This is a genomic window from Pseudomonas sp. 1152_12 (assembly GCF_052850675.1).
This window is the reverse complement of the sequence record NZ_VXCW01000014.1, coordinates 57,672-115,342: the sequence shown is the minus strand read 5'-3', so window position 1 is coordinate 115,342 and position 57,671 is coordinate 57,672. Positions and strand designations below refer to the sequence as shown.

47 protein-coding genes (2 of these 47 cut by a window edge) are annotated in these 57,671 nt (G+C 60.1%); 25 read left to right on the top strand and 22 right to left on the bottom strand.

Annotated features, from left to right (window positions below; genetic code table 11):
• The 3 genes in view from tssM to FW764_RS23510 are tightly spaced (at most 5 nt apart) and all read left to right on the top strand, a layout consistent with a single transcriptional unit that may run on beyond the window.
• On the top strand, nucleotides 1–2,330 hold the 3' portion of the coding sequence (gene tssM, locus FW764_RS23520) for a type VI secretion system membrane subunit TssM (RefSeq protein ID WP_446435964.1). The gene continues 1,030 nt to the left of window position 1, outside the view; 2,330 of the gene's 3,360 nt are visible here — the last part of the coding sequence; its start codon lies off the left edge, out of view; the stop codon is at nucleotides 2,328–2,330.
• Nucleotides 2,331–2,335: 5 nt separating this feature from the next.
• Nucleotides 2,336–3,058 carry a PP2C family protein-serine/threonine phosphatase gene (locus FW764_RS23515; protein ID WP_446436006.1) on the top strand — a complete coding sequence of 241 codons (723 nt, stop codon included), beginning with the start codon at nucleotides 2,336–2,338 and terminating at the stop codon, nucleotides 3,056–3,058.
• Nucleotides 3,055–3,897 carry a serine/threonine-protein kinase gene (locus FW764_RS23510; RefSeq protein ID WP_446435963.1) on the top strand — a complete coding sequence of 281 codons (843 nt, stop codon included), beginning with the start codon at nucleotides 3,055–3,057 and terminating at the stop codon, nucleotides 3,895–3,897. Before FW764_RS23515 ends, FW764_RS23510 begins: the two co-directional genes overlap by 4 nt.
• On the opposite strand, the gene FW764_RS23505 is transcribed toward FW764_RS23510, so the two are convergent.
• A complete protein-coding gene (locus FW764_RS23505; RefSeq protein WP_446435962.1) occupies nucleotides 3,894–4,235 on the bottom strand; it encodes a DUF6388 family protein in 342 nt (113 codons plus the stop codon). The genes FW764_RS23510 and FW764_RS23505 overlap by 4 nt on opposite strands.
• Nucleotides 4,236–4,802: 567 nt before the next feature.
• Here FW764_RS23505 and FW764_RS23500 point away from each other — a divergent pair.
• Nucleotides 4,803–6,875 (top strand): EAL domain-containing protein, encoded by a 2,073-nt coding sequence (locus FW764_RS23500; protein WP_446435961.1) that lies wholly within the window; start codon nucleotides 4,803–4,805, stop codon nucleotides 6,873–6,875.
• Here FW764_RS23500 and FW764_RS23495 read toward each other — a convergent pair.
• The 3 genes from FW764_RS23495 to FW764_RS23485 are packed head-to-tail and all read right to left on the bottom strand — an operon-like array spanning nucleotide 6,872 to nucleotide 10,158.
• Nucleotides 6,872–7,720 (bottom strand): metal-dependent hydrolase, encoded by an 849-nt coding sequence (locus FW764_RS23495; RefSeq protein ID WP_446435960.1) that lies wholly within the window; start codon nucleotides 7,718–7,720, stop codon nucleotides 6,872–6,874. The genes FW764_RS23500 and FW764_RS23495 overlap by 4 nt on opposite strands.
• A gap of 15 nt (nucleotides 7,721–7,735) precedes the next feature.
• Complete coding sequence (locus tag FW764_RS23490; protein WP_446435959.1) at nucleotides 7,736–8,626, bottom strand: SDR family NAD(P)-dependent oxidoreductase; 891 nt, start codon at nucleotides 8,624–8,626, stop codon at nucleotides 7,736–7,738.
• A complete protein-coding gene (locus tag FW764_RS23485) occupies nucleotides 8,623–10,158 on the bottom strand; it encodes a flavin-containing monooxygenase (RefSeq protein WP_446435958.1) in 1,536 nt (511 codons plus the stop codon). Before FW764_RS23485 ends, FW764_RS23490 begins: the two co-directional genes overlap by 4 nt.
• Nucleotides 10,159–10,434: 276 nt before the next feature.
• Between FW764_RS23485 and FW764_RS23480 the strand changes: the two genes are divergently transcribed.
• The 10 genes from FW764_RS23480 (at nucleotide 10,435) to FW764_RS23435 (ending at nucleotide 23,930) form a co-directional block, all read left to right on the top strand.
• Nucleotides 10,435–11,433: an alpha/beta fold hydrolase gene (locus FW764_RS23480; protein ID WP_446435957.1), complete on the top strand. Its 999-nt coding sequence runs from the start codon at nucleotides 10,435–10,437 to the stop codon at nucleotides 11,431–11,433.
• A 258-nt stretch (nucleotides 11,434–11,691) separates the two neighbouring features.
• Nucleotides 11,692–12,972, top strand: coding sequence for an alkane 1-monooxygenase (locus tag FW764_RS23475; RefSeq protein WP_446435956.1), 1,281 nt, complete (start codon nucleotides 11,692–11,694; stop codon nucleotides 12,970–12,972).
• Nucleotides 12,973–13,107: 135 nt separating this feature from the next.
• Complete coding sequence (gene praA, locus FW764_RS23470) at nucleotides 13,108–13,602, top strand: alkane oxidation protein activator PraA (protein WP_446435955.1); 495 nt, start codon at nucleotides 13,108–13,110, stop codon at nucleotides 13,600–13,602.
• Between the two features lie 134 nt (nucleotides 13,603–13,736).
• Nucleotides 13,737–14,240: an alkane oxidation protein activator PraB gene (gene praB / locus FW764_RS23465; protein WP_446435954.1), complete on the top strand. Its 504-nt coding sequence runs from the start codon at nucleotides 13,737–13,739 to the stop codon at nucleotides 14,238–14,240.
• 120 nt (nucleotides 14,241–14,360) lie between these two features.
• Entirely contained in the window at nucleotides 14,361–15,812 is a 1,452-nt protein-coding gene (locus FW764_RS23460; protein ID WP_446435953.1) for an outer membrane protein transport protein, read from the top strand.
• Between the two features lie 233 nt (nucleotides 15,813–16,045).
• Nucleotides 16,046–18,571: an acyl-CoA dehydrogenase gene (locus FW764_RS23455; RefSeq protein WP_446435952.1), complete on the top strand. Its 2,526-nt coding sequence runs from the start codon at nucleotides 16,046–16,048 to the stop codon at nucleotides 18,569–18,571.
• 92 nt (nucleotides 18,572–18,663) lie between these two features.
• Complete coding sequence (locus tag FW764_RS23450; RefSeq protein WP_446435951.1) at nucleotides 18,664–20,007, top strand: 3-oxoacyl-ACP reductase; 1,344 nt, start codon at nucleotides 18,664–18,666, stop codon at nucleotides 20,005–20,007.
• Between the two features lie 3 nt (nucleotides 20,008–20,010).
• A complete protein-coding gene (locus FW764_RS23445; protein WP_446435950.1) occupies nucleotides 20,011–20,901 on the top strand; it encodes a MaoC/PaaZ C-terminal domain-containing protein in 891 nt (296 codons plus the stop codon).
• The gene (locus tag FW764_RS23440) at nucleotides 20,898–22,196 is read left to right on the top strand and encodes an acetyl-CoA C-acetyltransferase (protein ID WP_446435949.1); all 1,299 of its coding nucleotides are present in this window, start codon (nucleotides 20,898–20,900) and stop codon (nucleotides 22,194–22,196) included. The genes FW764_RS23445 and FW764_RS23440 overlap by 4 nt, the downstream gene beginning before the upstream one ends.
• Nucleotides 22,197–22,226: 30 nt before the next feature.
• Entirely contained in the window at nucleotides 22,227–23,930 is a 1,704-nt protein-coding gene (locus FW764_RS23435) for an AMP-binding protein (RefSeq protein WP_446435948.1), read from the top strand.
• A gap of 75 nt (nucleotides 23,931–24,005) precedes the next feature.
• Here the strand turns inward: FW764_RS23435 and FW764_RS23430 are convergent, their stop codons facing one another.
• From FW764_RS23430 to FW764_RS23410, 5 genes are all read right to left on the bottom strand, one after another.
• Nucleotides 24,006–24,983: an NAD(P)-dependent oxidoreductase gene (locus FW764_RS23430; protein ID WP_446435947.1), complete on the bottom strand. Its 978-nt coding sequence runs from the start codon at nucleotides 24,981–24,983 to the stop codon at nucleotides 24,006–24,008.
• Nucleotides 24,983–26,278: an MFS transporter gene (locus tag FW764_RS23425; protein ID WP_446435946.1), complete on the bottom strand. Its 1,296-nt coding sequence runs from the start codon at nucleotides 26,276–26,278 to the stop codon at nucleotides 24,983–24,985. The genes FW764_RS23430 and FW764_RS23425 overlap by 1 nt, the downstream gene beginning before the upstream one ends.
• A gap of 45 nt (nucleotides 26,279–26,323) precedes the next feature.
• Entirely contained in the window at nucleotides 26,324–27,265 is a 942-nt protein-coding gene (locus tag FW764_RS23420; RefSeq protein ID WP_446435945.1) for a sugar kinase, read from the bottom strand.
• Nucleotides 27,258–28,040, bottom strand: a complete 783-nt coding sequence (locus FW764_RS23415; protein WP_446435944.1) for a sugar phosphate isomerase/epimerase family protein — start codon at nucleotides 28,038–28,040, stop codon at nucleotides 27,258–27,260. Before FW764_RS23415 ends, FW764_RS23420 begins: the two co-directional genes overlap by 8 nt.
• 87 nt (nucleotides 28,041–28,127) lie before the next feature.
• Nucleotides 28,128–29,186 (bottom strand): LacI family DNA-binding transcriptional regulator, encoded by a 1,059-nt coding sequence (locus FW764_RS23410; protein ID WP_446435943.1) that lies wholly within the window; start codon nucleotides 29,184–29,186, stop codon nucleotides 28,128–28,130.
• 272 nt (nucleotides 29,187–29,458) lie between these two features.
• Between FW764_RS23410 and FW764_RS23405 the strand changes: the two genes are divergently transcribed.
• The 3 genes from FW764_RS23405 (at nucleotide 29,459) to FW764_RS23395 (ending at nucleotide 36,160) form a co-directional block, all read left to right on the top strand.
• Nucleotides 29,459–31,426: a hypothetical protein gene (locus tag FW764_RS23405; protein ID WP_446435942.1), complete on the top strand. Its 1,968-nt coding sequence runs from the start codon at nucleotides 29,459–29,461 to the stop codon at nucleotides 31,424–31,426.
• 130 nt (nucleotides 31,427–31,556) lie between these two features.
• Nucleotides 31,557–33,641, top strand: coding sequence for a hypothetical protein (locus FW764_RS23400; protein ID WP_446435941.1), 2,085 nt, complete (start codon nucleotides 31,557–31,559; stop codon nucleotides 33,639–33,641).
• Nucleotides 33,642–33,889: 248 nt separating this feature from the next.
• The gene (locus FW764_RS23395; RefSeq protein ID WP_446435940.1) at nucleotides 33,890–36,160 is read left to right on the top strand and encodes an autotransporter outer membrane beta-barrel domain-containing protein; all 2,271 of its coding nucleotides are present in this window, start codon (nucleotides 33,890–33,892) and stop codon (nucleotides 36,158–36,160) included.
• 72 nt (nucleotides 36,161–36,232) lie between these two features.
• On the opposite strand, the gene FW764_RS23390 is transcribed toward FW764_RS23395, so the two are convergent.
• Genes FW764_RS23390 through FW764_RS23380 form a run of 3 tightly spaced genes read right to left on the bottom strand, consistent with a single transcriptional unit; the run spans nucleotide 36,233 to nucleotide 41,189 of the window.
• Entirely contained in the window at nucleotides 36,233–36,874 is a 642-nt protein-coding gene (locus FW764_RS23390) for a DUF1345 domain-containing protein (RefSeq protein ID WP_446435939.1), read from the bottom strand.
• A gap of 52 nt (nucleotides 36,875–36,926) precedes the next feature.
• Entirely contained in the window at nucleotides 36,927–40,016 is a 3,090-nt protein-coding gene (locus FW764_RS23385) for a multidrug efflux RND transporter permease subunit (RefSeq protein WP_446435938.1), read from the bottom strand.
• Nucleotides 40,017–40,031: 15 nt separating this feature from the next.
• Entirely contained in the window at nucleotides 40,032–41,189 is a 1,158-nt protein-coding gene (locus FW764_RS23380) for an efflux RND transporter periplasmic adaptor subunit (protein WP_446435937.1), read from the bottom strand.
• A gap of 287 nt (nucleotides 41,190–41,476) precedes the next feature.
• Here FW764_RS23380 and FW764_RS23375 point away from each other — a divergent pair, with 287 nt between their 5' ends.
• Entirely contained in the window at nucleotides 41,477–42,178 is a 702-nt protein-coding gene (locus FW764_RS23375; RefSeq protein ID WP_395607729.1) for a response regulator, read from the top strand.
• Nucleotides 42,179–42,181: 3 nt separating this feature from the next.
• On the top strand, nucleotides 42,182–43,483 hold the full coding sequence (locus tag FW764_RS23370) for an ATP-binding protein (RefSeq protein WP_446435936.1): 1,302 nt from the start codon (nucleotides 42,182–42,184) through the stop codon (nucleotides 43,481–43,483).
• On the opposite strand, the gene FW764_RS23365 is transcribed toward FW764_RS23370, so the two are convergent.
• From FW764_RS23365 to FW764_RS23355, 3 genes are all read right to left on the bottom strand, one after another.
• The gene (locus FW764_RS23365) at nucleotides 43,484–44,170 is read right to left on the bottom strand and encodes an anti-sigma factor (RefSeq protein ID WP_446435935.1); all 687 of its coding nucleotides are present in this window, start codon (nucleotides 44,168–44,170) and stop codon (nucleotides 43,484–43,486) included.
• A complete protein-coding gene (locus FW764_RS23360) occupies nucleotides 44,167–44,697 on the bottom strand; it encodes a sigma-70 family RNA polymerase sigma factor (RefSeq protein WP_446435934.1) in 531 nt (176 codons plus the stop codon). Before FW764_RS23360 ends, FW764_RS23365 begins: the two co-directional genes overlap by 4 nt.
• An 84-nt stretch (nucleotides 44,698–44,781) precedes the next feature.
• Nucleotides 44,782–45,303, bottom strand: coding sequence for a DUF3455 domain-containing protein (locus FW764_RS23355; protein ID WP_446435933.1), 522 nt, complete (start codon nucleotides 45,301–45,303; stop codon nucleotides 44,782–44,784).
• Nucleotides 45,304–45,440: 137 nt separating this feature from the next.
• On the opposite strand from FW764_RS23355, the gene FW764_RS23350 reads away from it, so the two are divergent.
• From FW764_RS23350 to sfnG, 3 genes are all read left to right on the top strand, one after another.
• On the top strand, nucleotides 45,441–46,220 hold the full coding sequence (locus FW764_RS23350; protein WP_446435932.1) for a methyltransferase domain-containing protein: 780 nt from the start codon (nucleotides 45,441–45,443) through the stop codon (nucleotides 46,218–46,220).
• An 82-nt stretch (nucleotides 46,221–46,302) separates the two neighbouring features.
• Nucleotides 46,303–47,088, top strand: a complete 786-nt coding sequence (locus tag FW764_RS23345; RefSeq protein WP_446435931.1) for a sulfite exporter TauE/SafE family protein — start codon at nucleotides 46,303–46,305, stop codon at nucleotides 47,086–47,088.
• 275 nt (nucleotides 47,089–47,363) lie between these two features.
• Entirely contained in the window at nucleotides 47,364–48,449 is a 1,086-nt protein-coding gene (gene sfnG / locus FW764_RS23340) for a dimethylsulfone monooxygenase SfnG (RefSeq protein ID WP_446435930.1), read from the top strand.
• 4 nt (nucleotides 48,450–48,453) lie between these two features.
• Here the strand turns inward: sfnG and FW764_RS23335 are convergent, their stop codons facing one another.
• The gene (locus FW764_RS23335) at nucleotides 48,454–49,548 is read right to left on the bottom strand and encodes a peptidase C39 family protein (RefSeq protein ID WP_446435929.1); all 1,095 of its coding nucleotides are present in this window, start codon (nucleotides 49,546–49,548) and stop codon (nucleotides 48,454–48,456) included.
• A 94-nt stretch (nucleotides 49,549–49,642) separates the two neighbouring features.
• On the opposite strand from FW764_RS23335, the gene FW764_RS23330 reads away from it, so the two are divergent.
• A complete protein-coding gene (locus FW764_RS23330) occupies nucleotides 49,643–51,229 on the top strand; it encodes a RimK family protein (protein WP_446435928.1) in 1,587 nt (528 codons plus the stop codon).
• A gap of 364 nt (nucleotides 51,230–51,593) precedes the next feature.
• On the opposite strand, the gene map is transcribed toward FW764_RS23330, so the two are convergent.
• Both map and FW764_RS23320 read right to left on the bottom strand, forming a co-directional pair.
• Nucleotides 51,594–52,349: a type I methionyl aminopeptidase gene (map, locus tag FW764_RS23325; RefSeq protein WP_446435927.1), complete on the bottom strand. Its 756-nt coding sequence runs from the start codon at nucleotides 52,347–52,349 to the stop codon at nucleotides 51,594–51,596.
• Nucleotides 52,349–52,549: a ParD-like family protein gene (locus tag FW764_RS23320; protein ID WP_446435926.1), complete on the bottom strand. Its 201-nt coding sequence runs from the start codon at nucleotides 52,547–52,549 to the stop codon at nucleotides 52,349–52,351. Before FW764_RS23320 ends, map begins: the two co-directional genes overlap by 1 nt.
• Nucleotides 52,550–52,822: 273 nt before the next feature.
• Between FW764_RS23320 and ilvA the strand changes: the two genes are divergently transcribed.
• Complete coding sequence (gene ilvA / locus FW764_RS23315; protein ID WP_446435925.1) at nucleotides 52,823–53,845, top strand: threonine ammonia-lyase, biosynthetic; 1,023 nt, start codon at nucleotides 52,823–52,825, stop codon at nucleotides 53,843–53,845.
• 223 nt (nucleotides 53,846–54,068) lie between these two features.
• Nucleotides 54,069–54,338, top strand: a complete 270-nt coding sequence (locus FW764_RS23310; RefSeq protein ID WP_446435924.1) for a DUF1652 domain-containing protein — start codon at nucleotides 54,069–54,071, stop codon at nucleotides 54,336–54,338.
• An 82-nt stretch (nucleotides 54,339–54,420) separates the two neighbouring features.
• On the opposite strand, the gene FW764_RS23305 is transcribed toward FW764_RS23310, so the two are convergent.
• The 4 genes from FW764_RS23305 to FW764_RS23290 all read right to left on the bottom strand — a co-directional run.
• On the bottom strand, nucleotides 54,421–54,690 hold the full coding sequence (locus FW764_RS23305; RefSeq protein ID WP_446435923.1) for a DUF2790 domain-containing protein: 270 nt from the start codon (nucleotides 54,688–54,690) through the stop codon (nucleotides 54,421–54,423).
• Nucleotides 54,691–54,791: 101 nt separating this feature from the next.
• The gene (locus tag FW764_RS23300) at nucleotides 54,792–55,730 is read right to left on the bottom strand and encodes a carbohydrate kinase family protein (RefSeq protein ID WP_446435922.1); all 939 of its coding nucleotides are present in this window, start codon (nucleotides 55,728–55,730) and stop codon (nucleotides 54,792–54,794) included.
• Between the two features lie 12 nt (nucleotides 55,731–55,742).
• Nucleotides 55,743–57,224 carry a xylulokinase gene (xylB, locus tag FW764_RS23295; protein WP_446435921.1) on the bottom strand — a complete coding sequence of 494 codons (1,482 nt, stop codon included), beginning with the start codon at nucleotides 57,222–57,224 and terminating at the stop codon, nucleotides 55,743–55,745.
• A gap of 75 nt (nucleotides 57,225–57,299) precedes the next feature.
• Nucleotides 57,300–57,671 carry the final stretch of a mannitol dehydrogenase family protein gene (locus FW764_RS23290; RefSeq protein ID WP_446435920.1) on the bottom strand. Its footprint extends 1,110 nt past the window's final position, so 372 of the gene's 1,482 nt are visible here — the last part of the coding sequence; the start codon falls outside the window, past its right edge — the gene reads right to left on this strand; it ends in the stop codon at nucleotides 57,300–57,302.

Sequence of the window (57,671 nt, the reverse complement as noted above, 5' to 3'; positions counted from 1 at the left end):
GTGAGCGTTTGTGCCTGTTTATCGAGTCGGCGCTTTCTGCTCACCGTTACCCGCGAATCAACGGTTTGCGCGGGTTCTATCTGACCTGCGCTGGCGACAGGCGCAGCCACTTCATCCCGGGGCTGTTCCGCCGGGTGATTTTTGCCGAGGCTGGCCTTGCCGGCTTGCAGACCCAGGAGCGGCAGCGGCTTCTTCGGCGCCAAGGGCTGCAGGTGTTAGCCATGGCAAGTGTGATCGGTGGTCTTGCAGGCTTGTGGGCTCACAGTTATTCAGTCAATCAGCAGCGCCTGGCACAACTGGCGATACTGCTTGCACAACCCTCGATTAGCGTACCGGATACCGACCAGACTCTGGCGTTGTTGGATGCGCGCTTGGCGGCGATGCGGGTATTCCCACCAAAGGAAGACGTGCCGTTCATTGAGCGCGCCGGCCTGTATCAAGGAGAGACGAGCCGTCCATTGTTGGCCCGCGCCTATGAGCAGGCGTTGCTGCAGCCGTTACTGGATCAGATAACGGCACAGCTCGAAGAGCAAGTGCGCGCAAGCCTCAGTGACCGTGAGCGGCTGTTGGAAAACCTGCGCGCGTACCTGATGCTCAATGTACGTGAGCGTCGTGATAGCGCCTGGCTGGCTCCGCGGATAGCCGACCAATGGTCTGCGCGATATGTGGGCGATACGTCGAAGCAGGCACGCCTGAATCAGCACCTGGCGCGGCTGCTGGAGCAACCGTTCGTAGCGTCGCTGGATGAAGCGCTTGTGGCGACAGCGCGTGAAAAACTTCGGGGTGAATCGCTGGCCGATGTGGTGTATCGAACCCTGCGCGAACAATCGCGCAACCTGGAGCCTCTGCGCCTGGCCGAAGGCAAGGTGTTCACCGCCATTGATCCACCCATTCCCGGCTTCTACACAAAACGCTATGTGCAGTACTTCGAGGCACAAGGCCCAAGGCTGGTGAACGCCATCGCTCAGGATAACTGGGTGCTGGGGGAGAGCACCGACTTGAGTGCGATGGATCTGCGCCGGCTGATGACTGAACTGCAGCAGCGCTATTTCAGTGAGTATGCTGATGTCTGGAGCGCCGCTCTCGGACGGGTCCGTCTGCAGCAGACGGACAGCCTCAAGCAGGATGCCGTGCAGTTGGCGAGCCTGACATCGGCGCAGTCACCGTTGATGCAGGTGTTACTGCTACTGCGCGAAAATACACGGTTGCTGCCCAGTCCTGAGCTATTGGGCAAGGTGGCCTCTCAGGCGGTTGAGTCAGGCGCGCGTATGCCGTCAGCGGTGGCTGAGGCGCTGGGGGCGGTGGCGCCGGACTCTGCCCGTCGAGCGTTGCAGCGGCGTTTCGAGCCGTTGCACCGGTTGCTCGACGAGCAACAGAACCCCGGCGTTGAGTTGACCCAGGTGTTGCGCGTGCTCGACGAGTTGCACTTGCAACTGGCCGCGCTGAACCGCGAGAGCTTGCCGGAGCAGGCAGCTTTCAACCGGGTCAAGCGGCGAATGGAAGGGCAGCAAGATGCATTAGGCAGCCTGCGTGATGCCGCTGCGCGCCTACCATTGCCGCTCGCCGGTTGGTTTGAAGGTATCGCCGACGACAGTTGGCGTCACTTGCTGGAAGGGGCTTATGTGCACGTCAACCACCGCTACCAGAGTGAGGTGTATGGCCTCTACGCCAAGGCAATTCGCCAGCGTTACCCCTTCGAGGCCCACGCGGCCAGCGAAGTTGCCCTGACTGACTTCCAAGAGTTCTTCAAGCCCAATGGCGTGATGTCGGGCTTTTATGAGGGCTACCTGCGACCTTTCATCAGCGCTGACGGCAGCCGCTACCGACTGCGTAGTCTGGACGGCAATAGCCTACCCATATCGCGCTCGTTACTGGATCAACTGACGAAAGCCCAGCTTATCCGCCGCGCCTTCTTCACCCAGGAAAACACTGAGTTGTCTGTTCGATTTACCTTGGCACCCTATAGCCTGGACCAGTCGGTCAGTCGCGCGACACTGCGCTTTGGCGAGAAACAGCTTGAGTATCGGCATGGCCCGATCGTGCCGATGACCTTCGATTGGCCCACCGACGCGGACGAAGGCCGTAGCAGCCTGGTCCTGGAAAGAGGCGCTGAGCAACGGCCACTGGGTATCGAGAAAAATACCGGGGCCTGGTCGTTGTTCAGGTTTTTCGACTTGTTGCAAAAAGAGCCTGCAAGTGGGCGAAATGCGCAGCTCTACAAGGCTGACCTCGCTGGCTTACGCGCCAATTATCTGCTCACGAGCCAACGTACACCCAGCCCGTTTGACATGGAGGCGTGGCGCACTTTCCGCCTGCCGGAACTCCTGTGAAGCCCATGTACAGCCAGTGGCGCAGTGCCGGACGTACGCAACGGGGCAAGGCCAGGTCGCGTAACGAAGATGCCCTCCTGGACTGCCCGCAGCACGGCTGCTGGGTAGTCGCGGACGGGATGGGCGGGCACCGGCACGGCGATGTGGCCAGTCAGTGGGTGGTCAGTAGCCTGACTTCATTAAAGGCCGAGGGCAACCTCGACCAACGCGTCAACGCTGCTCGGCAACGCCTGCAAAGTGTCAATGAGCGGCTGCGAATCGCGGGAGGGCGGTCTAACGCAAGCATCGATGTCAGGATGGGCAGTACCGTCGTTGCGTTGCTGCTCGAAGAGGGGCGCGCGGCGTGTGTGTGGGCAGGAGACAGTCGTTGTTACCTATGGCGTGGGCAGCGGCTGTACCAGTTGTCGAGGGATCACTCGTTGCTTGCGCGCCTCATGACTGAGCGCCAGTTGACTAGCGTACAAGCCCAGGCATACCCCGACGCGAGGGCGTTGACCCGTGCCATTGGTGCGCGTGGGTTATTGCGCCTGGAAGTGCTGGAGCTCAGCACCCAGCCAGGGGATGTGTTTCTCTTGTGCAGCGATGGCCTGTATCAGGCACTCAGCCACGGGGAGTTGGGACAGGCCTTGAGCGTGGGGACGCCGCGGCAGATGGTGGAGCAGTTATTTGCGATGGTGTTGCGTACGCCCGCGCGGGATGATTTGACCGCAGTCGTCGTACAGCCATGAGTAAAACATCTACCCCAGCAGGTTTGCTCGCGGGGCGCTATCTCCTTGAACGCGAATTGGGCAGAGGGGGAATGGGCGTGGTTTATCGCGCCCGAGACCTGTTACACGAACAGTTTGGCGAGCCCAGCGCAAGCGTGGCACTCAAGCTGCTGGGCGAAGCTTTTTCTGCGTGCCCTGACGCACATGTGCTGCTGTACAGCGAGTTCGCCATGACTCGCAGCCTGCGCCATGAATGCGTAGTACGGGTGTTTTCGTTCGAGGTCGACACCCCCAGCCGGGTCGCTTTTTTCACCATGGAATTGATGCACGGCATCACCCTGGACCGACTGCTGCAGGCGTGTGCTGGTGGCTTGTCGTGGCGAGAGCTGCAGCCCATAGCCATACAGTTGCTGGATGCTCTGGCTTATACCCATCAGCGAAAGGTACTGCACGGCGATGTGAAACCCGCCAACGTTATGGTCAGCGAGGAGGGCGTTCGTTTGTTCGATTTTGGCCTGGGTCATGGCCAGGCGCAGGTGGCGGCAGGTTTGCCGAGTTTGAGTCGCAACCGTTTTAATGCCTGGACACGCGCTTACGCGGCCCCGGAATTATTGGCGGGCGGCGAGTTGACTGCGGCTGCCGACTTGTATGGCGTGGCGTGCATTGTGTACGAGTTGGCCCACGGTAAGCGCCTCGGCGAACGCCAGCTCACGCAAAGGCTCGTACGACCTCGGCAACTGCCCAGGCACTGCTGGCCAGCACTACGCACGGCCTTGGCCGTTGACCCTGAACGCCGCACCATCACTGTTGCCGAGTTGCGCGAGGCGATGGGGTGCACGCGACGTGCCTGGTACCTCTAGCGAACGCCTCCCCCATCCAACCCATGCAACTGACAGTATTCCTCCCAGCTCAACCCCGCCATCTGCGCAACCTCCTTGTGCACTTCCAGGCGCTGGGCTTCGAAGGCTTCGGCAGACTCGGCCGTCAACTTGAGGGTCAGCTCCCAGGCAAACAGGTGCTGGCGCTCAGCCTCGGCCTCATAGGCTTCGTGCAGGCGTTCGGCGCGGTACTGCGCCAGTGTTTCGCCTTTGGCCTGCGCGGCCAAGGGGTTGAGGGTGTCCAACTGCGTGACCACGTCCGGGTGTTCGGCCAAGAAGCGGTCCAGTGCACGTTGGTGATTATCACCGGGTTCTGACAAGGGCTTGCTCCCGTTTAAGTGAAGTCACTAGATGGGGGCACGCCCCTGGGTTTGCAATCAAGTAGTGTGCTATGGCCGCGTACGCGGGCAACGTCACGCCGTCACTCGCGGCGTTGGCCGCAACCGTATGGGAGACGAAACGCACCGTTACCCTCTCGGCCGCAGGGTCAATGTAGACACGCTGGCTATGCACGCCAAGGGTCATGAACGTGCCATCCGGGTTGTGCATGAATCACCACCTGTTGCGATCGCTCCAGCCTCTCAGTTGGCCGTGGCCGGTGCAGGAAAACTCCAGCGGCGCGCAGGTCATAAGGGGCAGGATTCGTCTCCTGGATCTCGGGTAAGACACACGCAGCAAGGGCCGGGCTTGAGTCCGTTCGAGACTAACAGTCCAAAGCATGGGCTAATTCACCGTACGCAACAAACATCAAGGGCCGACATTAACGCTGAATAATTGCTGGTGGCGTGGCAAAAGCCTTTCGCTCTCGGTATCTGGCCGTGTAGCGTTATATAAGAATTCCGGGGGCTGCCGCCCTAGGCAGAAAGCGATGGTCGGAGGGGCGGGGCATGGTGCAAACGCTGTTCAAACTTTTCCTGACTCAACGCCTGGCGGCCTTGGCCAGTACCGAATCATTGCGCGCCATACGTGAGGGCCTGCTGTGGGTTCTGCCGTGCCTGCTGGTGTCGGCCGGCTTCCTGATCCTGTCCGAGTGCGCCAGGGTACTGGGGTTCGATCCGCAGGTGGTGGGCTTTCTGTCTGGGTTGCATAACCAGATCAGTTCGGTCATTCCGCTGCTGGTAGCGGCCTCCATTGGGTACATGCTGGCGATCCAGCACCGCTTGCCACAATTGCCCGTCGCTTTTTTGTGCCTGGCTCATGTGGTGATCGCCACATTTGTCTTGCGCGAATACCCCCGCGCTTCGGCCACCTTTGTATTGTTTATCGCCATCGCCTCGCCGCTGCTCAATGTGCCGGCGATTGCCTGGCTGAACCGTTTTCGTTGGACCCGCGTGGTCAACGAGGAACTGGTCGGCCATAACCTGCGGGGTGCAATCAATATGGTGGTGCCGGGGGGCATCACGGCGCTGTTATTGGTGGTGGTGTTGTCGCTGCTGTTACAGATTCCCTATGTGGCGCAACTCCAGGGGCCGCAGGTGCTGGATGCGCTGCAATCGCCTTATGGCAGTGGGTTGTTTGTGACCCTGATGAATTCGCTGCTGTGGTTTTTCGGCATCCACGGTGTGTATGCCATGCAGCCGCTGTTCGATGTATTGGATCAGGCTGTGGCGCTCAATAGCGCCGCACTCGCGGCGGGTGAGCCGATCAAGTACCTGCTCAACAATGGCTTGTTGGGCTGTTTTGCGTTTATCGGCGGGTCTGGCGGTGCGTTGTGCTTGTTGTTGGCGATTCTGCTGTTTTCCAAGAGCCGGTCCATGCGCTTGCTGGCGATGGCGAGTTTGCCGCTGTCGTTGTTCAATGTCAGCGAAGTACTGCTGTTCGGCTTGCCGATCATTCTCAATCCGCGCTTGTTCATCCCGTTTCTGCTGGTGCCGGCGTTCAATACCCTGTTGGCGTTGACGGTGGTCCAGTTGGGGTGGGTGGCGCCTGCGGTGGCCAGTGTGCCGTTTACCGCGCCGGTGCTGCTCAATGCCTATCTGAGCACTCATGGCGATGTGGCGGCGGTGGTGCTGCAAGTGGTGCTGCTGGGCATCGGCACCCTGGTGTATGCGCCGTATGTGCGCGCGATTCACCGCCAGGCCAGCGAGGGCGGCACGGTGTACCTCAAGTCGCTGGACATGACCTTTCGCGGGCTTGAAGAAAAGGGCCGCCTGCGCGAACTGGACCCCGTGCTGGCCTCGCACAAGTCTCTGGCCCGCCAGGCCGTGCAACTCAACCGCATCCAGCAGATCAGCGACTACGAGTTCTACCTCGAATTTCAACCCCAAGTCTCCACCCGCACTGGCCTGTGCACGGGCTGCGAGGCGTTGATGCGCGCGCGGGACAGCCAGGGCACGGTGCATTCACCCTGGGAATTCCTGCAATGGCTGGCCCAGGCGCGGTTGATGCCGGATGTGGATGTGTGGGTGGCGTCCCAGGCGGTGCGCCAGTACCAGAAGTGGCGCAAGGAGGGCTTTGCCTTGCCGATGACCATCAATATTTCCAGCGCCACGCTCACGGACGCGGCTTACGCTGATCGTCTGGTGCAGATCCTCGCCCAGGCCCATGGCCAGGTGTCGGTGGAAATCACCGAAGACGCGCTGGTCAGTGATGTCCAGGCCACGCGCCAGACCATCCAGAAACTCCAGGCTATTGGCGCCAAGGTGTATATCGACGACTTTGGCACCGGTTTTTCAGCCTTGAGTTACTTGCACCAGTTTCCGGTGGATTTCATCAAGATCGACCGCAGTTTCGTGGTGGCCCAGCGCGACCCGAAGGGCGCCCAGGTGCTGACCGGCATGCTGCGCTTCTGTGAGGCACTCAACCTCGGCGTGGTGGTCGAGGGCGTAGAGACGGCCGAGCAGTTGGCGTTCTTGAAGACCGGCACTGAGCTGTTTATTCAGGGCTGGTATTTCAGCAAGGCACTGCCCGGCGATCAGTTGCAGCGCTTTGTGCGCGAACGCGAGGCGGCTCAACTTTAGGCCGGTTGCGCGGCGTATTCGCGCTGGGTCTGTTCAATCTCTTCGACCAACCGCTCGATCCCCGCCAAGCGCGCACGGTTGTCGTGGTCCCAGGGGTGGAAGCCCGGTTTGAAGTAGTGCAGCCACGGCCGCAGCATGCGCGGGAACACGCCCTTGGGGCCGTAAAGAAACTTGAGCATGCGCCAGAAGCCCTTCATGTGCCCGCCAGCCTTGCGGTCGGCAATCAGCAGGCGCAGGTGGAAATCCAACACCACCAGCCAAAAGAATACGCTGGTGGTGAGCATGGTGCCGGTGCGCAACAGGTAGCGCCAAGGTCCGGGCTTGATCACCGTGTTCCACACATCGAACGCCACGGCTTTGTGTTCGGTTTCTTCGAGGGCGTGCCAGTACCACATTTGCTGGTAGCCCTTGAGTGAATCACCAAAGCGTGTGGGATCACTTAGCAGGATTTCCGCGAGCATCGCCGTGTAATGTTCAAGGGCGATGGTCACCGCCAGGTTGAACGACGGCGGCAGGTGTTTTTTTTGCAGATCGAGGATGAATTTCAGGCGCCGGTCCAAGGTGTGCGCGGGCAGGCCGGCAGCTTGTAAATGATCGTTATAGGCCACGTGTTCACGGCTGTGCATGGCTTCCTGGCCGATAAACCCCTGGATCTCCATTTTCAGCGCCGGGTCGTCGATGCGCTGGCGGTAGTGGCGCACGCTGTCCATAAAAAACAGCTCGCCCTGGGGAAACAGCAGCGACAACGCGTTGAAGAAGTGCGTGATGAACGGGCCTTGTTCATGCCAGTCCTTGATGCGTTCGGCAGGCAAGGCAAAACGGATATCGCGACGGATGGGTAGCATCGTAGGTGCTCCTGTTCAGAGACGAGGTTCGTCGTTGGTTTCAAACACCGGCGTGCGCTGTTTGGGCGCCATGCGCTTGCTGGCGAACACCACTAGGGCTTGATAAGCGGCGGGCAGGCAGCGGGCGAGCAGGTCGAGAAAAAACGCGTCGCGGCCGATCAGCACGCGGCGTTTGTTGTTGCGTACGCCTTGCAGGATGACCTTGGCGGCGTGGTCGGCGTCGGTGATGAAGAGTTTTTCGAAGTCGGCGCGGGCCTGTTGCTCGCTGTGGATCAGAAAGCCGGTCATGTTCGCGTCGATACGGCTACTGCGGCAGATATCGGTGCGGATCCCGCCAGGGTGCACACAGGTGGCGGACACGCCGCAGCGTTGCAGGTCAAGTTCCTGGCGCAGGGCTTCGGTAAACCCACGCACGGCAAACTTGGTGGCGTTGTAGCCGCTCATGCCGGGCTGGGCAAACAGGCCGAACACGCTGGAAGTGTTGATCACATGCCCGTCGCCGCTGGCTTTGAGGTGCGGCAAAAACGCCTTGGTGCCATGCACCACGCCCCAGAAATTGATGCCGACGATCCACTCCAGATCAGCGTAGTCCACGCCTTCGACGGTGCTCGACAGCGCCACGCCGGCATTGTTGAAGATCAGGTTGACCTGGCCGTGGTCAGCCATGCAGCGCGCCGCCCAGTCCTGCATGGCCTGGCGGTCGGACACATCGAGCACCTGGGTGGTGATCGTCACCGGCGCCAGCGTTGAGGTCTTGATCTGTGCCAAGGTCTGTTCCAGGCCCTGGCTGTTCTTGTCCGCCAGCGCCAGGTGGCAACCTTCGCGGGCGAGCGCTAATGCCAGTGCGCGGCCCATGCCGGACGCTGCGCCGGTGATGGCCGCTACGCGGCCGTTGAATGACTTCATGACAGGCTGCCTTCTGCGGTGGAGTGGGGCGCCGTAACCGCGCGAAGTGTCGGCGCAGGCATTGGGTTGGCGATGTAATCCTTGAGGGCGAAGTGGCGCGTGACCTGTTTGAAGCGCCAGGTCGAGCCGGGCCACAGGGTGGTGTTTTTACCGGTGCGCGGGTCGAGGTACCAACTCTGGCAACCACCGGTACTCCAGATGGTGCGCTTGAGCTTGGCTTGCAATTGTTGGTTGTAGGCCAGCTCCACGGCGGGTTTGACGTCCACAGTGGCGATGCGTTGGCGCTGCATGTGCAAGAGGGCATCGAGGATGTAGGTGACTTGGGCTTCGATCATCAGAATCATCGAGTTATGCCCAAGGCCGGTATTCGGCCCGACAATCAGGAACAGGTTCGGATAGCCCGGCACCGTGGTGCCTTTGTAGGCGTGGGCGCCGTCGCGCCAGGCGTCCATCAGGTCGATGCCGTCGCGGCCGATGATGCATTCGCGGGGCAGCGGGTCGGTGGCCTGGAACCCGGTGCCGAAAATCAGACAGTCGGCCGGGTGCTTGATACCGTCGGCGGTGATCACACCGTCAGCTTCGATGCGCAGCACCTTGTTGGTGACCACCTCGACATTGCTGCGCGACAGCGCCGGGTAATAGTCATTGGAGATAAGCACACGCTTACAGCCGATGGTGTAGTCCGGTGTCAGGGTTTTGCGCAGGGAAGGGCGCGCAACTTGTTTGTGCAGGTGACGCAGGGCGATTTTCTGCACCATCTTCATCAGCCGTGGGTGCCGGGCAAAGCCGACCACGCGGCCTTCCAGCGCCCAGTAAAACGCCCCGCGCACCAAGCGCTGAGTGAAGGGCAGGTGCTTGAAGGCCCAGCGCTCAAGGCGCGAAATCTTGCGGTCGGGCTTGGGCATGATCCACGGCGGCGTGCGCTGGAACAGGTCCAGGTGCGCCACCTGCGGCGCGATCTGCGGCACGAACTGGATAGCGCTGGCGCCGGTGCCGATCACCGCCACGCGTTTGCCTTTCAATGAGTAGTCATGGTCCCAGTGCTGGGAGTGGAAGCTTTTGCCCTTGAAGCTGTCCAGCCCCGGAATATCTGGCAGTGCTGGGCGCGACAGCCCACCCATGCCCGACACTAGCACCCGCGCGCTGATCTGGCGGCCATCGCTGAAGCTCAGTTGCCAGCGTTGCTGCTGTTCATCGAACACTGCACGTTCAAGGCCCATGCCGAAACGCAGGAAGGGCGCCAGCTCGAAACGCTGTGCGCATTGCTCCAGGTACGCGCGGATCTCTGCCTGGGGCGCGAACTGGCGGGTCCAGTCCGGGTTTGGTGCAAACGAAAACGAGTACACGTGGGACTGCACATCGCAAGCGCAACCCGGGTAGTGGTTGTCGCGCCAGGTGCCGCCGAGGGTGGCGGCCTGTTCGGCGACAAAGAAGTCGGTGAGCCCGGCTTCCTTGAGTTTAATCGCCATGCACAGGCCGGCAAAACCTGAACCGATGATGGCGATGTCGATGCAATCGCTGTGGGCATTCATAGGCTGTCCTTTATGGGCATCGGATGTGCTCCTGTTTTTGTTTTGTCTTTTAGATAGAACACCATTGCAAAGGAAAAATGAATTAATTATTTTAAAAAAGATTTTAAATAATCTACCTGAAAATTTCGCCTACGCTAGGACCTTGTTCCGTATGTGCGACTTGTCCGACGGACGAGCACGGTATGCATGCAGTTTAGGTCCAGGGTGTGGACGTTGGCTGAGGCCTTGATCAATACCGGTCAGGTCGCTGGCGGCAGGGAAGCAGAGGACCGAGCTATGGCTGTTGAGTGGGTTGTCGCTGCAGGTGTATTAGCGGGTGCGAGCGCAGTGTTGTGGGGCTTCAGTGCCTGGATGACACGGCGCATTGAAGCGTCTGTCCCGATCAACGGGCGCTTCGTCGAGGTCGATGGCGAGCGCTTTCATTATGTAGAGGAAGGCAAAGGCCCGCCGCTGGTGATGATTCACGGGCTGATGGGCAGCAGTCGCAACCTGACGTATGCCTTGTCCGGCCAGTTGCGTGAGCGTTTTCGCGTGATCACGCTGGATCGTCCGGGGTCGGGCTATTCCACGCGCCACAACGGCACGGCGGCAGACCTGCCGGGACAGGCTCGGCAAGTCGCTGCGTTTATCAAAACGCTGGAGCTGGATAAACCGCTGGTGCTGGGGCATTCCCTTGGCGGGGCGATTGCTTTGGCGCTGGCGCTTGACCATCCCCACGCGGTTTGCGGGTTGATTCTGGTGGCGCCGCTGACCCATCCCCAGCGCCTGCTGCCGCTGGTATTCCTGTCCCTCGCGGTGCGTCCGGCGTGGTTGCGGCGCTGGATGTCACACACCCTGACCATGCCCGTCGGCCTGCTGACCAAAGGTTCGGTAGTGAAGGGCGTATTCGCCCCCGATGCCGCGCCGTCGGACTTCGCCACACGCGGTGGCGGGCTGCTGGGTATGCGCCCAGACAACTTCTACGCCGCCTCCACCGAGATCAACACGGTCAATGATCACCTGCCGGACATGGTCAAGCGCTACCCGCAGCTGACCCTGCCAATCGGCCTGATCTATGGCGCGCGCGACAAGGTGCTGGACTTCCAGAAGCACGGCCAGGCCCTGGCGAGCAAGGTGCCTGGGCTGAAGCTGCAGGTGGTGGAGGGCCGTGGGCATATGCTGCCGATCACCGCCACCGAGCGCGTGGTTGCTGTGGTGGAGCAAGTCGCCAAACGCGTCAGGCCGGTAGAAAGCGCCACCGTATTGCACCCTCCGTTTGCCCTGGCGGGTAAATAGTTGTGCTACCCGACTCGCGGTTCAACGGCGTCGATGCCTGCTTTAGACACCTGACCAAACGGCTGAAAAAGAGACTGCTCGGTCACGTCAAGAAGCCTTCGAGAAACTAGTTGACGACCTAACGATTCCGCGCTATTTATTTAAAAAAATTATTTCAATGTGTAATTTGAAACAATTTTTGAAGTGCCTAAGAGCGAATAAAATAATGAAAAAAACGCCTTTTATCGCATCTCCAATCTGTCTCGTTCGGAGGCTGCCATGAATCAAACTCTGGTAACTCCGACCGTCTGGACCGACGGCAAACGTCATCTCTGGTGGCTGGGCATCATGCCCCTGGCAACCCCATTGCTGTCCGGCGCGCTGGCCATTACCACTGGCGTGCAGCAACTGTGGTGGGGCGGCGTGTTGGTGATCTTCGGCTTGATCCCCTTGATCGACGGCCTGCTCGGCGAAGACGTCAGCAACCCACCCGAATCCGCCGTCAGTAACCTTGAATCGCAAAGCTACTACCGTTGGATCGTCTACACCGGCGTACTGTTTGTGATCGCCTCCGTGGTGATCACCGGCTGGCTGGCCGCCGGCGGTATCGACTGGATCATCACCGGCGGGCTGCTCAATGCCACCGCCACCCTCGACCCATCAGGCTGGCTGGCCAAAACTGCCGCGTTCATTACCGCTCGCACTGAGCTGCATGGCGAAATCAGTTGGTTCACTTACCTGGGCATGGCGATGTCCACTGGTGCCGCCACGGGTATTGCGATCAACACTGCCCACGAACTGGGGCACAAGCCCAAGCCGCTGGAAGTGTTCCTGGCCAAAGTCACATTGGCGCCGACGTTCTACGGGCACTTCTACACCGAACACAACCGTGGTCATCACGTGCGCGTGGCGACGCCCGAAGATCCGGCCAGTTCGCGCCTGGGCGAAAGCTTCTGGGCGTTCTTGCCGCGCTCGGTGTGGCTCAGCGCCGTATCGGCGTGGAACCTGGAGCGTGAGCGCCTGCGTAAACTCGGCCTGCCGGTGCTGCACTGGAAGAACGCCGTGCTCAGCGCCTGGATGTACAGCGTGGTGTTGTGGGGCGCGATGATTGCCTGGCTGGGGGCGGCAGTGATTCCGTTCCTGATCATCCAGGGCATTTATGGGTTCTCGTTACTGGAAGTGGTCAACTACGTGGAGCACTACGGGCTGAAACGCCAGACGTTGCCCAACGGCCGTTATGAGCGTTGCTCGCCACGGCACTCGTGGAACAGCAATCGGATCGTGACCAATATCTTTCTGTTCCAACTGCAGCGTCATTCCGATCACCATGCTAACCCCACGCGTAGTTATCAGTCTTTGCGCCACTTTGATGAGTCGCCGCAACTGCCTTATGGCTACGCGAGCATGATTGTCTGGGCCTATGTGCCGTACTTGTGGCGACGCCGCATGGACCATCGGGTACTGAATCATTACGCCGGCGATATCAGCCTGGCTAATCTTCAACCGTCACAACGTTTGAAGTACCTGGAGAAGTACAGCAACAGTGCCAGGCCGTTTTGATCTGATTTAAAAACAGGATGGGCGTACTCGGGATCTGTGTATCGCGCAGGTTTTCATCGTCCAAGGTTTAGCGGTTTAGTTGCAAGAAAGTGGTTTGACCCGAACAACAATAATTTCAAGGGAAGGACGTACATTATGCAAAGCCCTGCCAAGTTCACCGCCCATGTCGTATTGGCCGCCCTGGGTCTGATTGTTTACCACCAGGCCCAGGCCGCGCGTATAGAGCCTGCCGGCAGCGCCTTTACGGCCCAGGGGCCGATCAGCTTTTCCAAGGGCGCCCTGATCAGCGCCGACTGCACCATCAAGGTGGCCGGAAAGGTCGCGGCCGATGGTTCATCGGTGAATGTCGATAAAGTGGAATTTGACGGCGGCCTTAAGTGCAGCCGCGTCGAAGCCATCAACTTGCCTTGGGTATTAGTTGCCAAGGACACCAAGAGCGGTTCCATGTCGAAGATCAGCGTAGATGTTCACGCGTTTGGCTTGGGCGGCAAGTGCGGCCCTTCAACCGCCGACGGTACATGGGACAATGCCACCGGCAAGTTGGAAGCCGCGAACGTACCGATTGGTGAAGACTGCAAGATCAAGACGGTATCCATCACGATGCCGCCAACCTTCAAAGTTGTCGACTAAACGCGTTCTAACGATGCAGCGGTAATTGAATTGAGATTTGGCTGGAAAGGGAAGTTCTGCAGTTTCACCGTGACCTCTCGATCATGGCCATTACCCCTGGCGAAATGGTTCGCCATAACATGTGAGGAAAAACAATGAAAAGCTTGAAAACTCTCGTGTCGTTGACTGCTCTGGCTGTTTGCATGGGTGCTGCTTCGATGGCCAATGCGGCTTCGATCAGCCCGGAAGGGCCTTTTACCACCACCGCAGGCTCCATCGTCGTGCAGTCACCGTCTTCATTCGGGGGCTCTGTGACGTGCGGTATTACCTTCAGCGGTAATGTCAGTGGCGGTGTTGCCACTATCAACAATGCCGCCCTGACCGGTGGCGGCCTGTGCTCGTTGCCAACCCTCAAAAGCATCCCGTCGCCAGGCTGGAAGCTGACTGCATTGTCGGGCACTACAGGCCAGGTGGAGAACGTGGGTTACACCATCAAAAAGTCTATCGTTATCCCAGCCACCGACTGCGGCCCTTCCACCATCAGTGTGGCCTGGAACGCTGCGACTCACACCCTCACCGCGGCTAACCAGGCGCTGAGCGGCGGCTGCAACATTGTCTCGCTGACCACCACTGCCGCCGGTCTGACCGTTAACCCATAAAGGGCGCGCGTCGCAGGACAAAGGGTTGATCACCCGTTGAAAAACCGGTGCCTCGCAAGAGGTGCCGGCTGACGTGGTAAGCCGGCAATGCCGGGAGCGCATAATAATAAGGAGTGCCGCATGATCACTAAGAAACAACAGGCTCAAACACTGCTGGGGCTGGCATTACTGGGGGGGCTGATGACGACAGCGCCCGTGCAGGCGGGTGGTTTCTCCACGCCGACTTACGGTGCCCCTGGATGGGGTCGGGCGTTCGGCGGCGGTTCTCTGTTCAAGAACGACCCTAGCTCTGCTTACAACAACCCGGCGGCCATGGCATTTGTCGACCAGGCCGTGGTTCAACAGACTGTCGACTATGCGCGTGTGAAGATTAAATACAGCGGCCAGGCTTACGATTACGCCGGTAACCCAGCGTCCAATACCGCCGTGATGCCCGATGGCAGCTTTGACCCGAGTACGGCAGTCGTCAACAACAATGACGGTGGCCAGGGTGGTTTCACCGCCTGGTTGCCGACCGGTTTTCTGGTCATCCCGATGGGTGACCGTTTTGCATTCGGCCTCAGTCAGGTCGTGCCACAAGGGATGCGTACCACCTGGAATGAAAACTCCAAGTTTCGCGACTTTGCCGTCGACACCAAAATCGAAACCGTCGGCCTGACGGGGTCGTTATCGTTCAAGGTGCGTGACGACTTCTCCATCGGTGGTGGCATGATCGTCCAGCGTAGCCAAGGCTTCGTCAGCCAGAACATCGATCTGTTTTCCGCTGCGTCGGTCTCTCCCGGTTTGGGCAATGGGGCGTTTCCGTCGGGTGTCGGCAGCGCGCTGATGCGCGTCAAGGTCGATAACGTCTCCGTTGGCTGGTTTACTGGCGTTGTCTGGAAGCCGACTGATCAAGACTCGTTGGGCCTTAACTACCACGCCAAAATCAAAAACAAGCTGACCGGTAAATACAAGATCCGGGCTGATGCGTTGAACAACGGTTTGATGACCGACGACACCGTCTTCGGTACCGGTAAGACGCTGGTCGAAACGGCGTACCCAGGGCTGAAGTTGTACCCCAACGGCGCCAATGCCAGCACTCAGCTGGATATTCCGGCGACTGCCGCGATCGACTGGGTGCACCAGTTCAACGACCGTTGGACCTTGGGTATCAGCGCCATGTGGACGCAATGGTCGTCCTTCAAGGACCTGACACTCAAGTCCGAGGGCTCGACGATCGTTGCCATTCCTTACAACTATCGGGATGCCTGGATGTACTCCGTGGGTGGCGATTTCAAGGCCACCGATGAGCTGACCCTGCGGGCCGGTGTGGCGTATGACCAAACCCCCACGCGCAACTCGACGCGCGATCCACGTATCCCGGACGGCGATCGTTACTTTGCTTCGCTGGGTGCGGGTTACGACATCAAGGCCATTCCGGGCTTGACGCTGGATGCCGCGTATTCGCACCAGTTTGTTGAGAAGGTCAACATCAAAACCCAAAACGTTGATCGTCTGGGCGGCGGTCGACTGGACGGTACGGCTGAGTCTTCAGGCGACATCGTCAGTCTGTCTGCCACCTACAAGTTTTAAAACCGTTGCGGCCCGAGCACCCAGCGCATCTGGGTGCTCGCGGCTTAACCCCCTGATTGCTGTTCAAGCAGGCTGACGCGTTCAGCCCGTTATTGTTGCGCGAAAGCATTAAATAAAAATTTCAAAACATAATTTGAATTTGTCTTTTCAAGTTTGTAGTGTGGTCTTGCGCCGCCGCTCATTTCGAGTGGCCTGCGCATCGGCCACGCCCTGAATCAAGTAGAGGTATCCCCATGGTTATCTGGTTATTGGTGGGCTTTGCAGCAGCGATTGCCCTGGCGTATCGACAAGCCGTCGCCGCCTTGTGGTTGGGCGCTGGCCTTATCTGGCTGGCAGCGGGTTACCTGTTCAACGTGGTGGCCGGGTTTGGCGCCACCGTCGCGGCGATACTGGTGGTGTTGCCCGCGCTGCTGCTGGCGATCAAGCCCCTGCGCCGTGCGTTGTTGACCAGCAAGGCCCTGGGCCTGTTTCGCACGATCATGCCAGCGATGTCCGACACCGAGCGCGCTGCGATCGAATCCGGCACCGTCTGGTGGGACGCCGAGCTGTTCAGCGGCAAACCCAACTGGGACCGCCTGCTCAAGGCTGCACCGGCCAGCCTCAGCGCTGAAGAACAAGCCTTTCTCGATAACGAGGTCGAGACCCTCTGTGACATTGCCAACGACTGGGAAACCACCCAGGTCTGGCAGGACATGTCCCCCGAAGGCTGGCAGTACACCAAGGACGCCGGATTCCTCGGCATGATTATTCCCAAGCAATATGGCGGCAAAGGCTTCTCCCACTACGCGCATTCGCAGGTGGTGATGAAACTGTCGACGCGCTGCTCGGCGGCGGCGATTTCGGTGATGGTGCCCAACTCCCTCGGCCCGGCCGAACTGCTGCTGCATTACGGCACCGATGCCCAGCGCAATTACTACCTGCCGCGTCTGGCGCGCGGTGAAGACATCCCGTGCTTTGCGCTGACCAGCCCGTATGCCGGTTCCGATGCCGGGGCGATTCCGGACTTGGGCATCGTCTGCAAAGGCGTGCACGAAGGCGAAGAAGTGCTGGGTTTCAAAGTGACCTGGGACAAGCGCTATATCACCCTTGGGCCCATCGCCACGGTGCTGGGCCTGGCGTTCCGTGCCGAAGACCCGGACGGTTTGCTCGGCAAGGCGGGTTCCCTGGGGATTACCTGCGCGTTGATTCCGACGTCCCATCCTGGGGTGAACAGCGGCCGTCGTCACTGGCCTTTGAACGCCGTGTTCCAGAACGGCCCGACCACCGGCAAGGATGTATTTATTCCGCTGGAATGGGTGATCGGTGGCCGCGAACAAGTCGGCAACGGCTGGCGCATGCTGATGGAATGCCTGGCGGCCGGTCGCGCGATATCTCTGCCATCGGCTAACGTCGGCCTGGGCAAGGTCGCGGTACGCGGCACCACCGCCTACGCCGCCATGCGTAAACAGTTCGGCCTGCCCATCGGCAAGTTCGAAGGCGTGCAGGCGCCATTGGCGCGCATGGCCGGGCATTTGTATGCCTGTGACGCGGTGCGCAAGGTCTCGGTGGCGTCCCTGGATGCCGGCGAGAAACCCTCGGTGATCTCGGCCATCGCCAAATACCACGTCACCGAGCGCGCGCGGATCATCGTCAACGACGGCATGGACATCGTCGCCGGCAAGGGCATCTGTATGGGGCCGAATAACTTCCTGGCCCGCGCTTACCAGCAAAGCCCGATTGCGATCACCGTGGAGGGTGCGAACATCATGACCCGTTGCCTGATCATCTTTGGTCAGGGGCTGATCCGCTGCCACCCTTATGTGTTCCGCGAGATGGAAGCGGCGCGCAACCCGGACCGGCGCAAGGCGCTGGAGGCATTCGACAGCGCGATGTTCGGCCATGTGAGTTTTGTGCTGGCCAATACCGTGCGCGCGGCGGTGCATTCGTTGACGGGTGGACGGCTGCTTTCCGTACCGGCCAAGACCGAGCCGGCGCTGGCGTCCTACTACCGCCAGGCCAATCGGCTGTCGGTGGTATTGGCGTTGATCTCGGACGTGTCCATGGGCGTGCTCGGCGGTGCACTCAAGCGCAAGGAAAGTATCACCGGGCGCCTGGGCGATATTCTGTCGCAGCTGTACATCCTGTCCTGCGTGCTCAAGCGCTTTGAGGATGACGGACGGCCCCAGGCAGACCTGCCGCTGGTGCACTGGTCGGCCCAGGACGCGCTGTTGCGTGCCCATGAAGCCCTGGCCGAAGTGCTCGATAACTACCCCTCCAAAGCCGCTGCAGTCGTGGTGCGCGGTTTGAGTTTCCCGTTCGGTATTCCCCTGCGCAAACCCTCGGACCGCTTACTGGCGCAAGTGGCGGATGTGGTGCAAACCCCGGGCGAAACCCGCGACCGCCTGCTGGCCAATTCCTATATTCCACGCCCGGAAATCGACAAGCTGGCTTACGGCGAATTGGGCTTGCGCTTGTTGCCGCAGGTAGAACTGATCGAAGCGCGGCTCAAGTCGGCGGTCAAGCAAGGCCTGATCGAACCGATGCCGATTTGCGCCACGGCCTTCACCGGCTGGCGCGTCAAAGCGCGGGCGCTGGACTTGATCAGTGATGAGGAAGACAGCTTGCTGGGGCGCTATGTGGAATACGCCGACCATGGCATTCAAGTCGACGACTTCCCGCAGGATTTCGGTTTGCTCGAAGCGTTGCAGCAGCGTCAGCAAGCGCTGGAGCCCAAGGCCAAACGCCGCACCCCCCAAGGCGAAAACGCCTCGGTGAACTAGGACAATCGCGGTCCAACTGTGGGAGCTGGCAAGCCAGCCCCCACAGGGGATTGGGTTTACAAGGCAGGATTGTTTTGTGAGTGGGACCTTTTATGAGTGACAGCTACCTATCCTTCGTCAATTCCCCCTGGGGCCGGCGTCTGGCCCAGGCTATCGGCCTGCCGCAACCCTTGCCGTTGCAGCGTCATCGCAGCGGCCAGCCAGGCCTGGCCAACCCGGTGATCGTCGCCGGGGCAGGGCGGCTTGCCTCGCAGGTGCAACAGATTTTCGAGGCCACCGACACCGTCGCCGCCACCCCGGCGACCCTCAAGGCGCCGTCCACGGTCAAGGTACAGGGCGCGGTGTTCGACGCCAGCGGCGTGCTCGACTTGCAGCAGCTCGATGAGCTTTACGTGTTCTTCCACGCCAACGCTAAACGCCTCGGCCACCACGGCCGCGTGGTGGTGCTCGGCACCGCGCCGGAACATTGCCGGGATTTGCCCCAGGCCATTGCCCAGCGCGCCCTTGAAGGCCTGGTGCGTTCGCTGGCCAAGGAACTGCGCCGGGCGATCACCGTGCAACTGATCTACGTCGCCCCAGGTGCCGAAGATGCCCTGGACAGCAGCTTGCGGTTCTTCCTGTCGCGCCGTTCGGCCTATGTGTCGGGGCAAGTGGTGCGCCTGGAAAAACCGGTGGACGGCGCTGTCGCCGTGAACTGGGACAAACCCTTCGTCGGTCGGCGTGCGCTGGTGACGGGTGCTTCCCGTGGGATTGGGCTGGCCATCGCCCAAGTGCTGGCCCGCGACGGCGCGCATGTGGTCTGCGTCGACGTGCCCCAAGCCCAGGAAGCGCTGCGCCAAGCCGCCGAGCGTGTGAACGGCTCAGCCTTGCCGCTGGACATCACCGCCAGCGATGCCGCTGCGCTGTTGCAAGCGCATGTCAGCCAATACGGTGCCTTCGACGTGGTGGTGCACAACGCCGGGATCACCCGCGACAAAACCATCGCCAAGATGACCGAGACGGCTTGGCGCAATGTGCTGGCGGTCAACCTGGAGGCGCCGTTGCAACTGAGTAATGCATTGCTGCAAAAGCAGGGGCTCAATCCTGGCGGGCGGATTGTGTGCGTGTCGTCGATCTCCGGCATTGCCGGCAACCTGGGGCAAAGCAACTACGCCACCTCCAAGGCCGGCGTTATTGGCCTGGTGCAAGGCCTCGCACCGTTGGCCGCAGCGCAGCAGATCACCGTGAATGCCGTGGCGCCGGGGTTCATCGAGACGCAGATGACGGCAAAGATACCGCTGATGATTCGCGAAGCGGGGCGGCGCATGAACTCGATGTCCCAAGGTGGGCAGCCGATTGATGTCGCCGAAACCATTGCCTGGCTGGCGCACCCGGCGTCCGGCGGGGTCAATGGCCAAATCGTACGCGTGTGCGGCCAAAGCCTGCTGGGAGCCTGAGCCATGGACTACGTGACACAGATCATCGACCCGCCACCGTCGCGCACCCGGTTAGTGCTCGATGGCGTGCGTGCGCTGCGCAAACCCAAGCTCGACGGTGCACCGCTGCTGCCCCAAGCGCGGCTGGTGCGCTCGGCGGTGGAACTGTCGGCCAGTGGCATCGCCGCCTATGGTCGCGCTTGTGATTTTCGGCGCGAGCAGGGCGTGCCGTTGTGCTATCCGCACGTGCTGGCCTTCCCGTTGCACCTGATGCTGCTGACGCGGCCCAGCTTTCCTTACCCGGCCAGCGGCATGGTGCACCTGGCCAATCGCATTCGTCAGCACCAGCGCTTGCACGAAGGCCAGGCCTTGCGCCTGGAGGTGTTTTGCCAGCGCTGGGTGGCGCATCCCAAAGGCCAGGCGCTGATCATTGCCACGCGGGCCTACGCCGCCGATGCGCGGGTGTGGGAGAGCGACAGCCTGTACCTGCGTCGCGAGGTGAAAGACCCCGTCGGTGAACCGTGGGATGACGTTTTGCCCTTGCAGGACGACGGGTTGCTGCGCACCCAACGCTGGGTGCTGCCCGCCGACCTGGGCCGCAGGTTTGCCAAGGTGTCGGGGGATTTCAACCCGATCCATACCTCGGTGATCGGTGCAAAAATCTTCGGCTTTCGTCGCGCCATCGCCCATGGCATGTGGACACTTGGCCGCGCCTTGGCGGCCCAGCAACCGCCCGGAGGCCTGGACCAGGCGCAGGCACACTGCGACTTTAAATTGCCGATCCTCCTGCCCGGCCAGGTCGCGCTGTGGAGTCGCCCTGTGACCGGCCCGCGCCGTGAGTTCGAAGTGCGCAGTTTTTCTGGCGATAAACCGCATATGCGCGGGCTGTTTATTTGGAATGAGAACCGTCGATGACTGACTACAGCTTCAACCCGGCCCCGACTCGTCGCGTGGCGATTATCGGCGGCAACCGTATTCCGTTTGCCCGCTCCAATAGCGTGTATGCCCACGACAGCAACCAGGACTTGCTCGTCGCCGCTTTGCAAGGCCTGGTTGAGCGCTACAACCTGCATGGCCAACGCTTGGGCGAGTTTGCCGCAGGCGCGGTGATCAAGCATTCACGGGATTTCAACCTGGCGCGTGAGTCATTGTTGTCCACCACACTGTCGCCCGAAACCCCCGCGTACGACGTGCAACAAGCTTGCGGCACGGGCCTGGAAGCGGCGTTGCTGGTGGCCAATAAAATCGCCCTGGGCCAGATCGAAGTGGGCATTGCCGGGGGCGCCGACACCACCTCCGATGCACCCATCGGCATTAATGAATCTCTGCGCCACACCTTGCTCGCGGCCAATCGCGCCAAGGGCCTGGGTGAGAAGTTGAAAACGCTGCTTAAGGTGCGCCCGGCGATGTTTTTCAAGCCGTTGCTGCCGCGCAATGGCGAGCCGCGTACCGGCTTGTCGATGGGCGAGCACTGCGAAGAAATGGCTAAGCGCTGGCAGATCAAGCGCCTGGCCCAAGACGAGCTGACCCTGACCAGCCATCATCGCCTGGACGCGGCCTACCAACGGGGCTTCTTTGACGACTTGATCAGCCCTTACCGTGGCTTGGCGCGCGACAATAATTTGCGCGCCGATGCCAGCCTGGAAAAACTCGCCGGGCTGTCCCCGGCCTACGACCGCCAGAGCGGCACCCTCACGGCGGGCAACTCCACGCCGCTGACCGATGGCGCCTCGGTGGTGCTGTTGGCCAGTGAAGCATGGGCGGCTGAACAGGGCTGGCCAGTGCTGGCCTACCTGCGCACCGGCGAGACGGCGGCGGTGAGTTTTGTCGACGGCGCTGAGGGCCTGTTAATGGCGCCGGCCTATGCGGTGCCACGCATGCTCAAACGTGAAGGCCTGAGCTTTGCCGACTTCGATTTTTTCGAGATCCACGAAGCCTTCGCCGCGCAGGTGCTGTGCACCCTCAAGGCCTGGGAAGACGCCGATTACTGCCGCGAGCGACTAGGCTTGGACACACCGCTAGGCGCCATCGACCGCAGCAAGATGAATGTCAACGGCGGCTCGCTCGGCTGCGGTCATCCGTTCGCCGCCACGGGTGGCCGGCAACTGGCGGCGCTGGCCAAAACCATCCATGAGAACGGTGGCGGACGCGGCTTGATTTCGATCTGCGCGGCGGGTGGGCTGGGCATTTCCGCCATCGTCGAAAAGTAGCGTTAAAACAATAACAACAAGGAGACTGCCATGAACGCTGTAAGCCTGGAACACGCCGAACGGATCTGGTTGAACGCTTACTTGCCCGGCGTGCCGGCGGACATCGAGTCCGGTATTGAAGACTACCCGTCGCTGCGCGAGGTGTTCCTGGAGCACCTGGAAAAATTTCGCGAGCGCGTTGCCTACGTCAGTATCGGCACCGAAATGACCTATGCCGACTGGCAGGTGCAAGGCATTGCGTTTGCCGCCTGGCTGCAGGGCCAGGGCGTAAAGAAGGGCGATCGCGTGGCGTTGATGATGCCCAACTGCTTGCAGTACCCCATCTGCCTATTGGGCACGATCCTGGCCGGTGCGGTGGTGGTCAACGTCAACCCGTTGTACACCGCCCATGAGCTCAAGCATTTACTCAAGGACAGCGGCGCCGAAACGGTGGTGATCTTCGAAAACTTCGCCCACACCCTGGAAAAGGTCGTGGCCGGCAGCAGCGTCAAGCGCGTGGTCGTGGCGGCCATCGGCGACTTGCTCGGCACCTTGAAGGGCGCGGCGATGAACTTCATCCTGCGCAGCGTGCAAAAGCAGGTGCCCACATTCAACCTGCCGGGCGCCGTGCGCTTCAACAAGGTGCTGAAACAGGGGCGGGCGCTCAATCATCTCCCGGTGGCGATGAACCTCGATGAGCTGGCCTTCCTGCAATACACCGGCGGCACCACGGGGGATGCCAAGGGCGTGATGCTCAGCCACCGCAACATCATCGCCAACCTGCTGCAGGCCAAGGCTTGGGTCGGCGACCAGTTGGACCAAAATAAGCAGGAAACCAATGTCACCTTGCTGCCGCTGTACCACATCTTTTCCCTGACGGTGAACTGCCTGATGTTCATGTGCCTGGGCGGGCGCAACATTCTGATCGCCAACCCGCGTGACGTGAAGCGTGTGCAGATGATCCTGCGCAAAGAGCGCTTTAACGGGATTGCCGGGGTCAACACCTTGTTTAATGGCTTACTGGAAAACAAGCAATTCTGCGCGCGGGACTTTTCCGACCTGCGCATGGTGATCGCGGGCGGCATGGCCACGCACACGGCGGTGGCCAAGCGTTGGAAGGAGGTGACCGGGCTGCCGATCATCGAGGGCTACGGGCTGACCGAATGCTCGCCGGTGGTGAGCATCAGCCCTATCGACATCTCACGCATGCGCGAAATGGCGTTTACCGGCAGCATTGGCGTGCCCTTGCCGTCGACCTGGGTGCGCTTTATGCGCGAGGACGGCGAGTTGGCCGACATCGGTGAACAGGGCGAACTGCAAGTGCGCGGGCCGCAGGTGATGCAGGGTTACTGGAAGCGCCCGAAGGAAACCGCCGAAGTGCTGGATGCTGAGGGCTGGTTGTCGACCGGTGATATCGGCGTGATGGATGAGCGCGGCTATATCCGCCTGGTCGACCGCAAGAAGGACATGATTCTGGTCTCGGGCTTCAACGTGTACCCGAATGAAATCGAAGACGTGGTGGCCTTGCACCCAGGCGTGAGTGAAGTGGCGGCCATCGGCGTGGAAGACGCTGTGACCGGCGAGAAAGTGAAAATCATCGTCGTGCGCAAAGACCCGAACCTGACCCAGGAGCAGATCCTTGCTCACTGCCGGGAATACCTGACAGGGTACAAAGTGCCGCGGTATGTGGAATTTCGCACCACCGAACTGCCCAAGACCACCGTCGGCAAAGTACTGCGCCGCGCCTTGCGCTGATTTACCGGTGTAGGTGATCTAACTGTGGGAGCGGGCTTGCCCGCTCCCACATGGGTGTTGTGTAAATCTAGGCGATCAGTGTTTCCAGGCGGTTGGATTCACCAGGTTTTTCGGCCGCTCACCCGCCAGCGCCGCCAGCAGATTGTCCACCGCGCACTTGGCCATCGCCTCACGTGTTTCGTGGGTCGCCGAGCCAATATGCGGCGTCGCCACCACATTATTCAAACGCAACAACGCCGAGTCATGATTCAACGGCTCGCGCTCAAACACATCCAATCCCGCCGCGCGAATCGTGCGCTGTTGCAGCGCTTCGATCAGGGCTGCTTCATCGACGACTTTGCCGCGCGAGATGTTGATAAAGATCGTCTCCTGGCCCATCAGCGCGAATTCTTCAGCGCCAATTAATTGCTCGGTTTCGGCGGTCAGCGGCAAGGTCAGGCAGACAAAATCAGCTTCCTTGAGCAAGCCCTCCAGGCTGCGGTACTGCGCGCCGAAGCGTTCCTCCACCAACGGCTTGGGCGAGTGGCTGTGGTAAATCACCGGCATGCCAAAACCAAAATGTCCGCGCTGGGCCAAGGCTTCACCGATGCGGCCCATGCCGATGATGCCCAAGGTTTTGCCATGCACGTCGCTGCCGAAATGTGCCGGGCCGATGGTGTTGTTCCATTGGCCGGCACGCACCATGTGGGCCAGTTCGACCACCCGGCGAGCGGTGGCCAGGATCAGCGCGAAGCCGGTATCGGCGGTGGTTTCGGTGAGCACGTCCGGGGTGTTGCTGAGCAGAATGCCGCGTTGGGTCAGGTACTCGATATCGTAATTGTCGACGCCCACCGAGACACTGGCCACCGCCTCAAGAGTTGGGGCCAGGTCGAGCAGCTTGGCATCCAGGCGCAGGCTCGCGCCCAGCAGGCCTTGGGCGTTGGGCAGGGCTTCGCGCAACTTGGCCAGGCCCGGTTCATCGAGCGCCTCAATCAGTGTGACGTCGGCCTGCTCGTGCAGGCGGGCCATCAGTGGTGCGGAGAGCTTTTTATATAAAACCACAGATTTTTTCATCAGGTTTTCACCTTCAATCCAAGAGTGGGCATCGGCGCGCGTACTCGGTCGCTGGCGCCGGGCTTGAGGAAAATTGTCAGTACCACGGCCAGCATCAGGGCACCGCTCATCAGCAGGTACGAGGCGCCGGGCGAACCGGTGCTGCTATTGAGGTAACCCACCAGGTACGAGCCGCCAAAAGAACCGAGCGCGCCCATGCTGTTGATCAGCGCCATGGCGCCACCGGCGACGTTGGCGGGCAGGATCTCAGGGACAATCGCGAAGAACGGCCCGTAGGGCGCATACATGCAGGCCCCGGCGATCACCAGCAGGGTGTAGGACCACCAGAAGTGTTCGGCGCCGAGCACGTAGGAGGCGTAGAACGCGATGGAGGCAATCAGCAAGGGCGGCCACACAAAACGTTTACGTTTTTGCAGTTTGTCCGAGCCCCACGACACTGCGAGCATGCCGATCACGGCCGCCAGGTAAGGCAGTGCCGACAGCCAGCCAGCTTCGACCATGTCCATCTGCAAACCGGCCTTGAGGATCGACGGCAGCCACAACACAAAGCCGTACACGCCGATGCTCCAGCAGAAAAACTGCAGCGCCAGGATGATCACTTTCGGCGAGCGGAAGGCTTCGGCGTAGTTCTTCACCGCTTTGATCCCGACTTGCTCGTCGGCCAGGGCGCTTTCCAGGTCTTTTTTGTGTTGTTCACTCAGCCACTTGGCGTCCGCGGGTTTTTCGTCCGCCAGTTTCCACCAGATAAACGCCCAGATCACCGCCGGTAAACCTTCGATGATAAACATCCAGCGCCAGCTGAAATGCTGCACCAAATAGCCCGAAACCACCGACATCCACAGCATGGTTACCGGGTTGCCGAGGATCAGGAAGGTGTTGGCGCGTGAGCGTTCGGCACGCGTAAACCAGTGGCACAGGTACACCAGCATCGCCGGCATTACTGCGGCTTCAACCACGCCGAGCATGAAGCGAATGGCGATCAACATGTAGGCGTTGGACACCACGCCGGTCAGGGTGGCGAGACCGCCCCAGAGGATCAGGCTGACGAAAATCAGCTTCTTAACGCTGCGTTTTTGCGCGTAGATGGCCCCCGGCACCTGGAAGAAAAAGTACCCGAGGAAGAACAGCGCGCCCAGCAGCGACGACATGCCGGGGGTGATCATCAGGTCTTCGGCCATCCCCGAGGCGGCGGCGAAGCCGTAGTTGGCGCGGTCCAGGTAGGCCAGGCTGTAGGTGATAAACACGATGGGCATGATGTACCACCAGCGGCGGGTGGCGAGTTTCAAGGTATCCATGGAGTTGCTCCTGAGCTTGTTGTAGTTGTGGCAACAGGGTATGGGTCATGCAACGGATCGAGTGGGTAACTGTGAACGCGTGGGTAAACCTTCCATATCGCCGCGGTTCTGCACGGCGCGGCTGCCGATCCAGTTACCGCGTAGTACGGCTTCGCGAAAGCACAGGTTTTCCAATAGCGCGCTGATCATGCCGACAGCAAAACCGTCGCCGGCGCCGACGGTGTCCACCACGTTCGCCACTGGCACGGCGGCGACGAAGCCTTGGTCCATCTGGGTGCGGTAATAGGCGCCGTCCGGCCCAAGCTTGATCGCCACGGCTTCGGCGCCCTGGTCGAGGTAGAACGCGGCGATGTCGGCCGGGTCATCGAAACCGGTGAGCAAGCGACCTTCGCTCAAGCCCGGCAACACCCAATCTGCCAGGGCGGCCAGGGCGTTGATTTCGCCGATCATCTGCGACTGGCTGGCCCATAACGACGGGCGCAGGTTCGGGTCGAATGACACGCTGCGTCCGGCTTTGCGCATTTGCGTCATCAGCTCGCGGGACAGCTCGCGTGTAGCCTCGGACAACGCGGGCGGAATGCCGGTGGCATGCAGGTGCCGCGCTTGCAGCAGCGCGGGGCTGATGGCCGCGATAGACAAATGGCTGGCCGCCGAACCTTTGCGAAAGTACTCCACTTGCGGGTCAGCGCCGGCTTCTTCGCGGGACTTGAATTGAAAGCCGGTCGGATGCTCTGGGTCGACCGCCACATGTCGGCAATCCAAGCCTTCGCTTTTCAACGTGTCGACCACAAAACGCCCCAGGGAATCATCACCGATCCGGCTCAGCCAGGCCACATTGAAACCCAGGCGCGACAAGCCAATGGCGACATTGCTGTCGGCCCCGGCAATGCGTTTATGGAATTGGGCCACCTGGGCCAAATCGCCGGTCTGCTCGGCGACAAACATCGCCATGGTTTCACCAAACGACAGAATATCGATCTCAGACATGGGCATTCTCCGCACGGGGCTGGCCAAGGAGGGCGAGGGTGGCAACCTGTTGCGCGGTGACGTCGATCAGGTCATCGCCTTGCAACGGGAATTCCACAGCCCGGGTAATGCCTTGAGTCATATGTTTGAGCAGTTGTTCCCACAGGTGCAGGTCGGTGGCGCCGGGCGGCAGGGCCACCAGCTTGCCGTCCTGGCGCCGCGCCACGGCCTTGCAGTGCAGGTAACTCACGTGCCGTCCCAACAGCCGCGCAGCGGTGAGGGCGGATTGGTCCTGCCACTGCCAGTTGCCAATGTCGAAGGTCATTTTGACCGGCAGGCCCAGGCGCTCAACGTCAGTGAAAAAACGCTGCATCGGCTCGATCCGCCCGCCGTGCAGAGTCTGGTCGTTCTCTACCAGCAGCTGCACCGGGTGACGGTTGAGCAGGGCGTGCAGGCTTTGCAGGTCGTTGGTGTCGGTGAAGTAGCCAAGGGAGACTTTCAGCCAGCGCGCGCCGAATGCCTGGGCACGGTCCAGCGTGGTGGCGAGTTCGGCATTCGGTTGCGCGCGGCCAGCGACCCAGAGCTCCAGGGGCGAGGAGAACAGCGACTCCAGGCCGTGCGCGGCGGCGGCCTGGGCCAGTGTGGCAGGCTGCTCGGTGGTCAGCAGTTCTTCACGCCATTCGATGCGTTGGGCGCCGGCCGCGCTTAGCAACGCGACAAAACTCAGCTGGCCCTGCTGGCGAACCAGGTCAGCGCCGTAGCTGGAGAGGCTGATGGAGACGGGGTATTTATGCATTATTGTTTACCTCTGAAACCGGTTTCATTTTTCGACGCAGAACAAGTGTGGGAGCTGGCCTGCCTGCGATGACGGTGTGTCAGGCGATTACTGCTTCGTCTGATAAACCGTCATCGCAGGCAAGCCAGCTCCCACAAGGGATTGAGTGGAGCCGCGGATGATTAATGCCGGCAAAAAATCCAGGGTGCGCGTCGGCGCATCATCGCCGCGCAGACGTTTGAGCAAGCAGTCGAACGCGCTGGCGCCAATCGCTTCGGTGGGTTGGGCGAGGGCGGTGATGCCATTGCCCACCAGCGGGTACCAGTCCAAGTCATCCAGGGCAATCAGGCCGACCTCTTCAAACAAGTTGCAGCCCAACGCCTTGAGCGCGTGGGTACAGGCCAGTGCGGCAATGCCGTTGGCGCAGAACAAGGCCTTGGGGCCGGGGTTGGCAAGAAAGGACTGCAAGTGCGTTTCCAGCGCGTTATCCAGTTCCAGCACTGCGCCGGTCAAACCGGGGCGGGCGGCAATTTCGGCGTTGAAACTGGCCTGTCGCTCCAAGCGTGAACTGGTGCCGTCGGCGGCTTCGCTCACCAGCAATACGTCACGATAACCCTGCTGTTGCAGATGTTCGACGGCGATGCGCACGGCTGCGGGATTGTCCAGGCCGACCAAGTCGCTGTGCAGTGGCTCGACTTTACGGTCGACCAGCACCAGCGGCATTTCCTGCTGCAGTTCCAGCAACTGGTCAAGGTGATGGCCGAGGGTGTTCACGATCAGCCCTTCGATGTTGTACGAGCGCAGCGCCGCCAAGTGTTGGCGTTCCTGTTCGTCATCGCGGTCGGTGTTGCACACCACCAGGCTGTAGCCGTGTTGGCGGCAAGCCGTTTCGACGCCGTGCATCACGGCTATGGAATAGGGGTTGCGGATATCGGCCACCAGCATGCCGATTAAACGCGTGCGACCACGTTTCAAACCGCGCGCCATTTGGTTGGGGCGGTAGCCGAGGTCGTCGATGGCCTGTTCGATGCGCAGGGCGATGGCGTCGGAGAGCAGGGCGCGGTCATCCCCGATAAAACGCGACACGCTGGCCTTGGACACACCGGCGCGCTCGGCGACGTCAAGCATGGTCACGCGGCTGCGCTGGGCGGCGGAAAATGGGGTCACGGTGGCGGGCCTTTCTTATTGGAATTTGCGGTCTCTGCAACTGGGTACGCTGCTGAAACCGGTTTCATAAAATGCCAGTCAGCGCCTTTCGTCAAGCAGTATTTAGAAATAGGGAAGTGCGCTAAATCTAGAAAAAGCGACGAACGGACAGGCTTACCTGTTAGTTATGACAGTATCCAGCCATCGGCTTTAGGCGTTTAATTTTTCCATAGCAAACAGGCAGACACTGCTCTCCTGATTCGCCGTGGTGAAACTCATCCTGAGGCCGGAACATGATAACTAAGCAAAAACTCGTTACTCGTTCGCGCTTGTTAATGAAGGCCTCTCCCGCCGAGACCGGGTTAGAACCTGTCACGATCCCAGGTGTGAATACCACCGATGGCAGGGGGGTCGTGCCGCTTGCGCTGTTACTTACGCCGTTGAAAGTGCTTGTTCCCGCCTGGGGGCCAGATCCGAGGCCGGCTCAAGGGGGTGATCCGGGAGATCCGGTTCATATTCTCCAACTTCGTTGGTCCAGTGACGATGGCGACAGGCTTCTCGTTGAGAAAAAGGTCCTGGCGCCGCCGCCGGCAATTCCCGATTTTCACGTGATCGAAATCCCGCTGATTCATTTGCGCAGCAGGTCCCGCGTCGTACAGCTTTACTACACCGTGCTTAGTGGCGAAACGGGGCTGACTCACAACACTTCAAGGGTCACGATCACCATTGACCTGGAAGCGCCAACACTGATCGCACCGACGGACAAGGCCCAATTTGTCGTGCCGCCTATGCCGGCGATCGACGCGCAATATTTGACTAATCATCAACCCACGGCTTTTTACATTCCGGTCTACAACGTCAGGGCACCAAATGACCGGGTTGAGTTCTTTTTGTCCAATACGCCCGAGCCTCCGCTGAAGCCAGCGGATGGGGGCTCGTTGGTGAATTTCAGCACCACCCCATGGACGGCATCATTGAACTCCGATGCGTTTCGCGGCCTGAATGCTGGTCCTGCGTTCGTGTCCTATCGGGTTTATGACGAGACTGGCAATTACAGCAATATGAGTGCGGGCCTGCCCTTCGTGCTGGGCCTGGGCCTGCCGGCTCCGAGCATTCGTCCGCCAATCTACAACGATCAGTTGATCAAGCGCGATGACGCGCGTGTCAATGAAGGCGGGGGAGTGTTTGTACGCATAGACGGTTACCCAGGAGGCTCAGTCGCCGCCCGGCATGAAGTGATCGTGTACTGGGATGATCGCCCGACTACCCGCCGAGTGGTCAGCCAGTTGCCCTTCGACGTGGATATCCCGTGGACTGTTCTCAGGGGGCCGGCTGCAGTTTTGCAGGCACAGACCGTACAGGTCCGTTACGAAATCTACGGTCTCAACCCGACGCCAACGCCCTCGCTGTCCCTTCCAGTCAACGTCAACCTGACGATTGCCGGGCAGGATCACCCCAATGCGCCGGCCTTGTTGAACCCGACGTTGGCGCCGGTGGAAATTGTCGGTCGCACGGCCACCGATACCTTGGGTGATACGGACCGAGGCTATCCCGTACGAGTGCGCGTGCGTCTGTTCGATACGCCGAAGGTGGGGGAGTCGTTGAACCTGTTCTGGGATGGCGTGGGCCCGGTGAGTACCTACTTAGTGCAAGCCGGTGATACCGCAGGCAGCAGGGTGTATTTTCCCGATGTGCCGTGGTCCGTGGTGAATAGCACTTCTGTCACTTCTTATTCCGTGCATTACACCACGACCAATGGCTTTAACGAGCAACGGTCCCCAACGACTAATGTGAGCACCCGGTTTATCCCGCTGCCTGCGCCGGTGATTCAGCACACTCTGTACAATGGTTACTTGAACTGTAATTCGAAAACCGACCTGGTTAACGGCGTGCCCTGGTCAATGCTGGGGAATGGCGTGCGTTGGAAAATACCGGCAAATAGCAATATCCGTGAGGGCGACACCGTAAAGTGTACGTGGCAAGGCTTCAATGAAAATAACTGGAGTACCGTCAACACCAATGTTGTTGTGAGCCGGTCACTACGGTGGGAGCAGGCGAACACAGTCGCGGGGGCAGTTATTGTTTTCGATTCATTTGATAAAGTTTTGCTGCCGTTGCGCAGGTTATGCTCGGCCACTGCTACTTATCAAGTATGGCGTGACGATGAGTTAGTAACTGAGTCACTCCCGGGGAAGGTCAGAGTTGACTTGACCTACGGTTCAAGTCTGTATTGCAGTCCGAATGGCCTCGTCTCTGGATGAGTGACCGAATGTTCATTCGCGTGTGAATTTTTAATGGTTTGTTGTAACGCCTCGCTATTGATAAACAACGTTTATTCAGGAGGCGAAGTGTATCGTGGGCCTCAGTAGTCTAACTGTTCGGAGCAAGATAATGGAACGTACAAACAGAGAAATCATCAATAGCTTTACACCCAAAGATCCTTACTTCTATAAGACAACGCGATTTGAACCTGCTTTGTTTGAAGACCAGGTTCCTGGTTACCCGGGCTTGCTGACGCGTTCGGGTGCAAAGGCGCAGACCACCAATTTGCTTATTCCACTGTGGAGCTCCGCAAGTACTGATCCGGACCATCCGGATATAGTGACGATTCAGATCGCCCGGTATATTGATCTGAGCGGCATGGACGAACAGCAAGAGATTACATATTTCGAGACAAAGGGCGTTAGTTTTCAGCATGAAGTCTCTAATCCGCCCGATCCTGTACCGGTGCCAATACCACAAGCCTATCGTTCCCCTGGGGTGTATTTGATCACTTACCATGTGGATGTCATAGACTCGAATAACTCGAACACATCAGTCGCGCATTTGCTGATTATCGATGAAACGTCGCCCTACGACCGTCCCCGTGTTAATCCGCCTGAACCGATGCTGCCTGTGGGCTTAACAGGGCCTCTGAATCTTGCCTATGTTCAGGCCCAGCCAAACCGGACGGCGATGTTTCCGATTCGTTATAGTGCGTTAGAAGGATGCCAGGAAGGTGATTATCTACTAATGTATTTTGGCTCTTCGGATAAGCCCTACGCGTATGCGCCCCCTAGCCCGGATACAAAGTTTCTGATAGACCCAGCTCGACCTCTGGCTTTTCCACTGCCGGAGAGCGTTATCGCGGCTGAACACAAGAACAACTACGATCTTCGCTACAGAGTATTTGACGCTTGCGGCAATCCATCCGAACTGTCGTACAGCCTGAGCCTGGACGACTTGGCGCAGGCTCCACTGCCAAGCGATTTCTCCTCGCCAACGGTCGATTCGGCAGTCCCTCTTGATGGTCTGCTTGATCGTAACGATGTAGCGGTGGAGAACGGTGCGCGAGTGAGAGTTCCCCGCTTCCAGAATGGTCTGCCGACAGATGAAGTAATCGTTGCGCTGACGTCGCCCTTTGGTACTGTTCGGGTGACTGTGCCGGTTGGTACTGCTAATGCGCCCTCACTACTGGCTCAGTTCTCTCCAGCTGAGATGGCTACACTGTACGGACCTCTTGCTGCGGGCAAGAACCGGGTGCGAGTGGTGGCCTCTTACGTCGTAAGTCGTGGAACAGCCACCTATCCGGCGCCCCCTACGGTGCTGGAGACGCCATTCGATCTGGACCTGTCTGTTGTGGGGCCTGTAGGGCCGCTGATCGTCGGCCCAGGGAACCTGAATCCCAACCTGCCACTGGTGGTGGTCCAGGCAATACGTCCCGGGAACCTATTCGGACCTGACAACCACTTGGAGGCTGCTGACGTAAATCGGCCGGCTAGAGCCCGAATTCCATTATGGACCACGGCCGCATTGCCCGCCGACACACTGCCTTTTGTAGTGACCCTTAATTATGGTGGCCACCAGCTAACGAAGCCCGTAACGGCCATTCCCGCGAGTGGGTTTGTCGATTTCGAGATTGCCTTTAGTGATATCAAAGCGGTGGGCGGTCCTGCTCAGCATGCGTTCTACAGCATCTCTTCCACGGGCAGCGCAAACCCCAGTGTGTCGAGCTCTACATTGGTTACAGTGGACTCTGTGATCCTGCGAATGGACGCGCCAGTTGTTCTTAATAATAACGGTATCATCAACTGCAGTACCCTGGTTCCGCCTGACAATGGCCGACTTAAAATACGTATCCCAGGCTCAGAGTACTTGCAGGCAGGGCAAGTTATTGATGTGAGGTTCCAAGGGTTCCAAAACAATACCCAGACAGCACCTGTCGTGGTCGACGTATCTCGGCCTTTTACCGTGCCCGATGCAGCGGCTGCGCAAAGTGGCTGGGTAGTTGATTTTGATGTAAGTGCGCCAGTGTTGTTTATCCCGATCAACGCCAACCGGTCGCTTTTGACCCAAGGTTCAGCAACGGTTACTACGAGTACCCAGTATCAGGGGCAGACAGTGCCTTCGCTTGTTGGAAACTATCGTGTTCGAGGCTTCCGTCCCGGCACGGCCCCTGCACAATTTTATTGTGGCGGTGGGCTCGTACCTAATTGATTTAGAGCGCTAGGGTCATTACCAAAGAGGGGTGAAACTCTCTTTGGTATGCCTGTATGCGTTGTTTTTTTTACGGTCCATGAGGTGCAGTCTCTTACATCGCATGTTTGTTTTTGCCTGTGATATCGGGATAAGTCCTACATATTTTAGCGGGCTGCTAGTCAATTATGGCGCCGGTTTGATAGGCCGGGTCCCGCGAGATTTAAAGCCCGCCCTGTCGTTTTGTACAGGAACTAGAGGTCCATTATATGTCCGCAGTTTTCAACTTCAAACCTACACCCCTGAGCCTCGCGCTTGCGGCCCCGGCGTTCACGTTATTGTTTCTGGCTGCGCCCTATGCTCAAGCGATACCCGTGAACCAACCTAATACGGCGGTAACGCCCGGGACGGCGCCTATTGATTATGAAATTACGCCAGGGGCGAGCCTGACGGTGTACGGTGCGACGACCAATAAGATTCAAGTCTATGCTGCTGGTTTGACGCTAATGCCGGGCAGCAAAACGTTAGATATCTTTGCAGTACAAGGGTCGACAATAGAGGTTAATAACTCACAGGTGACGGGGAATAGCACGTCCAACCAAGCGATTCATCTCAGGTCCAACAGCAGTGCACTAATCACGAATAACAGCAAGGTCACCAGTGCGACTGGCTGGGGGGTGAGTGTCAACCGAACGTCGGGCGGCACGGATGGTTCATCCATCACCGTAAAAGACAGCAGTGTGACGGGTTCAGGCCGTGGCATTTCGGCCTCTGGCTACAGCACGGTGAATCTGGACAATGCCCAGGTCCAAGCCACGGCTGCGACGGGTGTCGGTTTGGTGCTGCTGAATGCCGACGGTGCGGCAAGGAATAATAGCCGTATCAGTGGCGGCGTCAACGGCGTGAATATGCGCACGGACGGCGAACTGACGCGCACCAATTCTTTAATTCTGGACAATTCCGTCGTCCAAGGGCGAACCGGTTCTGCAATATTGGTAAACCCGGTGGTCGGCACTAACACCCAAGCTGATATTCAAGTACTTAACGGTTCGAACTTGTTGAGCGGTAACGGCGTACTGCTTCAAGTAGACAATAAATCCATAGCCAACATGAACGTCGACAACAGCCGTTTGATCGGCGACGTGGTCATTGGCGCGGGCAGCACCGGCACCGTGCAACTCAACAACAATGCCTCGCTGACCGGCCAGTTGCGCAATGTCCAGCAACTTGACGTCAACGGCAATGCCCAGTGGGTTCTGGTGGGTGACAGCCAGGTCAATACATTGAAAATGAGTGGGGGCAACGTGGTCTTTGGTACCCCAACCCAGTACTTTCAACTCAACACCAACAGCCTGGCCGGCAACGGCACGTTTAAAATGCACACCAACTTCAACACCGGCGAGACCGACCTGTTGAACGTCAATGGCAACGCCGAAGGTAATCACCAACTGTTGATCGGCGCCAGTGGTTCGGAGTTGGCCACCGGCGAAGCCATCAAGGTGGTGCATACCCAAAGCGGCGGCGCCAAGTTTGGGCTGGTGGGCGATACCGTCGACGTCGGCGCTTTCGAATATGGGCTTAAGCAGGAAGGCACCGACTGGTACCTGGACACCGAGAAAAAGGGCACCAGTACCAGCGCCAAGGCAGTGCTGGCACTGGCCAACGCGGCACCGGGCGTATTGCTTGGCGAATCGAGCATCTTGCGTACCCGTATGGGTGAAGTACGCTTTGGCGAAGGCAAGAGCCAAGGCCTGTGGATGCGCGGCTACGGTAACAAGGTTGACGTGGCGGCCAACAGCAACGGCGTTGGCTATTCGCAGAATCAGGCGGGTCTGACCCTCGGTGCAGACTGGGCGGTCGATGAGCTGTGGACATTGGGTGTGATGGGCGGTTACAGCAACTCCACCCTGGGCCTGAGCCGTGGCAGTAGCGGTATGGTCAACAGTTACTATGCCGGTGTGTATGGCATTTTGCGTGATGAGGAGAGCGGTGTGTATGTCGACCTGACGGCCAAGGTTAACCGCCTGAACGGCCAAAGCCAGGTCAATATGAGCGATGGTCAGCGCGCCAAAGGCAAATATACGCAAGATGCGGTGAGTGGGTCGGTAGAAATCGGTAAGAACATCAAGCTCGATGATGACGGTTTGTACCTTGAACCCTTCGCTCAGTTGGCCGTCGCCGCGATTGGCGGCTCCAACTACACGATGGACAACGGCCTGAAGGCCAAGAGCGATCGTGCCACTTCAGCGATCGGCAAGGTGGGTATCACCGCCGGTAAAAATATCCAGCTCGAAAGCGGCGGTATTCTGCAGCCGTACCTGCGTACTGCGGTGGCGCGTGATTTCAGCCCGGACAACAAGGTTTACATCAACGATCAGCAATTTAAAAACAACCTGTCTGGCGGCAGTGTAGAAGTCGCCGGCGGCATGGCTGTTTCGTTGTCGCCAAGCCTGAGTGTGCATGCTGAAGCCACGCACATGAAAGGCAAGGCTTACGATCAGCCTTGGGGTGCGACGGTGGGTGTGCAGTGGGCCTTTTAAAGGGTTCACGCAGTTGAACAGGGGAAGCTTCGGCTTCCCCTTTTTTGTGCGCATCAGATCAGCACCCTCGACCTAACTGAACAACCCTGCCGCAATATTGATCGAGAAACCCAGAATCGCTGTATTGAACACAAAGCCGATCAGCGACTGGCCCAGGACCACTTTGCGCAGGCTGCGCGTGGCCACGCCCACATCGGCGGTTTGCACCGCCACGCCGATGGTGAACGAGAAATACAGGAAGTCCCAGTAGTTGGGGTTGCGCAAACCTTCGGCAAAGCGCAGCGCGGGTTCTTCGCCGTCCCAGGTGTAAAAAAGCCGCGCGTAGTGCACGCTGAAAATCACCCCGGTCAGCAACCATGAGCCAATCACCGTCATGCCGGTAAAACCGTAATGCAGCAGGCGTTCTGTGCTGTCCAAGTCCTTGCTGCCCACCAGGTTCACCGTGATGGTCGCCAGGCTGGCAATCGCCGCGATGCACACCATGAACAGCACCAGCCCGGCGTTTTCATCCTCAATTTCGGCGATGCGTTTTACCTCGTCGGCGTGGGCTCGAGTCACCAGCCATAGCATCAGCAGCAGGTAGGTCCAGACTCCGGCGTTCCAGCCGATGAGGATCTTGCTGATGAGCGTATCGGCAGGCGCCAGGATGCCCACGGCAAGGCCGAGAACGGCGGCACAGGAGAGGCGAGGGTGGGTGCGGGCGAGGAAGGCCATAGGTGCTCACAACAAGAGAGGTTGTGAGCACCATAGCGCATTTTCAGGCGGGTTATGGACGCTTGCGTACGAGCTTCATGACGACCACAAAGAACACGGGCACAAACACCACCGCCAGTGTGGCGGTGATCATCCCGCCGATCACCCCAGTGCCGATGGCCTGCTGGCTTGCCGAGCTGGCGCCGGTGGCAATCGCCAATGGCACCACGCCGAGGATAAAGGCCAGCGAGGTCATGATGATCGGCCGCAAGCGCAGCCGCGCGGCTTTCAACGTGGCCTCAACCAAGTCTTCGCCCTGTTCATACAGGTCTTTGGCAAACTCGATGATCAGGATCGCGTTCTTCGCCGACAAGCCGATGATCGTGATCAAGCCGACCTTGAAGAACACATCGTTTGGCATGCCGCGCAAGCTCACCGCGACTACCGCGCCGAGCACGCCCAGCGGCACCACCAGCAACACCGAGGTCGGGATCGACCAGCTTTCATACAGCGCCGCCAGGCACAGGAACACGATCAGCAGCGACAGGCTCAACAGCAACGGCGCCTGAGAGCCGGATAAGCGTTCCTGCAGCGACAAACCGGTCCATTCCTGGCCCAGCCCTGCGGGCAGTTGGCTGACCAGGCGCTGAATTTCTGTCATGGCCTCGCCCGTGCTGTGCCCCGGCGCCGCTTCGCCGCTGATGGCGATGGCGGGGTAGCCGTTGTAACGGGTCAACTGCGCCGGGCCTTGGGTCCACTTGGCTTCGACAAACGCCGACAACGGCACCATCTTCCCGGCGTTGTTGCGCACGTTGATCTTCAGCAGGTCTGCGACCTGGCTGCGCTGGTCACCTTCGGCCTGCACCATCACCCGCTGCATGCGGCCCTGGTTGGGGAAGTCATTGATGTACGCCGAGCCGATGGCCGACGACAACACATTGCCCACGTCCGCAAAGGAAACGCCCAGTGCGTTGGCTTGTTTGCGGTCCACTTCCAACTGCACTTGCGGTGCTTCGGCCAGGGCGCTTTCACGCACGTTGGCCAGGATCGGGCTCTTCTCGGCGGCGGCCAGCAGTTCGGTACGCGCGGCCATCAACGCGGCATGGCCGACGCCGCCACGGTCCTGCAGGCGGAATTCGAAGCCGCTGGAGGTGCCCAGGCCGTCTACCGGCGGTGGAAGGATCGCGTAGGCAATCGCATCCTTGAGCTCGCTGAAGGCGGCGTTGGCGCGGTCGGCAATCGCCGAGGCCGAATCTTTGCTGCTGCGTTCGGACCAATCCTTCAGCGTGGTAAACGCCAGCGCTGCGTTCTGCCCGGAGCCGGAGAAACTGAAACCCATGATCATGGTGGTATCGCCCACCCCGGGCTCCCCGGCGTTATGCGCCTCGATCTGCTCGGCCACCTGCACCGTGCGGTTCTTGCTCGCACCCGGTGGCAGCTGGATATCGGTGATGGTGTAACCCTGGTCTTCCACCGGCAGGAACGAGGAGGGCAGACGGCTGAACAGCCAACCCAGGCCCACCAGCAACACCAGATAGATCAGCAGGTAACGCCCGCTGCGCTTGAGGGCATAGGCCACCCAGCCTTCGTAGCGGTCGGTAAGGTTTTCAAACCGTTTATTGAACCAGCCGAAGAAACCGCCCTTGGCATGGTGCTCGCCCTTGGCTATCGGTTTGAGCAAGGTCGCGCACAGGGCCGGGGTCAAGGTCAGGGCGAGAAACGCCGAGAACAGGATCGAGGTGGCCATCGACAGCGAGAACTGCTGGTAAATCACCCCCACCGAACCCGGCATGAACGCCATCGGTAGAAACACCGCCACCAGTACCAAGGTGATACCCACGATGGCGCCGCTGATCTGGCCCATGGCTTTGCGAGTGGCGTCCTTGGGTGACAGGCCTTCAGTGACCATAATGCGTTCGACGTTTTCCACCACCACGATCGCATCGTCCACCAGGATGCCAATGGCCAGCACCATGCCGAACATGGTCAGCACGTTGATCGAGAAGCCCAGCAACAGCATGGTGGCAAAGGTGCCCATCAGCGCGATTGGCACCACCAGCGTCGGGATCAGCGTGTAGCGCACGTTCTGCAGGAACAGGAACATCACCGCAAACACCAACGCCATGGCTTCCAGCAAGGTGTAGACCACCTTGGTGATCGAGACTTTGACGAACGGCGAAGTGTCGTACGGAATTTTGTACTCCACGTTGGCCGGGAAGTAGCGCGACAACTCATCCATCTTTGCCCGCACCAGCGTCGCGGTGCTCAGCGCGTTGGCCCCTGGCGACAGCTGCACACTGATGGCGGTCGACGGCTTGCCGTTCAGGCGCGTGGAGAACTGGTATTCCTGACTGCCGATTTCCACCCGCGCCACATCGCCGATACGCACGGTGGAGCCATCGGGGTTGGCCTTGAGCACGATGTCGGCGAATTCTGCGGGTGTCGACAGCTGGCCTTTGACCAGAATCGCGGCGGTGATTTCCTGGGTCTTGGTGCCCGGCAAATCACCAATGCTGCCCGCCGAGACCTGGGCGTTCTGCGCGCTGATAGCAGCGTTGACGTCGGCCGGCGTGAGGTTGAAGCCGATCAGTTTCTGCGGGTCGATCCAAATGCGCATGGCGCGTTCGGCGCCATACAACTGCGCTTTGCCCACACCGTCGAGGCGCTTGAGTTCGTTCATCACGTTGCGCGCCAGGTAATCGCTGAGCGCGACGTCGTCAAGCTTGCCGTCGTTGGACGTCAGGGTCACCAGCAACAGGAAACCGGCGGAGACTTTCTCGACCTGCAAGCCTTGCTGAGTCACGGCTTGTGGCAGGCGCGGCTCCACCGCTTTCAGACGGTTTTGCACATCGACCTGGGCCATTTCCGGGTCGGTGCCCGGCTGAAAGGTCGCAGTGATGGTGGCCGAACCCAGGCTGCTCTGGGATTCGAAATACAGCAGGTGATCGGCGCCGTTGAGCTCCTGCTCGATCAGACTGACCACGCTTTCGTCCAGGGTCTGGGCCGAGGCGCCTGGGTACACCGCGTAGATTTCCACCTTCGGCGGCGCGACGTTGGGGTACTGGGCCACCGGCAACTGTGGGATGGCAATCGCGCCCGCCAGCAGGATAAACAGGGCCACCACCCAGGCGAAGATCGGGCGGTCAATAAAGAACTGCGGCATTAGGTATTCCTTTCCTTAGCGGACAGAGGCCTGGGCACTCGGGGCGGGGCTGTCGTCCACTTCGACGGTTTCACCGGGGCGCGCATGCTGCAGGCCTTCGACGATGATGCGGTCACCGGGCTTGAGGCCGCTGCTGACAATCCAGCGATCCTCGATCACCGCGCCCAGCTCTACGGGTTGCTGGATGACGGTCTGTTCGGCGTCCAACAGCAGCACCATCGGGATACCTGCGCTGTCTCGGGTGATGGCGCGTTGCGGCACGCTGATACCTTGCTTGTCCACGGCTTGTTCCAAGCGCACCCGTACAAAGCTGCCGGGCAGCAGGTCGAGGTCCGGGTTGGGGAACTCGCTGCGCAGGATGATTTGCCCGGTGCCGGGGTCGACGCTGATGTCGGCAAACAGCAATTTGCCTGGCAGCGGGTACAGGCTGCCGTCATCCTCGATCAACGTGGCCTTGGCCTGGTCTTGGCCAACCTGCCTCAAGCTGCCGGCACGGAAGGCGCGGCGCAGGTCGTTGAGTTCGCGGGTGGACTGGGTCAGGTCGGCGTGGATCGGGTCCAGTTGCTGGATGATTGCCAGCGGCGTGGCCTCGTTCTGGCCGACCAGCGCGCCCTCGGTGACCAGCGCGCGGCCGATACGCCCGGAAATCGGTGCGGTCACGGTGGCGTAGCCCAGGTTGAGTTTGGCGCGCTCGACGGCGGCCTTGTTGGCGGCGACTTCGGCGTTAGTCTGGCGCACGGCGGCGCGGGCATTGTCGTAGTCCTGGCCGCTGATGGCGTTGCCTTCCACCAACTGGCTGTAGCGCTGTTCTTGCAGGCGCGCCTGGAATGCATTGGCTTGGGCCTTGCTCAGGTTGGCCTGGGCGCTGTCGAGGTCGGCCTTGAACGGAGCCGGGTCGATGCGAAACAACACGTCGCCCTGTTTCACGTCGTGGCCTTCTTTGAACACGCGCTGCATCACCACGCCGGCGACCCGTGCACGCACTTCGGCAATGCGCGGCGCGGCGATACGCCCGCTCAGCTCGCTGGTGATGGAAAGCGGCTTGGCCTCAAGGGTTTCGATGCGGACTTTGGCCAGGGGCATTTCCGGCGCTTCGTCCGCCGACTGGCCGCACGCGCTCAGGGCGAGTGTCAGGGCCAGCAGGCAAAACGGCGCAAACAGATTCTTCGACATGCTCATATCCCAATATTGACTGGCGCATCCTAAAGACACCTGCGCCGTGGTGCTGTGAAGCTGTGTAGGTCGTCTGTGAAGAAATGTAAGGTGCTGCCCATAGTCGCCTGAGGGCGTATATCCTTGCACAATCCTGCAAACAGCAAAGATCAAATGTGGGCGGGGGCTTGCTCCCGGTGGCGGTGGATCAGCCAATAGATGAGTCAACTCAACCACCGCGATCGGGAGCAAGCCCCCTCCCACATTGGTTTTGTGTATGACCGCCAACAGTATAATTTGGAAACACCATGCCCAACATCCTCCTGGTGGAAGACGACGCCGCACTCTCCGAGCTGATTGCCAGCTACCTGGAGCGCAATGGCTACCACGTCAGTGTGCTCAGCCGTGGCGACCACGTACGCGAACGGGCGCGCCTCAATCCTCCGGATTTGGTGATCCTCGACCTGATGCTGCCGGGCCTTGATGGCTTGCAGGTGTGCCGGCTGCTGCGCGCCGACTCGGCGGGCCTGCCGATCCTGATGCTCACGGCCCGCGATGACAGCCACGATCAGGTGCTGGGCCTGGAAATGGGCGCCGACGACTATGTCACCAAACCGTGCGAGCCGCGCGTGCTACTGGCCCGTGTCCGCACTTTGCTGCGCCGTAGCAGCCTGTCCGAGCCTCAAGTGGCCAACGACCAGATCGTCATGGGCAACCTGTGCATCGACCTGTCGGAGCGCACCGTGACCTGGCGCGAGCAGGCGGTGGAACTGTCCAGCGGTGAATACAACTTGCTGGTGGTGTTGGCCCGGCACGCCGGTGAAGTGCTCAGTCGCGACCAGATCCTGCAACGCCTGCGCGGTATCGAGTTCAACGGCACCGACCGTTCCGTGGACGTGGCTATCTCCAAGCTGCGTCGCAAGTTTGACGACCACGCCGGTGAGGCGCGCAAGATCAAGACCGTGTGGGGCAAGGGCTATCTGTTCAGCCGTTCCGAGTGGGAATGCTGATCCATGTTTCGTGTCCTCCTACGCCTCTACCTGATCACCATCGTCACCTACAGTGCTGCGATTTATCTGATCCCTAAGCTGGTGATCCAGGTGTTCGAGCACCGCTACATGAACTACAACTTCGAGCAAACCCGCGGTCTGCAAAAACTCATCGTCAAGCAGTACCTGCGGGCGCCGGTCGAGCGTTGGTCACAGGTCACCGACCAGTTGGGCCGTGACTTTGCGCCGCTCAAAGTGCAACTGCTGCTGCGCCAGGATGCCAGCTACACGCCAGCAGAAGAACAGTTGCTGGAGCAGGGAAAACCGGTGATTCGCCTGGGCGAGTGGGGCTGGATGGAAGAAATCAGCTCGCCGATCAACCAGCAGTTCGCGGTCAAACTGACCATCCCGCCCGACCCGCTGGATATGAACCTGTTGTACTGGTCGATGAACGTGCTGATCGGCGCTGCGCTGCTGGCCTGCTTGTTGTTCTGGCTGCGCCCGCACTGGCGTGACCTGGAACGCCTGAAAAACACTGCCGCGCAACTGGGTAAGGGCAACCTGGCCGAGCGTACGTGTATTCCTGCCAGCTCCAACATCGGCAGCTTGGCGTCGGTGTTCGACACCATGGCCGACGATGTCGAGCGTCTGCTTAATCAGCAGCGTGACCTGCTTAACGCCGTCTCCCATGAACTGCGCACGCCGTTGACGCGCCTGGATTTCGGCCTGGCGCTGGCGTTGTCCGAAGACTTGCCGCAGGCTAGCCGCGAACGTCTGCAAAGCCTGGTGGCGCACATTCGCGAGTTGGATGAGCTGGTGTTGGAATTGCTCTCCTACAGCCGCCTGCAGAACCCGGCGCAACTGCCGGAGCGGGTCGACGTGGTGCTCGACGAATTTATCGACAGCGTGCTGGGCAGTGTCGATGACGAGTTGGAAAACCCCGAAATTGTCATCGATGTGGCGCTCGATTGTGCCGTGGAGCGCTTCAGCCTTGACCCGCGTCTTACCGCCCGCGCGTTGCAGAACCTGCTGCGTAATGCCATGCGCTACTGCGATAAACGCATCCAGGTGGGCGTTAAGGTGTGCGCCAACGGCTGCGAGATCTGGGTGGATGACGATGGCATCGGCATTCCCGTGGATCAGCGTGAGCGCATTTTCGAACCCTTTTATCGTCTCGACCGCAGCCGCGATCGCGCCACCGGCGGCTTTGGCCTCGGATTGGCCATCAGCCGACGCGCAATGGAAGCTCAAGGCGGCAGCTTGACGGCCATGGCATCGCCCTTGGGTGGGGCGCGGTTTCGGCTGTGGTTGCCCAGCCTCGACTGATCAGAGCACCTTGACGGCACGGCCGATCGCCTGGATCGGCCCGGTTGGTTTGCCGGTGGGCGAGCCTAGCGGGTCTTCCAAGGTCAGTTCGAACAGTTGGTTTGGCGCCAGTGGCGGGAGTTTGTCCAGCGCCACCGACAGGGTTTGGCCTGGCTTGACCAACCCCAGCGATACGGGGCTTTGCCAGCCGTCCGCCTTGGTCCAGAATTGCAGGGCCTTGTCGGCAGGTACTTGCATCACGCCCAGTGGAATCAGCTGCATCTGCTGAGTATTGCTGGCTTGGATCACCCAGCCGGGGGCCTGGCTTTGTGGCGCTACCAGCACCACCACAAAGGTCGCTTCGGCGGTGGGTGGGCGGGTCAGCAGTAGCGCCGCCAATACCAACGAGGTGACCAACCCCGCACCGGCCAGGCCACGCCAGAGTGCCAGCAGGTTCCACCACGGCAGCCGATTTTCGGCGGCGGTATCAGCGGGCGCGACAGTGCGTGCGATGCGCCGCCAGAGCTGGGAGGAGGGCGGCACCGGTTCGGCCAACGCCGTCAGCGGCAACAGGCGCTGCTCCCAAGCGTCGACCGCCGCGCGCAACTCGGCATCCAGAGGTAAGCGCTGTTCAACGTCGGCGCGTTGTTCGGCGGGCAGGGTGCCCAGTACATACTCGCCGGCCAGTTCGTCCAGTGGGTTGCTCATGCCATGCACTCCCGCAGCGCGGCGAGGCTACGTTTGATCCAGGCTTTGACGGTCCCCAATGGGGTGTCCAGTTTCTGTGCAATTTCGCTATGGGAATAGCCGTCGACATAGGCGTGGAGCACGCAACGGCGACGGGCCGGGTCGAGTTGCTCCAGGCAGTGCTGAATCTGCCCTGAGCGCGCGCTGAATTCAACGCTGTTGTCGGCGACTGCAACGTATTCATGTGCTTCGTCCAACGCCACCTCACGGTGAAGGTTACGAACCCCATTCAATGCCAGGTGCCGGGTCACGCTGAACACCCAGCCTCGCGCCGAACCACGGCTGGGGTCGAAGCTCCCGGCGCCGCGCCAGATCTTGATAAAGGCGTCATGCACAATATCTTCGGCCAGGGCTTTGTCCCGGGCAATGCGCATGGCTACGCCGAGCAGGCGGCTGCTGTCGTGCTCATACAGCCGGCGTAGCGCGCGTTGATCGCCACGGGCGCAGGCGCCCAAACAGGCTTCGTAATCAAAAGTGGTTTCGGGCAAGGACACTGTTTTCCGCAGTAAGAGCAAAACCAATGCCCCGACCCAGAGGCCGGGGCGCTACTGCAGCAGCGTAGCTGAAATGGCTCAGTTGGCCGCCCAAAAGATGTAGTCGGCCTGGTACTTCACCACTTCCTGCTTGCCTTTGTTGGCGGTGGTGCACGCGGCGCTCGGCGCCACACCGCCTTTAAGCGCGACCCGCTGGATATAACTCACGCCACTCATTGCACCCTTGCCTTCGGCGGGGTTGGCCTTGACCAATTGATACGGCAGGTTGCCCGTACTCGAAGGTGCTACCGCTAACTGAGTGCCGGTGACCTTCGAGCCGTCGTTGGCTTGCCAGGTAGCTGGCGGGCCGAAGTAGGTGCCTACAGCCTTGCCGCTACGGTCATTGAGCACGGCTTTGGGGCCGACAAAGGTCCATTCGGTTTGGCCGGCAGCGTTGGCTTTGTCTCTGCACTCGTAGGTGATTTCGCCGACGCCAGTGGTCTCCAGCGCAACCTTGTGCCCATCCGGCACCTTGATGCTGTCGGGCAGGCCGGTCTGGGCGAAAACCGCTGGCGCAGCGGCCAGCAGGGCGGTCAGGCAGAACAGTGCTTTAGCGTTCATTGGTGTTTCTCCATTGGGTAAAACAGCGGGGTCACTGTAAGCACTACCCAGGCCGCGCACGATTGGATGCAGTGATTAGAAAATAAATACGCGAGGGCGCACACTGTGCCCCCGCTATACCCGAGGAGAAATTGGCAATGACCGGTGTTCACACGTCTGCTCAACAGGGTTTCTCTACCCAGGCCGTCACCTACGCCCAAGGCCGGCCCGGCTATCCACGACAACTCACCGGCTGGCTGACCGAAGCGCTGCATATCGACGCGCAGTCGACGGTCATCGATCTGGGCGCCGGTACCGGCAAATTCACCCGCTTGCTCAGCGCTCTGGCGCCAACCCTGGTGGCGGTCGAGCCGGTGGAGGCGATGGGCGCGCAGCTTAGTAAACTTCTACCGGATGTGCGCCTGGTCCAGGGCACTGCCGAATCCATTCCTCTGGACGCCGCCGTCGCCGATGCGGTTGTCTGTGCGCAAGCCTTCCATTGGTTTTCCACTGAAGCGGCGCTGGCCGAAATTCACCGTGTACTCAAACCCGACGGGCGCCTGGGGCTGGTGTGGAATGTGCGCGACGAGTCGGTGGATTGGGTCGCTGCCATTACCGACATCATCACGCCCTACGAGGGCGACACGCCGCGCTTTCACACAGGCCGGTGGCTCGAGGCCTTCACTGGCGAGTATTTTTCCGCACCCGAAATGACCTGTTTTGCGTATCAACATGTTGGCAGTCCGCAGGAAGTGATCATCGACCGCTTCCTCTCGGTGAGCTTTATCGCGGTGCTGCCGGCGGCGGCAAAAGCCGCGGTCACCGCGCAACTGCGGGCGCTGATCGACACCCATCCGGCCTTGCGTGGACGCGACACGGTAGCGTTCCCGTATCAGACTCAAGCCTACGTGTGTCATCGGCTGAGGCAAAAAGCATAAAGTCAGATCATATTGATATAAGTCGTTATAAGAAAAATCGCTATCCTGCGGCCAGAAATTTTCAAGGCCGCGGGTAGCTGGAATGGATGTGGGTAATGTTGGGTTTGTAATCGCTGGCCTGATCGTTGGTTTTATCGTCGGCATGACCGGTGTTGGCGGGGGCTCGTTGATGACCCCGATCCTGTTGTGGTTCGGCATCAACCCGGCCACCGCCGTAGGCACCGACCTGTTGTATGCGGCCATCACCAAGTCCGGTGGTGTGCTGGTGCACAGCAAGAACAAGAACATCGACTGGACCATCACCGGCTGGCTGACCCTGGGCAGCGTACCAGCGGTGCTGCTGACGCTGTGGTTCCTCGCCAGCCTGCACACTGATCCGAGTGCGATGAACGCGGTGATCAAGCAGGCGCTGGGTTTTGTGTTGCTGCTGACGGCGCTGGCGATTCTGTTCAAGAAACGTTTGTTGGCCTTTGCCCAGCGTCATGCGGGCGATGACTATCACATGAGCCCGCGTAACTTGAACGCGCTGACGGTGGTGACCGGGGCGGTGCTGGGGACCATGGTTGCGCTGACGTCTATCGGCGCGGGTGCGCTGGGCACGGTGGCGTTGTTTATCCTGTATCCGTTTCTGGCTACGCGGCGGTTGGTTGGGACAGAGATTGCCCACGCGGTGCCGCTGACGCTGGTGGCGGGATTGGGGCATGCCAGCATGGGGAATATGGACTGGCATCTGTTGGGTTTTTTGCTGATGGGGTCGTTGCCCGGGATTTATCTGGGTAGTCATATGACCGGCAAGGTGCCGGATGGTGTGTTGCGGCCGTGTCTGGCGGTGATGTTGATGGGCATTGGGTATAAGTTGGCGTTTTGATTTTCTTTTTGGAGTGAGTACATATCCATTGCTTCGGTAACGGCGGCTCACACCCCCTGCCGGGCTCTTCAGCGGGTATTTACAGGGCAAGTGTTGCCCACCACTGTTGCACCAGCAACAGCACATCCACAAACCAGCATGATCGATGACACCAGCGGCTGCGCACTCCCATGCGGTGATTGTCGCCGCAGCCCGTAGGGTCAGCGCGTTTGCAGAGGGCTGGCACGCTTGCTGCTCAAGCACTGGGTACATTCCTGTGTGCGAGGTACTGCCAGATGATTCAGCAAGCTGTGAAATTTGCCTATTGGGTGCCCAACGTCAGCGGTGGGCTGGTGGTGAGCAAGATTGAGCAACGCACCGATTGGGGCATCGACTACAACCGCAAACTGGCGCAATTGGCGGAAGCGGCCGGCTTTGAATATGGGCTGACGCAAATCCGCTTCACCGCAGGTTACGGCGCCGAAAACCAACATGAGTCTGTGGCGTTCAGCCATGCCTTGCTGGCGGCGACCACCACGCTCAAGGTGATCGCGGCGATTCTGCCCGGCCCGTGGCAACCGGCATTGGCGGCCAAGCAACTGGCAACCATCGACCAGCTCACCAACGGCCGTATCGCGGTGAATATTGTCAGTGGCTGGTTCAAGGGCGAGTTCCACGCGATCGGCGAACACTGGCTGGAACACGATGAGCGTTATCGGCGTTCCGAGGAGTTTATCCGCGCGCTGAAAGGCATCTGGACGCAGGACGATTTCACCTTCAAAGGCGATTTCTACCGCTTCAACAATTACACCCTCAAGCCCAAGCCACTGGGCCAGCCGGAAGTGTTCCAGGGCGGTAGCTCGCGTGCGGCGCGGGACATGGCGGCGCGAGTGTCGGACTGGTACTTCACCAATGGCAACACGCCGGAAGGCATCAAGGCCCAGGTCGATGACATCCGCGCCAAGGCGGCGGCGAATAACCATTCGGTCAACGTTGGCGTAAACGCCTTTGTGATTGCCCGCGACACTGAGGAAGACGCCCGCGCGGTACTCGCCGAGATCATCGACAAGGCCGACCCGCAGGCCGTGAACGCCTTTGGTGACGCAGCCAAACAAGCGGGCAAAGCCTCACCGGAAGGCGAGGGCAACTGGGCCAAGTCCAGCTTTGAAGACTTGGTGCAGTACAACGATGGCTTCAAGACCAACCTGATCGGCACGCCGCAACAGATCGCCGAGCGCATCGTTGCGCTCAAGGCCGTGGGCGTGGACTTGGTGCTGGCCGGCTTCCTGCACTTCCAGGAGGAAGTCGAGTATTTCGGCAAACGCGTATTGCCACTGGTGCGCGAGCTGGAAGCCAAGGCCAGGATCAAGCAGGTGGCCTGAGCCTTTATCGAGCGAAGAGCACGACTGCCGCGCGCAGCTTGTTGCGGCCAAACCGGCACATGCGTTCGAACTCCCCATGGCTGACCGGCAAGTGCTGGCAGTCCAGGGGCTGGCGGTGCTGGCTGTGGTCCACATCCGGGTCGTGCAGGTAGACAAAATCGTCGTCGCAATCGGTGACCATCACCCAGTGCGGCGACTTTGAACGGGTCAGCCGGTAGCTGCTGATCAGCACCAGCGGCTGCCCGCCATCGCGCAGTACCTGCGGTAAATCCAGCGCGCTGCCGACTACCTGTGCGACGTCGCTGCCGGCCAGTTCTTCTTCAAACGCCTCGTGCACCAGGCGCATGACGTCCTTTTTATGAGGGTCGCGCACGCCATCCAGAAATAGCGGCCCGCGCACATTCACTTGCATACGTACGCGAAAACCCCGGCGCCAGGCCGCCAGCGCCAAGCCCTGCGGGCTGCAGCCACCGTGGCCTGCTGTCATGAACACGGTGGTCGCTTCACGCCAGATTTGCAGCTCCTCGCGCCGGCCAGCCACACGCGCAGGCACCAGCGCGCCCATGGCCATCAGCAGGCACGCAGCGCCACAGGTGAAGTCGGTGGTCTGCTGGTAATACGGCACGCAGTGCGGCCGTACGTCCTGGTGCTGGACGATGCGCTTTTCCAGGCGCAGGGCCGGGGCGTGGTCTTCGTAGTAATCGTTGATCAGCGCAAAGCGACGGTAACCATTGCGTTCATACAGGGCAAGGGCGCCGGGGTTGTCGGTGCGCACTTCCAGGCGCAGGTAGGCACAATCATGGGCCACCGCGCAGGTTTCGATACGCGCCAGCAACTGTTTGCCCAGGCCCATGCCGCGTGCGTGCTCGGCGATGGCGATGGAGTACAGGCGCGCCAGCGACGTACCGCGATGGAACAGCACCAGGGCGTAACCGAGCAAACCGTCGTCATTTTCGGCAACCACCAACTGGCCATGGGCGCGGCTGATCATCCACTGAAAGCTGCGCGGCGAGAGCCGGTCGGTAGTGAAACAGTGCTGTTCCAGTGCCACCAATTCGGGCACATCAGCGGGGGTTGCAACGCGAAAGGAAAGAGCCATATGACCGCCGTAAAAGTTGCGTAACGAAACGGGACTTCTCTAAAAGATCGTGCTTAATAGAAAAGGTCGAGTTCTCTAAAGCGGATCAAATATTATGTCGGCGGTACACAGTCATTGGCGTGAAGTATCCGAGCAAACCGTCGCGGCGACAATAACTTCCAGGGAGTATTTTTCTCCTCCCCTCAAAGGTTCCAGCCAAGTCGTGATCATTGTCGAGCGTAAGGAAGATTGGGCCTCCTACTTTCCCAGCGAAGACATCGTCAGCGCCCAGGAATACCTTGAGCAAACCCGCGAGAGTGAGACGGGCAAGCGGGTGCAGGTGATCAACCTGTGCCGTAGCTACAAGTACCTGGGGCATGGTTATTACTGCTCGCTGCTGGCCGAGGCGCGCGGGCACAAGGTGATTCCGTCGGTGCGAACCATTAGCGAACTGACCAAGAAGTCGTTGTATGGTTTGTCGCTGGATGACTTGGATAGAACCCTCGATAAAGCCTTGAGTCACCACCTCTACAGCAATACCGATGGCTTTACCCTGACGCTTTACTTTGGCCGAACCAATATAGAACCGTTGCAGGAGTTGGCCCGTCAGTTATTTGAAACCTTCCCGTGCCCGATTCTGTTAGTTGAGTTTCGCAAGAACAACGGCTGGCACATCGAAGGGGTTAAATCCGGCGTATTGCACAAGTTGCGCGACGACCAGGAAGACCAATTTGCCCACGCCCTCGACAACTTCAGCCGCAAAATCTGGCGCCAGCCGCGCTCACGTCGATTGGCGCGTTACGACCTGGCGATTTTGCACGATCCCCAGGAGCAACTGCCGCCCTCCAACGCCCGCGCCCTGGAAAACTTCGTGCGGGTCGGCAAGGGCTTGGGCATTGATGTGGAACTGATAGAGCGCAAGGATTATTCGCGCCTCGCCGAATACGACGCCTTGCTGATCCGTGAGACCACCAGCGTTGACAACCATACCTACCGCTTTGCCAAGAAGGCTGAAAGCGAAGGCCTGGTGGTGATGGACGACCCGGCGTCGATCCTGCGCTGCACCAACAAGGTCTACCTCACTGACCTGCTCAACAGCCACCAACTGGGCATGCCCGCCACCGAAATCCTGTACAAGGAGCGACCGCAAGATTTCGAGCGGGTCGGCGAGCGTCTGGGCTTCCCGCTGGTACTGAAGATCCCCGACGGCTGCTTCTCGCGCGGTGTGCTCAAGGTGGAAAGCCAGGAGGCGTTACTCAAAGCCACCGCCGAGTTGTTCGAACACTCGGTGCTGTTGCTGGCCCAGGAATTCTTCTACACCGAGTACGACTGGCGCATCGGCGTACTCAACCGCAAGCCGATCTTTGCCTGCCAGTACTTCATGTCCAAGGGCCACTGGCAGATCTACAACCACAAGGCCATCGGCCAGGACATCAACGGCGAATGCCGCACCCTGGCGGTCCACGAAGCGCCCAAGGCGGTGGTGGAACTGGCGGTGAAGACCGCCAACCTGATCGGTGATGGCCTCTACGGGGTCGACCTCAAGCAGTCCGGCGACAAAGTGGTGGTCATCGAGGTCAACGACAACCCCAATATGGACGCCGGCATCGAAGACGCCTACCTGCAAGACGACCTGTATGCCTTGGTGCTGGAGGAGTTTGTGCGGCGCCTGGAGTTGAAGCGCCAAGGCCAGGTGTGGTGACGGGCGATGATCCAGCGCGTTGCGTTAACCGGTGGAACGTTGCGCAGTGGGAGGGCGACGATGCGCTGATCATGCTGTTCAACAACCCCGACCGGCTTCGCCCCACCACTCGGCACCTCGCCTGCGTTCGGCCAGCGTGGTTAACGGGGCGATCCCAGATCAAAAGCCGAGCGCGACGGCCGAGTCGCCGACCTGAGTGGTAGAAGCAGAAGCAGGGCAGAAGCACAGACACCACCCTGTCCACCTGATGTCATGAGATCCAAATGTGGGGGCGAGTTTAGCTCCCAAGATCAGGTCGGTTGTCAGGCCGCCGTTACCTCAGAAATGGATCTGCCCCCAGCTCCAGCCTCTACACTAAGAATCCTCAACCGGTTACCTGCAAGGTCAGCACCTCAAACCCGTCCGCTGTCACCGCCACGGTATGCTCCCACTGCGCCGACAGACTGTTGTCCTTGGTCACCACCGTCCAGCCATCCTTCAAGTTGCGCACCTTGGCGCTGCCCTGGTTCAGCATCGGCTCAATGGTAAACACCATGCCCTCACGCAGTTCCAGCCCGGTGCCGGGGCGGCCGAAGTGCAGGATCTGTGGTTCTTCATGCATCTCACGGCCGATGCCGTGGCCGCAGTATTCACGCACCACGCTGTAGCCGTTAGCCTGCGCATGGCGCTGGATCGCATGGCCGATATCACCCAGGCGCGCACCGGGCTTGACCTGGCGAATGCCGGCCCACATAGCTTCGAAGGTCTTTTCCACCAGGCGCTGCGCTTTGGGTGCCACGTTGCCGATCATGTACATCTTGCTGGAGTCGGCGATAAAACCGCCTTTTTCCAGGGTGATGTCAATGTTGATGATATCGCCGTCCTTGAGCACGTCCTTGGCGTTGGGCATGCCATGGCACACCACCTCGTTGATCGAGGTGTTGATGCAAAAGGGGTAGTCGTATTGCCCCAGGCTTGCCGGGCGAGCGTTCAAGTCGTTGCGGATGAAGGCTTCGACGGCGGCGTCCAGCTCCAGGGTGGAGCGCTTGGCGGCGACCAACCCGTCGAGCATCGTGAACACCTGCGCCAGCAGGCGCCCGGACTCACGCATCACGGCCAATTGTGCGGCAGTCTTGATCATCAGCCGCGCCCCCGGATCAGGTCGGGCTTGTCCAGCAACAGCTTGTTGATCAGCTCGTTGTAGGGCAGGTGCGGGTTGAGTTCGGCGAGCAGGCCGATCTTGATCCAGAACTCGGCCTGGGCGTTGATGGAGCGGTCCATGGCGGCGCTGGCCAGGCGAACCTGTTCGTGCAGTTGGTCGGTGATTTTGACGATACCCATGAGGTTCACTGTGTCAGGTTGATATATAAAGCGTATACGTTTCGTATATCAATCGTAAACCCCCAGCGGCTAAATGGCGGGCGGTGATTGACTTGCGCTGTAACCGCCGGTTAAGTTCAGGGCATGACCTTTCAAGCCTTCCGCAGCCAGCCAAGCATTATTACCGCCATTCCTCACTTGGCGGGATAGCACACGGCTGCACCCAAACCCGCCCTAGAGGCGGGTTTTGTTTGTCCGTCTCCAGAGCCCTTTACAAAAAGCCAGGAGACACCGATGAGCACCTGCACCACACGCGATACCGTCGCCCCAGGACTGCTTGAGCAATACGTAAAAAAGATTCTGGCCGCCCCGGTCTATGACCTGGCGGTGCGCACGCCTTTGCAGGTGGCACCGGCGCTGTCGGCGCTGCTGGGCAATCAGGTATTGCTCAAACGCGAAGACCTGCAACCCACGTTCTCGTTCAAAATTCGCGGCGCCTACAACAAGCTGGTGCAGCTCACGGCCGAGCAAAAAGCGTGCGGCGTGGTGACGGCGTCGGCGGGCAACCATGCGCAAGGTGTGGCGCTGGCGGCGCGGGAGTTGGGGATCAAGGCGCAGATCGTCATGCCGTGCAGCACGCCGGAGTTGAAGGTGCTGGGCGTGCGTTCACGGGGGGCCGAGGCGGTGTTGCACGGGGAGAGCTTTGCGTTCGCCCTGGCCCATGCGTTGCAATTGGCCCAGGCTTCGGGTTGCACCTTTGTATCGCCCTTCGATGACCCGGATGTGATCGCCGGCCAAGGCACCGTAGCGATGGAAATACTGCGTCAGCAACAGGGCCCGCTGGACGCGATCTTTGTGCCGGTGGGCGGCGGTGGCTTGATCGCTGGGATCGCAGCGTACGTCAAATACCTGCGGCCAGAGGTGCGCATCGTTGGTGTCGAGCCCGAGGGCTCCAGTTGCCTGTTGGCAGCGCTGCGTGCGGGCGAGCGCGTGGTGCTGCCCAGTGTCGATGGGTTTGCCGATGGCACCGCCGTGGCGCAGATCGGTGCCTATGGTTTTGAAATCTGCCGCGACTGGGTGGATGAAGTCATCACCGTCAGCAACGACCAGTTGTGCAGCGCCATCAAGCTCATCTACGACGACACGCGCTCCATCACCGAACCCTCAGGCGCCTTGGCCGTCGCGGGCATTCGCCAGTATGTCGAGCAAAACGGTGTGCGCGGAAAAACCCTGGTAGCGGTGAATTCCGGGGCGAATATCAATTTTGATAGTTTGCGACATGTTGCAGAAAGAGTCGCCGCGCACTGTACAACTTAGTGCATAAACGTTTAATCAATGCTATTCGCCGATGATGTGCACCGGGCGAGCAGACTTATATAGCTGCGCGCGTCGCTTATGAGAAAAGGTTACAACGAGAGTGGGTTGTGCCGAGTACGCTTGGTGATTGTAAGCGTCTTCCAAGGTCGGTAAGGCGCGGCAGGCAGGTGCCTGCCGGGTACACGATAATCTGTTGGCAGTCTCATAAAAGGAGAGGTTGGCCATGCTTTCGGAATTAGAACTTCGCAGCATTATTGAAGGAAGTTTCCTGCCTAAACGGTGCGAATGCACCAAAGCCGAAGATGCTTCGTTGACGATCAAAGTCTATGACGACCGCGACCGTGACCGAGTGGATTTGGAAGTCAAAGGTATAAACGCCGACAAACTCGACAGCAGTCGAGCCATTTGCAACCTGATCACCGGGTTGCGTGAAGACCTCAAACACAGTCATTCACCCGCGTTGCAAAGAGCGGGCGGGCGCAGTTATTACTAGCCCCTGGTTTGGTTGAATCACCGAAGAACGCTGGGCCTGGTAAACACCAGGCCCAATACGGTTCTGTTGAATCACCGACGGCTTAATTCTGGAAATCACAGGCTTCGGACAATTTCCGATAGCCCACGTCTTCGATTTTGCCGGCCGTGTCTACAAACTTCATATCCGCGTTGATGACTTTGCAGTCGTTGGTTGGGGTTTCGTTCATGGCAATCACCTTGTCGATGTTTAAGGGCATGCCGTACTTATAGGGCACGGGCTTGGCTGAGGTTTGTTGAGTGTCGGCCTGGGCCAGGCCCGAAATGGCTGCCAGTGCCAAGGCGCCGCCGAGCATCAACGTGCGAAGTTTCATGATGGTTTCTCCACAAGTGGGTACACCTTCACTCTCGGCGGGCGCGATTAACCATCGATTAATTTTGCCGTGGCTGACAAAACCTTCATGAAGTGCTGCGTTCATCCAAGTTGTGCGCGATACGGCAGGTCCGGGCCGGTCTTGCTGCAGGTCAGGGCGGCGGCGCGAATGGCGAAACCGAGCATGGCGTCGATCTGCGCCCGTGTGAGTCGTTGCAGGCCTTCTACAGAGTCAAGCTGCTGCTCGGTCAACCAGGCAATCAACGCCGCCTGGAAGGTATCGCCGGCCCCGACCGTATCGGCCATCACCACCTTGACGGCAGGCGCAGACCAACGGCCATGCTGGCGGCTGAAGACGGTCGCGCCGTCGCCACCACGGGTGAGGAATACCAACTGGCAGCGATGCTGCAACCAGCCTTGCACTACGCTTTCCGGCGACTGGTCGGGGTAGAGCAGGTGCAGGTCTTCGTCGCTGACTTTGATCAGGTCGGCATGCTTGGCCAGCTCGGCCACGCGGTCACGCCACAGTTGAATGTCCGGCTGCGGATTGAGCCGCACGTTGGGGTCAAGGCTGATCAGGCGCTTGCCGCTTTCACGCTTGACCAGCGTGAGCAGGGTGTCGCCGATGGGCTGCACCACCAGCGAAAACGAACCGACGTGCAGGCCGCGAACCTCATGGCCCAACGTGGGCAAGTGCACCACACGCAGTTGGCGGTCGGCACAGCCTTCGCCACGGAAGCTGTATTGCGGTGAGCCATTGGCACCCACAGCGACCATCGCCAGGGTGGTCGGCGCGGGGAACTCCACCAAAAATTGCTCACTGACGCCTTCGTCCTTGAGCACTTGCAGCAAGCGCTGGCCGAGGAAGTCGTTGGACAAGCCGCCAAACAGTCCGGACTCGATGCCCAGGCGGCGCAAACCCACGGCCACGTTGAACGGCGAGCCGCCAGCAATCGCCTTGTAATTGATTTTGGACGCCTGCCCGCTGGCATCTTCTTCGCTGAAAAAATCAAACAGCGCTTCGCCACACACCAGATACATAGTCGTTCGCTCTTAAAGGGTTGCCACGAGTTGTTGATAGCGCGCGTAAGCCTGTTGGTAGGCCCTGACACTGGCCGCCACCGGCAGCGTGCGGCTGGCCGGGTCGACGCTGACGCATTTGTCGCACAAGGCGGCCAGGGATGCGCCGGACTGGCTCCATGCCGCTTGGATCGCCGCGCCGAGAGCGGCGGCTTCGCTTTGTTCGGTGCAGATCACTTCGGTGTTCATGATATCGGCAACCATCTGCCGCCATACCGGGCTCTTCGAGCCACCGCCGATCAGGCGGATGCTGTGGCTTTGCAGGCCGGTCTGGCGCAGCAGGTCCAGGCCATAACGCAGGCCGAAAGTAGTGCCTTCAACCACTGCGCGGCAGAGGTTGGCGCGGGTCAGGTTGGTCATGGTCAGGCCATGCACGCTGCCGGTGGCGTGGGGCAGGGCGGGCACGCGCTCGCCATTGAGAAAGGGCAGCATGCTCACGCCATCGGCGCCAATCGGTGCCTCGGCAACCAAGGCGTTGAAGGTGGCCAGGTCGAGGTCGAACAGTTCGCGGATCACCCCTGTGGCGTTGGTCAGGTTCATCGTGCAAATCAACGGTAACCAACCGCCGCTGGAGGAGCAGAAGGTCGCCACTGACGCTTGTGGGCTCACACTCGGCTGATCGGCAAAGGCATACACGGTCCCGGACGAACCCAGGCTCATGGTGATGACACCGGGGGCGATATTGCCGGTACCGATGGCGCCCATCATGTTGTCCCCACCACCACTGGAAACGCTGGCGTTGGCGTTGATGCCCAGGCGTTCGGCAATGGCCGGCAAGATCGTGCCCACGCTTTGATTCGCCTCGATCAGCTCAGGCAAGGCGGCTTGCAGGCGGCCGCTGGGGTCGATGTGCTGGAGCAGCGCCACGTCCCATGCACGCGTGCGCACGTTGAAATAGCCGGTGCCCGAGGCATCGCCGTATTCGGCGACGGCACGCCCGGTGAGCCAATAGTTGAGGTAGTCGTGGGGCAACAAAATGTGCGCGATGCGCGCGAATACGTCCGGGTGCTGCTCGCGGGTCCACAGCAGTTTGGACACCGTGTAGCCCGGCGCAATCGCCACGCCGAGGCGTTCCAGCGAGCCGCTTTGGCCACCCAGGTGCTCCAGCAGGCGCTGGTTTTGCGGCGCGGTTTCGGTGTCGCACCAGAGTTTCGCCGGGCGCAGTACCTGACCGCTGTCATCGAGCAGCACCAGGCCGTGTTGCTGGCCGGAGACGCCGATGCCGAGAATGTCCTGGCCGTCCACGCCGGCCTGTTGCAACGCGCGGTGCGTGGCTTCGGTAAAGGCGTCCAGCCATTCCTGGGGGGGCTGTTCGCGGCGGCCGTTGGCGCCGCTGATCAACGTATGCGCAGCGGCGCCCAGGCCCAGCACTTTGCCGCTGGTGGCGTCGAGCACGATGGCTTTGGTGCCCTGGGTACCGCAGTCGATGCCGAGGTAAAGGTTTTGCTGGGTCATGGTGGAGTGCTCAGCAGTATTGTTGGAGTGGTAACCCGGTCAAATGTGGGAGGGAGCAAGCCCCTCCCACATTGTTTAAGCCGTTTTCTTCAGGAGTTGTTGCAGTGTTGCTGTAACACCGTTGTCACGCAGGCTTGCATAGCACCGCTCGAACGCTGCCACAAACTCAGGCGAGTTGGGAATAGCGTTACCGAAAATCTCCTCCACGCCCAGCAGGCGTTGGCTGATCAAGGCGTCATCACTCACCAACCCTTGGCAGAACTCTGCGCGCGGGTCTGGAATTTTATACGCCACGCCGTTTTCATCGACACCCTTCAAGTACAACGCCCAAGCGGCAACTACCAACGCAGCACGCTCCGTCTCACGTCCATCGGCAATCAAGCGATTAATCGTCGGCACCGTGAATTTGGGAAACTTCGACGACCCATCCGAGCACACCCGCTCCAG

Bases quoted from the DNA above. Each gene is read 5' to 3' on its own strand.
- FW764_RS23515 (WP_446436006.1), top strand. From the start codon at position 2,336: ATGTACAGCCAGTGGCGCAGTGCCGGACGTACGCAACGGGGCAAGGCC.
- FW764_RS23510 (WP_446435963.1), top strand. From the start codon at position 3,055: ATGAGTAAAACATCTACCCCAGCAGGTTTGCTCGCGGGGCGCTATCTC.
- FW764_RS23500 (WP_446435961.1), top strand. From the start codon at position 4,803: ATGGTGCAAACGCTGTTCAAACTTTTCCTGACTCAACGCCTGGCGGCC.
- FW764_RS23495 (WP_446435960.1), bottom strand. From the start codon at position 7,720: ATGCTACCCATCCGTCGCGATATCCGTTTTGCCTTGCCTGCCGAACGC.
- FW764_RS23490 (WP_446435959.1), bottom strand. From the start codon at position 8,626: ATGAAGTCATTCAACGGCCGCGTAGCGGCCATCACCGGCGCAGCGTCC.
- FW764_RS23485 (WP_446435958.1), bottom strand. From the start codon at position 10,158: ATGAATGCCCACAGCGATTGCATCGACATCGCCATCATCGGTTCAGGT.
- FW764_RS23480 (WP_446435957.1), top strand. From the start codon at position 10,435: ATGGCTGTTGAGTGGGTTGTCGCTGCAGGTGTATTAGCGGGTGCGAGC.
- FW764_RS23475 (WP_446435956.1), top strand. From the start codon at position 11,692: ATGAATCAAACTCTGGTAACTCCGACCGTCTGGACCGACGGCAAACGT.
- praA (WP_446435955.1), top strand. From the start codon at position 13,108: ATGCAAAGCCCTGCCAAGTTCACCGCCCATGTCGTATTGGCCGCCCTG.
- praB (WP_446435954.1), top strand. From the start codon at position 13,737: ATGAAAAGCTTGAAAACTCTCGTGTCGTTGACTGCTCTGGCTGTTTGC.
- FW764_RS23460 (WP_446435953.1), top strand. From the start codon at position 14,361: ATGATCACTAAGAAACAACAGGCTCAAACACTGCTGGGGCTGGCATTA.
- FW764_RS23455 (WP_446435952.1), top strand. From the start codon at position 16,046: ATGGTTATCTGGTTATTGGTGGGCTTTGCAGCAGCGATTGCCCTGGCG.
- FW764_RS23450 (WP_446435951.1), top strand. From the start codon at position 18,664: ATGAGTGACAGCTACCTATCCTTCGTCAATTCCCCCTGGGGCCGGCGT.
- FW764_RS23445 (WP_446435950.1), top strand. From the start codon at position 20,011: ATGGACTACGTGACACAGATCATCGACCCGCCACCGTCGCGCACCCGG.
- FW764_RS23440 (WP_446435949.1), top strand. From the start codon at position 20,898: ATGACTGACTACAGCTTCAACCCGGCCCCGACTCGTCGCGTGGCGATT.
- FW764_RS23435 (WP_446435948.1), top strand. From the start codon at position 22,227: ATGAACGCTGTAAGCCTGGAACACGCCGAACGGATCTGGTTGAACGCT.
- FW764_RS23430 (WP_446435947.1), bottom strand. From the start codon at position 24,983: ATGAAAAAATCTGTGGTTTTATATAAAAAGCTCTCCGCACCACTGATG.
- FW764_RS23425 (WP_446435946.1), bottom strand. From the start codon at position 26,278: ATGGATACCTTGAAACTCGCCACCCGCCGCTGGTGGTACATCATGCCC.
- FW764_RS23420 (WP_446435945.1), bottom strand. From the start codon at position 27,265: ATGTCTGAGATCGATATTCTGTCGTTTGGTGAAACCATGGCGATGTTT.
- FW764_RS23415 (WP_446435944.1), bottom strand. From the start codon at position 28,040: ATGCATAAATACCCCGTCTCCATCAGCCTCTCCAGCTACGGCGCTGAC.
- FW764_RS23405 (WP_446435942.1), top strand. From the start codon at position 29,459: ATGATAACTAAGCAAAAACTCGTTACTCGTTCGCGCTTGTTAATGAAG.
- FW764_RS23400 (WP_446435941.1), top strand. From the start codon at position 31,557: ATGGAACGTACAAACAGAGAAATCATCAATAGCTTTACACCCAAAGAT.
- FW764_RS23395 (WP_446435940.1), top strand. From the start codon at position 33,890: ATGTCCGCAGTTTTCAACTTCAAACCTACACCCCTGAGCCTCGCGCTT.
- FW764_RS23390 (WP_446435939.1), bottom strand. From the start codon at position 36,874: ATGGCCTTCCTCGCCCGCACCCACCCTCGCCTCTCCTGTGCCGCCGTT.
- FW764_RS23385 (WP_446435938.1), bottom strand. From the start codon at position 40,016: ATGCCGCAGTTCTTTATTGACCGCCCGATCTTCGCCTGGGTGGTGGCC.
- FW764_RS23380 (WP_446435937.1), bottom strand. From the start codon at position 41,189: ATGTCGAAGAATCTGTTTGCGCCGTTTTGCCTGCTGGCCCTGACACTC.
- FW764_RS23375 (WP_395607729.1), top strand. From the start codon at position 41,477: ATGCCCAACATCCTCCTGGTGGAAGACGACGCCGCACTCTCCGAGCTG.
- FW764_RS23370 (WP_446435936.1), top strand. From the start codon at position 42,182: ATGTTTCGTGTCCTCCTACGCCTCTACCTGATCACCATCGTCACCTAC.
- FW764_RS23365 (WP_446435935.1), bottom strand. From the start codon at position 44,170: ATGAGCAACCCACTGGACGAACTGGCCGGCGAGTATGTACTGGGCACC.
- FW764_RS23355 (WP_446435933.1), bottom strand. From the start codon at position 45,303: ATGAACGCTAAAGCACTGTTCTGCCTGACCGCCCTGCTGGCCGCTGCG.
- FW764_RS23350 (WP_446435932.1), top strand. From the start codon at position 45,441: ATGACCGGTGTTCACACGTCTGCTCAACAGGGTTTCTCTACCCAGGCC.
- FW764_RS23345 (WP_446435931.1), top strand. From the start codon at position 46,303: ATGGATGTGGGTAATGTTGGGTTTGTAATCGCTGGCCTGATCGTTGGT.
- sfnG (WP_446435930.1), top strand. From the start codon at position 47,364: ATGATTCAGCAAGCTGTGAAATTTGCCTATTGGGTGCCCAACGTCAGC.
- FW764_RS23335 (WP_446435929.1), bottom strand. From the start codon at position 49,548: ATGGCTCTTTCCTTTCGCGTTGCAACCCCCGCTGATGTGCCCGAATTG.
- FW764_RS23330 (WP_446435928.1), top strand. From the start codon at position 49,643: ATGTCGGCGGTACACAGTCATTGGCGTGAAGTATCCGAGCAAACCGTC.
- map (WP_446435927.1), bottom strand. From the start codon at position 52,349: ATGATCAAGACTGCCGCACAATTGGCCGTGATGCGTGAGTCCGGGCGC.
- FW764_RS23320 (WP_446435926.1), bottom strand. From the start codon at position 52,549: ATGGGTATCGTCAAAATCACCGACCAACTGCACGAACAGGTTCGCCTG.
- ilvA (WP_446435925.1), top strand. From the start codon at position 52,823: ATGAGCACCTGCACCACACGCGATACCGTCGCCCCAGGACTGCTTGAG.
- FW764_RS23310 (WP_446435924.1), top strand. From the start codon at position 54,069: ATGCTTTCGGAATTAGAACTTCGCAGCATTATTGAAGGAAGTTTCCTG.
- FW764_RS23305 (WP_446435923.1), bottom strand. From the start codon at position 54,690: ATGAAACTTCGCACGTTGATGCTCGGCGGCGCCTTGGCACTGGCAGCC.
- FW764_RS23300 (WP_446435922.1), bottom strand. From the start codon at position 55,730: ATGTATCTGGTGTGTGGCGAAGCGCTGTTTGATTTTTTCAGCGAAGAA.
- xylB (WP_446435921.1), bottom strand. From the start codon at position 57,224: ATGACCCAGCAAAACCTTTACCTCGGCATCGACTGCGGTACCCAGGGC.